Source organism: Wolbachia endosymbiont (group B) of Limnophora tigrina (assembly GCF_964263235.1).
Classification (GTDB): domain Bacteria; phylum Pseudomonadota; class Alphaproteobacteria; order Rickettsiales; family Anaplasmataceae; genus Wolbachia.
Window position 1 is genome coordinate 518,009 of record NZ_OZ181655.1, and the last position, 57,671, is coordinate 575,679.

General features: G+C 35.3%; 49 protein-coding genes, 1 tRNA gene and 10 pseudogenes (1 of these 60 cut by a window edge). 37 read left to right on the forward strand and 23 right to left on the reverse strand.

Going from position 1 to position 57,671, the window contains the following annotated elements; all coding sequences use genetic code 11:
* A protein-coding gene (locus ACE38O_RS02600) for a nucleoside deaminase (RefSeq protein ID WP_374698991.1) crosses the window boundary here: on the forward strand, positions 1-320 show its 3' portion. It extends 91 nt beyond the left edge of the window; only the last 320 of its 411 coding nucleotides appear in the window; the start codon falls outside the window, past its left edge; the stop codon is at positions 318-320.
* Positions 321-426: 106 nt separating this feature from the next.
* Here ACE38O_RS02600 and ACE38O_RS02605 read toward each other — a convergent pair whose 3' ends face one another.
* Together ACE38O_RS02605 and ACE38O_RS02615 are read right to left on the reverse strand one after the other, a co-directional pair.
* On the reverse strand, positions 427-630 hold the full coding sequence (locus ACE38O_RS02605) for a hypothetical protein (protein WP_374699117.1): 204 nt from the start codon (positions 628-630) through the stop codon (positions 427-429).
* A 168-nt stretch (positions 631-798) separates the two neighbouring features.
* On the reverse strand, positions 799-2,004 hold the full coding sequence (locus ACE38O_RS02615) for an MFS transporter (RefSeq protein WP_374698992.1): 1,206 nt from the start codon (positions 2,002-2,004) through the stop codon (positions 799-801).
* 220 nt (positions 2,005-2,224) lie between these two features.
* Between ACE38O_RS02615 and ACE38O_RS02620 the strand changes: the two genes are divergently transcribed.
* A complete protein-coding gene (locus tag ACE38O_RS02620; protein ID WP_374698993.1) occupies positions 2,225-3,025 on the forward strand; it encodes a hypothetical protein in 801 nt (266 codons plus the stop codon).
* 186 nt (positions 3,026-3,211) lie between these two features.
* On the opposite strand, the gene ACE38O_RS02625 is transcribed toward ACE38O_RS02620, so the two are convergent.
* The gene (locus ACE38O_RS02625) at positions 3,212-4,714 is read right to left on the reverse strand and encodes a hypothetical protein (protein ID WP_374698994.1); all 1,503 of its coding nucleotides are present in this window, start codon (positions 4,712-4,714) and stop codon (positions 3,212-3,214) included.
* A 272-nt stretch (positions 4,715-4,986) separates the two neighbouring features.
* On the opposite strand from ACE38O_RS02625, the gene ACE38O_RS02630 reads away from it, so the two are divergent.
* Both ACE38O_RS02630 and ACE38O_RS02635 read left to right on the forward strand, forming a co-directional pair.
* On the forward strand, positions 4,987-7,620 hold the full coding sequence (locus ACE38O_RS02630; RefSeq protein ID WP_374698995.1) for a valine--tRNA ligase: 2,634 nt from the start codon (positions 4,987-4,989) through the stop codon (positions 7,618-7,620).
* A 59-nt stretch (positions 7,621-7,679) separates the two neighbouring features.
* Positions 7,680-9,302 carry a hypothetical protein gene (locus ACE38O_RS02635; protein ID WP_374699066.1) on the forward strand — a complete coding sequence of 541 codons (1,623 nt, stop codon included), beginning with the start codon at positions 7,680-7,682 and terminating at the stop codon, positions 9,300-9,302.
* A 208-nt stretch (positions 9,303-9,510) separates the two neighbouring features.
* Here the strand turns inward: ACE38O_RS02635 and ACE38O_RS02640 are convergent.
* Positions 9,511-10,599: pseudogene (locus ACE38O_RS02640) on the reverse strand (IS481 family transposase).
* 164 nt (positions 10,600-10,763) lie between these two features.
* On the opposite strand from ACE38O_RS02640, the gene ACE38O_RS02645 reads away from it, so the two are divergent.
* The 5 genes from ACE38O_RS02645 to rmuC all read left to right on the forward strand — a co-directional run bounded on the left by ACE38O_RS02645 (position 10,764) and on the right by rmuC (position 16,575).
* A complete protein-coding gene (locus tag ACE38O_RS02645) occupies positions 10,764-12,059 on the forward strand; it encodes a hypothetical protein (RefSeq protein WP_374698996.1) in 1,296 nt (431 codons plus the stop codon).
* 20 nt (positions 12,060-12,079) lie between these two features.
* Positions 12,080-12,751 carry an orotidine-5'-phosphate decarboxylase gene (gene pyrF, locus ACE38O_RS02650; protein WP_374698997.1) on the forward strand — a complete coding sequence of 224 codons (672 nt, stop codon included), beginning with the start codon at positions 12,080-12,082 and terminating at the stop codon, positions 12,749-12,751.
* A gap of 472 nt (positions 12,752-13,223) precedes the next feature.
* Positions 13,224-14,423: a phage major capsid protein gene (locus ACE38O_RS02655; RefSeq protein WP_374698998.1), complete on the forward strand. Its 1,200-nt coding sequence runs from the start codon at positions 13,224-13,226 to the stop codon at positions 14,421-14,423.
* 259 nt (positions 14,424-14,682) lie between these two features.
* Positions 14,683-15,138 carry a hypothetical protein gene (locus ACE38O_RS02660; RefSeq protein ID WP_374698999.1) on the forward strand — a complete coding sequence of 152 codons (456 nt, stop codon included), beginning with the start codon at positions 14,683-14,685 and terminating at the stop codon, positions 15,136-15,138.
* A gap of 105 nt (positions 15,139-15,243) precedes the next feature.
* On the forward strand, positions 15,244-16,575 hold the full coding sequence (gene rmuC, locus ACE38O_RS02665; protein WP_374699000.1) for a DNA recombination protein RmuC: 1,332 nt from the start codon (positions 15,244-15,246) through the stop codon (positions 16,573-16,575).
* A gap of 85 nt (positions 16,576-16,660) precedes the next feature.
* Here rmuC and ACE38O_RS02670 read toward each other — a convergent pair.
* Positions 16,661-17,749: pseudogene (locus tag ACE38O_RS02670) on the reverse strand (IS481 family transposase).
* A 122-nt stretch (positions 17,750-17,871) separates the two neighbouring features.
* Between ACE38O_RS02670 and ACE38O_RS02675 the strand changes: the two are divergent.
* Positions 17,872-18,858 carry an MFS transporter gene (locus tag ACE38O_RS02675; protein ID WP_374699067.1) on the forward strand — a complete coding sequence of 329 codons (987 nt, stop codon included), beginning with the start codon at positions 17,872-17,874 and terminating at the stop codon, positions 18,856-18,858.
* A gap of 28 nt (positions 18,859-18,886) precedes the next feature.
* Here the strand turns inward: ACE38O_RS02675 and prfA are convergent, their stop codons facing one another.
* Positions 18,887-19,966 (reverse strand): peptide chain release factor 1, encoded by a 1,080-nt coding sequence (prfA, locus tag ACE38O_RS02680; RefSeq protein WP_374699001.1) that lies wholly within the window; start codon positions 19,964-19,966, stop codon positions 18,887-18,889.
* A 106-nt stretch (positions 19,967-20,072) separates the two neighbouring features.
* Between prfA and yihA the strand changes: the two genes are divergently transcribed.
* From yihA to ACE38O_RS02720, 8 genes and pseudogenes are all read left to right on the forward strand, one after another.
* On the forward strand, positions 20,073-20,666 hold the full coding sequence (yihA, locus tag ACE38O_RS02685) for a ribosome biogenesis GTP-binding protein YihA/YsxC (protein ID WP_374699002.1): 594 nt from the start codon (positions 20,073-20,075) through the stop codon (positions 20,664-20,666).
* A 4-nt stretch (positions 20,667-20,670) separates the two neighbouring features.
* Entirely contained in the window at positions 20,671-21,582 is a 912-nt protein-coding gene (gene argB / locus ACE38O_RS02690) for an acetylglutamate kinase (RefSeq protein WP_374699068.1), read from the forward strand.
* Positions 21,583-22,094: 512 nt separating this feature from the next.
* Positions 22,095-22,220, forward strand: a complete 126-nt coding sequence (locus ACE38O_RS02695) for a hypothetical protein (protein ID WP_374698425.1) — start codon at positions 22,095-22,097, stop codon at positions 22,218-22,220.
* A gap of 315 nt (positions 22,221-22,535) precedes the next feature.
* Entirely contained in the window at positions 22,536-24,251 is a 1,716-nt protein-coding gene (locus ACE38O_RS02700) for an ABC transporter ATP-binding protein (protein WP_374699003.1), read from the forward strand.
* Positions 24,252-24,668: 417 nt separating this feature from the next.
* A pseudogene (locus ACE38O_RS02705) lies at positions 24,669-25,757 on the forward strand (IS481 family transposase).
* Between the two features lie 3 nt (positions 25,758-25,760).
* On the forward strand, positions 25,761-27,071 hold the full coding sequence (locus ACE38O_RS02710) for an ankyrin repeat domain-containing protein (RefSeq protein WP_374699004.1): 1,311 nt from the start codon (positions 25,761-25,763) through the stop codon (positions 27,069-27,071).
* 133 nt (positions 27,072-27,204) lie between these two features.
* The gene (locus tag ACE38O_RS02715; RefSeq protein ID WP_374699069.1) at positions 27,205-28,359 is read left to right on the forward strand and encodes a multidrug effflux MFS transporter; all 1,155 of its coding nucleotides are present in this window, start codon (positions 27,205-27,207) and stop codon (positions 28,357-28,359) included.
* A 78-nt stretch (positions 28,360-28,437) separates the two neighbouring features.
* On the forward strand, positions 28,438-28,731 hold the full coding sequence (locus ACE38O_RS02720) for a hypothetical protein (RefSeq protein WP_374699005.1): 294 nt from the start codon (positions 28,438-28,440) through the stop codon (positions 28,729-28,731).
* Positions 28,732-28,741: 10 nt separating this feature from the next.
* Here ACE38O_RS02720 and ACE38O_RS02725 read toward each other — a convergent pair.
* Positions 28,742-29,830, reverse strand: a pseudogene (locus ACE38O_RS02725) (IS481 family transposase).
* A 110-nt stretch (positions 29,831-29,940) separates the two neighbouring features.
* On the opposite strand from ACE38O_RS02725, the gene ACE38O_RS02730 reads away from it, so the two are divergent.
* Positions 29,941-30,156, forward strand: coding sequence for a hypothetical protein (locus tag ACE38O_RS02730; protein WP_374699006.1), 216 nt, complete (start codon positions 29,941-29,943; stop codon positions 30,154-30,156).
* A 436-nt stretch (positions 30,157-30,592) separates the two neighbouring features.
* Here ACE38O_RS02730 and tkt read toward each other — a convergent pair whose 3' ends face one another.
* A complete protein-coding gene (gene tkt / locus ACE38O_RS02735; protein WP_374699007.1) occupies positions 30,593-32,572 on the reverse strand; it encodes a transketolase in 1,980 nt (659 codons plus the stop codon).
* Between the two features lie 105 nt (positions 32,573-32,677).
* On the opposite strand from tkt, the gene rpsD reads away from it, so the two are divergent.
* The 9 genes from rpsD to ACE38O_RS02780 all read left to right on the forward strand — a co-directional run bounded on the left by rpsD (position 32,678) and on the right by ACE38O_RS02780 (position 37,816).
* Positions 32,678-33,292 (forward strand): 30S ribosomal protein S4, encoded by a 615-nt coding sequence (gene rpsD, locus ACE38O_RS02740; RefSeq protein WP_096616967.1) that lies wholly within the window; start codon positions 32,678-32,680, stop codon positions 33,290-33,292.
* A gap of 11 nt (positions 33,293-33,303) precedes the next feature.
* Positions 33,304-33,390 (forward strand) — tRNA-Leu (locus ACE38O_RS02745).
* A gap of 30 nt (positions 33,391-33,420) precedes the next feature.
* The gene (gene iscX, locus ACE38O_RS02750) at positions 33,421-33,636 is read left to right on the forward strand and encodes a Fe-S cluster assembly protein IscX (protein WP_374699008.1); all 216 of its coding nucleotides are present in this window, start codon (positions 33,421-33,423) and stop codon (positions 33,634-33,636) included.
* 431 nt (positions 33,637-34,067) lie between these two features.
* Positions 34,068-34,379, forward strand: a complete 312-nt coding sequence (locus tag ACE38O_RS02755) for a hypothetical protein (RefSeq protein ID WP_374699009.1) — start codon at positions 34,068-34,070, stop codon at positions 34,377-34,379.
* Between the two features lie 7 nt (positions 34,380-34,386).
* On the forward strand, positions 34,387-34,728 hold the full coding sequence (locus ACE38O_RS02760; protein WP_064125521.1) for a DUF721 domain-containing protein: 342 nt from the start codon (positions 34,387-34,389) through the stop codon (positions 34,726-34,728).
* Between the two features lie 37 nt (positions 34,729-34,765).
* Positions 34,766-35,080, forward strand: a complete 315-nt coding sequence (gene rpmB, locus ACE38O_RS02765) for a 50S ribosomal protein L28 (protein WP_006279619.1) — start codon at positions 34,766-34,768, stop codon at positions 35,078-35,080.
* A complete protein-coding gene (lipA, locus tag ACE38O_RS02770; protein WP_374699010.1) occupies positions 35,073-35,936 on the forward strand; it encodes a lipoyl synthase in 864 nt (287 codons plus the stop codon). Before rpmB ends, lipA begins: the two co-directional genes overlap by 8 nt.
* Before the next feature lie 60 nt (positions 35,937-35,996).
* Positions 35,997-36,713 carry a bifunctional demethylmenaquinone methyltransferase/2-methoxy-6-polyprenyl-1,4-benzoquinol methylase UbiE gene (gene ubiE, locus ACE38O_RS02775; RefSeq protein ID WP_374699011.1) on the forward strand — a complete coding sequence of 239 codons (717 nt, stop codon included), beginning with the start codon at positions 35,997-35,999 and terminating at the stop codon, positions 36,711-36,713.
* On the forward strand, positions 36,710-37,816 hold the full coding sequence (locus ACE38O_RS02780) for an FtsW/RodA/SpoVE family cell cycle protein (protein WP_374699012.1): 1,107 nt from the start codon (positions 36,710-36,712) through the stop codon (positions 37,814-37,816). The genes ubiE and ACE38O_RS02780 overlap by 4 nt, the downstream gene beginning before the upstream one ends.
* A 194-nt stretch (positions 37,817-38,010) precedes the next feature.
* Here the strand turns inward: ACE38O_RS02780 and ACE38O_RS02785 are convergent, their stop codons facing one another.
* Entirely contained in the window at positions 38,011-38,622 is a 612-nt protein-coding gene (locus tag ACE38O_RS02785; RefSeq protein ID WP_374699013.1) for an Rpn family recombination-promoting nuclease/putative transposase, read from the reverse strand.
* Positions 38,623-38,677: 55 nt separating this feature from the next.
* Here ACE38O_RS02785 and ACE38O_RS02790 point away from each other — a divergent pair.
* Both ACE38O_RS02790 and ACE38O_RS02795 read left to right on the forward strand, forming a co-directional pair.
* Positions 38,678-39,172 (forward strand): annotated as a pseudogene (locus ACE38O_RS02790) (integrase core domain-containing protein); the annotation flags it as partial.
* A gap of 177 nt (positions 39,173-39,349) precedes the next feature.
* A pseudogene (locus ACE38O_RS02795) lies at positions 39,350-39,544 on the forward strand (PD-(D/E)XK nuclease family transposase); the annotation flags it as partial.
* On the opposite strand, the pseudogene ACE38O_RS02800 reads toward ACE38O_RS02795, so the two are convergent.
* The 5 genes and pseudogenes from ACE38O_RS02800 to ACE38O_RS02820 all read right to left on the reverse strand — a co-directional run.
* Positions 39,544-40,131, reverse strand: a pseudogene (locus ACE38O_RS02800) (helix-turn-helix domain-containing protein); the annotation flags it as partial. The pseudogenes ACE38O_RS02795 and ACE38O_RS02800 overlap by 1 nt on opposite strands.
* Positions 40,132-40,196: 65 nt before the next feature.
* Positions 40,197-40,601, reverse strand: a complete 405-nt coding sequence (locus ACE38O_RS02805; RefSeq protein ID WP_374699070.1) for an ankyrin repeat domain-containing protein — start codon at positions 40,599-40,601, stop codon at positions 40,197-40,199.
* A complete protein-coding gene (locus ACE38O_RS02810; RefSeq protein WP_374699014.1) occupies positions 40,598-40,768 on the reverse strand; it encodes a hypothetical protein in 171 nt (56 codons plus the stop codon). The genes ACE38O_RS02805 and ACE38O_RS02810 overlap by 4 nt, the downstream gene beginning before the upstream one ends.
* Positions 40,769-40,823: 55 nt before the next feature.
* Positions 40,824-42,530 carry an arginine--tRNA ligase gene (gene argS / locus ACE38O_RS02815; protein WP_374699015.1) on the reverse strand — a complete coding sequence of 569 codons (1,707 nt, stop codon included), beginning with the start codon at positions 42,528-42,530 and terminating at the stop codon, positions 40,824-40,826.
* A 238-nt stretch (positions 42,531-42,768) separates the two neighbouring features.
* Positions 42,769-43,530, reverse strand: a pseudogene (locus tag ACE38O_RS02820) (integrase core domain-containing protein); the annotation flags it as partial.
* A 110-nt stretch (positions 43,531-43,640) separates the two neighbouring features.
* Here ACE38O_RS02820 and ACE38O_RS02825 point away from each other — a divergent pair.
* Positions 43,641-44,729 (forward strand): annotated as a pseudogene (locus ACE38O_RS02825) (IS481 family transposase).
* A 68-nt stretch (positions 44,730-44,797) separates the two neighbouring features.
* On the opposite strand, the gene ACE38O_RS02830 reads toward ACE38O_RS02825, so the two are convergent.
* The 4 genes from ACE38O_RS02830 to gap all read right to left on the reverse strand — a co-directional run bounded on the left by ACE38O_RS02830 (position 44,798) and on the right by gap (position 48,624).
* Complete coding sequence (locus ACE38O_RS02830; protein ID WP_374699016.1) at positions 44,798-45,553, reverse strand: hypothetical protein; 756 nt, start codon at positions 45,551-45,553, stop codon at positions 44,798-44,800.
* A 497-nt stretch (positions 45,554-46,050) separates the two neighbouring features.
* Positions 46,051-46,737, reverse strand: coding sequence for an ankyrin repeat domain-containing protein (locus ACE38O_RS02835; protein ID WP_374699017.1), 687 nt, complete (start codon positions 46,735-46,737; stop codon positions 46,051-46,053).
* Between the two features lie 142 nt (positions 46,738-46,879).
* On the reverse strand, positions 46,880-47,641 hold the full coding sequence (gene tatC, locus ACE38O_RS02840; protein WP_374699018.1) for a twin-arginine translocase subunit TatC: 762 nt from the start codon (positions 47,639-47,641) through the stop codon (positions 46,880-46,882).
* Positions 47,638-48,624, reverse strand: a complete 987-nt coding sequence (gene gap, locus ACE38O_RS02845) for a type I glyceraldehyde-3-phosphate dehydrogenase (protein WP_374699019.1) — start codon at positions 48,622-48,624, stop codon at positions 47,638-47,640. Before gap ends, tatC begins: the two co-directional genes overlap by 4 nt.
* A 379-nt stretch (positions 48,625-49,003) precedes the next feature.
* On the opposite strand from gap, the gene ACE38O_RS02850 reads away from it, so the two are divergent.
* Both ACE38O_RS02850 and ACE38O_RS02855 read left to right on the forward strand, forming a co-directional pair.
* A complete protein-coding gene (locus ACE38O_RS02850; RefSeq protein WP_374699020.1) occupies positions 49,004-49,327 on the forward strand; it encodes a hypothetical protein in 324 nt (107 codons plus the stop codon).
* On the forward strand, positions 49,311-49,544 hold the full coding sequence (locus ACE38O_RS02855) for a hypothetical protein (protein ID WP_374699021.1): 234 nt from the start codon (positions 49,311-49,313) through the stop codon (positions 49,542-49,544). The genes ACE38O_RS02850 and ACE38O_RS02855 overlap by 17 nt, the downstream gene beginning before the upstream one ends.
* 250 nt (positions 49,545-49,794) lie before the next feature.
* Here the strand turns inward: ACE38O_RS02855 and ACE38O_RS02860 are convergent, their stop codons facing one another.
* Positions 49,795-52,104 carry a phage tail tape measure protein gene (locus ACE38O_RS02860; protein ID WP_374699022.1) on the reverse strand — a complete coding sequence of 770 codons (2,310 nt, stop codon included), beginning with the start codon at positions 52,102-52,104 and terminating at the stop codon, positions 49,795-49,797.
* A gap of 115 nt (positions 52,105-52,219) precedes the next feature.
* A complete protein-coding gene (locus ACE38O_RS02865) occupies positions 52,220-52,474 on the reverse strand; it encodes a phage tail assembly protein (RefSeq protein ID WP_374699023.1) in 255 nt (84 codons plus the stop codon).
* Between the two features lie 204 nt (positions 52,475-52,678).
* Between ACE38O_RS02865 and ACE38O_RS02870 the strand changes: the two are divergent.
* Positions 52,679-53,767: pseudogene (locus ACE38O_RS02870) on the forward strand (IS481 family transposase).
* A 10-nt stretch (positions 53,768-53,777) separates the two neighbouring features.
* Here the strand turns inward: ACE38O_RS02870 and ACE38O_RS02875 are convergent.
* A complete protein-coding gene (locus ACE38O_RS02875; RefSeq protein ID WP_374699024.1) occupies positions 53,778-54,044 on the reverse strand; it encodes a hypothetical protein in 267 nt (88 codons plus the stop codon).
* A gap of 97 nt (positions 54,045-54,141) precedes the next feature.
* Complete coding sequence (gene ccmC, locus ACE38O_RS02880; protein ID WP_374699025.1) at positions 54,142-54,852, reverse strand: heme ABC transporter permease CcmC; 711 nt, start codon at positions 54,850-54,852, stop codon at positions 54,142-54,144.
* 150 nt (positions 54,853-55,002) lie between these two features.
* Here ccmC and ACE38O_RS02885 point away from each other — a divergent pair, with 150 nt between their 5' ends.
* From ACE38O_RS02885 to ACE38O_RS02895, 3 genes are all read left to right on the forward strand, one after another.
* Positions 55,003-55,821: a pyruvate, water dikinase regulatory protein gene (locus tag ACE38O_RS02885; RefSeq protein WP_374699026.1), complete on the forward strand. Its 819-nt coding sequence runs from the start codon at positions 55,003-55,005 to the stop codon at positions 55,819-55,821.
* Positions 55,822-55,890: 69 nt separating this feature from the next.
* Positions 55,891-56,019, forward strand: coding sequence for a type B 50S ribosomal protein L36 (ykgO, locus tag ACE38O_RS02890; RefSeq protein WP_006279631.1), 129 nt, complete (start codon positions 55,891-55,893; stop codon positions 56,017-56,019).
* Between the two features lie 46 nt (positions 56,020-56,065).
* Positions 56,066-56,383 carry an FtsB family cell division protein gene (locus tag ACE38O_RS02895; RefSeq protein ID WP_341821413.1) on the forward strand — a complete coding sequence of 106 codons (318 nt, stop codon included), beginning with the start codon at positions 56,066-56,068 and terminating at the stop codon, positions 56,381-56,383.
* A 295-nt stretch (positions 56,384-56,678) separates the two neighbouring features.
* Here ACE38O_RS02895 and ACE38O_RS02900 read toward each other — a convergent pair whose 3' ends face one another.
* Positions 56,679-57,608 carry an AEC family transporter gene (locus ACE38O_RS02900; RefSeq protein WP_374699027.1) on the reverse strand — a complete coding sequence of 310 codons (930 nt, stop codon included), beginning with the start codon at positions 57,606-57,608 and terminating at the stop codon, positions 56,679-56,681.
* Between the last annotated feature and the right edge of the window lie 63 nt (positions 57,609-57,671).

Sequence of the window (57,671 nt, forward strand, 5' to 3'; positions counted from 1 at the left end):
CTTCTGCACACAATATATCCAATGATCCAACTGCACATGCAGAGATGTTAGCGATCAGACAAGCATTTTCAACTTCCACGCTTTGTGATGCTGATATGTACGTAACATTAGAACCATGTCCGATGTGTGCTCAAGCTATTTCCTTTGCCAGGATTAAACGATTGTACTTTGGGGCTTATAATCCAAAAGGTGGAGGAATTGAAAATGGTGCTAAGATATTTCAATTTTGCAGTCATATACCCGAAGTTTATGGTGGAATATTAGAAACAGAATGCTCTTTTTTGTTAAAGGATTTTTTTGAGAAACTAAGGAACATTTGATAAATCGTCATGCTACTTGTTTTCCGATACAAAATCGTCATCCCGCTACGTGTTAGCGGGATCTATGCTAGGAGATACCGTGACGGTATGGCGGTTAAGTAATTCGTCATTCCAGCGCGTAACGCACAACTATACAAACATTGTCCACCAGCAGGGTGTCATCCGAGTAGCTGACACTGCCCTCCTTTGTCATCCCAGTGCCCAGACACTGGGATCCAGAAGACTTAATTTTAACCAAGTGGCTGCATAATAAAGGCTGGATTCCAGTGTCAAGCACTGGAATGACATTACAGGGACACTGGGATGACATCATCCTTTTCTCTGGATTCCAGACTGGAATGACAGCAGTCCTACGTCATACCGTCACGGTATCTCTAGATCCCGCTAACAAGCAGCGGGATGACGGTTGTCAGGGTGTCAGCTACTTAGATGAAACCCTTTCCCGGTGGAGATCACTATCAAATCACATAGGAGAAAACTAAGACCAATCAAATTTCTTATCTTGCGGTTTTATTTGCAATATTGCTACCACACTGACCAACAAGCAGAAGACTATATAAAGCCCAGCAGCAAGGTTTGTTTGAGGAAATGTTACAGTCAACCAAATACAAACCATAGGAGTAAATCCTCCATGTAACGCATAAGAGATATTGCGTGATAAGCTCACACCACTAAATCTAACATTGGTAGGAAAGAGTTCAGATGCAACTATTCCTATGGGAACTATACCTCTTTCTATTATAGAAAGAGCCATTACACTAAGCATAATTATAAGGTAATTTTTGTAGTAATATGCAATAGATAACGCAGGACAACATAGTGCCATTGTAATTGCTATAAATAAGATTGCAGTGCGCTCTTTTCCAACTTTATCAGCCAACATTCCAAACGCTATTGAAGATATCGGCATTAATATACTGGTTATAATCAATACAATTTCGTTGATATATGTTGTTACATAAACATCCACTGATGCTATTTCCTTTGCGAGTGTTCGAAGAAATATGGTAAATCCGACAGCAACATTAACAGGTACAGATATTAAAATAGCAAGTATAAGAGCTCTCTTGTGGCGCTTTATAAGCTCTATTATTGGCAAATCAGGTAAATTTCTTTGTTTTCGATTTTTTTCATATGCTGGAGTTTCTCCCAATGTGTATATGCTATACGCGCTAATTAATCCTAAAATAGCTGAGAAAATAAATGGCAATCTCCAACCCCAGATACAAAAATCAGTAGTTTTTTTGCAGATAATTACTATCACCGCAGAAAGCAAGACACCAATGGAACGACCAAAGCCCATTATTCCAAAATACATCCCTAAGTTTTCTTTCCTACTGGATAAATGCTCTATAAGATAAACAGAACTTCCTTGTTCACCACCAAGTGCAATCCCTTGTATAACATGGATTGAAAGAAGTAACACAGTAGAAATTATACCTACTTGATTGTGACTTGGAATAAATGCAATGAGACTTGATGGTATCGATATTAGCAAGATAGTAATTATTAATGCTATCCTTCTTCCATACCTGTCACCAATGTGACCAAATATGAATGCACCAAGTGGCCTTACAATTGCGCCTAGCCCTACAATTCCAAATAATTGCAGTATGTTACTGTAGACATCTTTTGCAAAACAAAACTCTCTGCTGATTATGTTAACCAAGTCAGTGAAGAGCATATAATCATACCATATTGCGATTCTGCAGAGTATGGTTGATATCAACACCCTTGTTTGCACTAAATTCAATTCGTAAATGTTTGCTTATTATATTCTGGCTGCTTTTTGGGATTTTACAACCTAAACATATATAGCTAAACTGATTTAGATTTACCGACAATTTGAAAAACCGTCATTCCGCTACTAGTTAGCGGAATCTATACCGCGAATGGATTGCGGTATGACGTGGGGAAACCTTTCTTGGGTTAGCTATAGAGTTGACTTTTTTATTATGGTGTGTGATAATTGCAGTGTTATTAAGTTTAGTGGTAAGGTTATAATGGATATAGCTTATTTAGCAGCACTTATATCAGCAGCTATAATAAAAATAGTAATAGCAATACTCTGTGCTATAATATTTATAGGTATTCTCTTTATGTTATTTAAAGGAATTAAAGAACTCTTAGATTCAAAAGGACTTCTATCCATCTTGAAAACAGTAGGTGTAATTTCTATAATACTATCAATTATATCTCTCCCACTTATTATATTAAGCCTTACTACTCCGTCACCTCTGATAGTAGGTATAGTAGGTGGTATTGTTGGCTCTATTTCCATAATACCATTGATAGCAGCTTACATTTTTCTTTCAATAGCATGGAAAACATTAACTCAACAGCCTGAAGACTATCAGCTCTTGTTCTTCATTCCTTTACTGTTTATTGGAAACATCGTAGCTGGAGCTTGTATTGCTGCAAGTGGTGTTTTTCCAATATGTAAAGTAGATTCCTTAACATCTTTATCAGCAGCACTAGAGTCCTTATCCATGGTAGGAATACACGCACTAGCGCTTACGATCGTAACTGCAATTGGAGTAGCTATTGTAATCGAGCTCGCTAAGCAAGCTAAGGAGTACATATCAGGTAAAATAATGCAAGCAGAAAAAGAACCTGTGACTGATACACATGAAGAACCAGGCTCTAAAATGGAAGAAGCAGAAGAAGAAAAAGCTGTTCGAGATGAGTGGGAAGTACCATCCTAGTGTCCGCTACTCAAATGACATAGTGAGGCGTCATCCCGCGCAGAATAATTAACCGTCATACCGCTGCGGCGCTAACAAGTAGCGGTATGACGATTGTCAGGGTGTCATCCTAGTAGTGTGACACTGGTTCCTTTATGAAGGTGTCATCCCAGTGCCTTTGTTACTTCTCTTTGTTACTTCTCTTTGTTACTTGTTTTTCCCATTCTCATTTACTTCTTGTGCTTTCGCTCCATCTACTTGAGTACTAGGTAATGCTGCATATGTAATACCACCAGCTACGAGTGCAGATGCTACTGCTATACCAATCATTACTAACATATCTAATCTCACTGTACGTTCAAGTGCAGTAAATGCTATCAGTCCAGCAGCCAGACCCATACCAACGGTAGCGGTGTACCGTGCTCCATTGCCTTGTTTTGGTTGCTCAGTTGTTTTGTTTTGAGCTCCCTGACTTGCAGCTTCTAATTCTTTATTTTTCTCCTCTAATTGCTGAACTTTATCCTTTTGAGCTTGTAAGTCTTTCTTTAGGCCTTCAACTTCAGCATTTGGTTGGTTTATTTTAGCTTTTAAACTTTTTATCTCATTCTCTTTAGCTTTTAATTCTTCATCAGCTGTGTTCAATTTAGTTTGTAATTCTTGCTGCTTCTCCTCAGCTTCTTTCTTTGCAGTTTCTAGTGCTTTATTTTTATTCTCCTCAGCTGCTTTTAATTGAGTTTCTAATTCTTTTGTTTTAGTTTCCAATGCCTCCTCAGCTTTATTCTTTTCAGCTTCTAATGTTTTTATTTGCTTCTCTTTAGCTTCTAATTCTACCTTTAAGTCCGCAACTTCCTTACTGAACTTACTTGCATTTATTATACTGTTCTTTAACTCTTCCTTAATCGACTCCACAATTTCATCTACATTTTTACTTTGATCAGTCCCTATTATAGATTCTATTTTGATTTGTAACCCTTCATGCAATTTCCCCTTATCTTCATCTTTCATTTCTGATAAATTACTGCCTATTATATCTTCTATTGTGCTCTTTAATTTTCCATCATATAAGCCCTTAACTTTGTCTTTTAAATCTTGATCTGTGGATCCAATTAGACCTTTTATTTCTCCGTTTAACTCTTCAGTAAATAAACCATCAATTGCTTCGCTAACTTTCTTCTGTTCATCTTTTAAATCTTCTAGTTGCTTTTGTAAGACTGTTTTTTCCGTGTTATCTGCGTCCAATTTAGTTTGTAATTCTTGCTGTTTCTCCTCAGCTTCTTTTTTTGCATCTTCTAATTCTTCATTTTTCCCCTTTAACTGCTCTTCTGCAGCTTCCAATTCTGTTGTTTTAACATTTAACAATTGTACTCTGGGATGGCAAGATAAGGCTTTTACCATAATCTCCTTTTTCCCATCGTTAAGGCCTAACAGATTTTTCATTTCTTCTAGGCGACTAGAATATTTGCCACCCTTTTTCCGAACGAATTTTACATTCATGATTGTATTATCTCCTAGTTCTTCTCGAGGATAAGAAACAGTAATATATAGTTGTTGATCATTTAGCGTACAGCCCACATAAAAGTTGTCATAAATTATAGCACCTCTCTTACCTACGTTTTTATACTTTTTAAATTCTTCATAATCATCTTTTTTTATAACAAGCACTATTTTATCACCGATAACCTTTATTGTACCATTAATCTCTGTAAGCATATTAAACCTCAACATATATAATTAACATTACATAGTACCTTTAGAACCTAAGTTCAAGTGATACTTTTACCATAACATAGAAATTTATGTTCGTAAACAAAAAATTTTGGCGTAAAGTTGCCGTATTTGCTTAATTGTGCTATAGCTAAAGTAATTTAGGTTTACCGACAATCGTCATCCCGCTGCTTGTTAGCGGGATCTATGCTAAGAGATACCGCGAATGAATCGCGGTATGACGTTGCTAGCTCGAAGTTTAAAATTGAGAAATATTTATGTTAAAAGAAAAATACGGCTTTAAAGAAATTGAAGACAAATGCAACATATTATGGGAAGGCAGTAAAGTTTACAGGTGGAATGGTGAAAAGGATAACACTTTCACTATAGACACACCTCCACCGACAATATCGGGAAAACTCCATATCGGCCATATATTTAGCTATTGCCACACAGACTTTATTGCAAGGTTTCAGCGCATGCTGGGGAAAGATGTGTTTTATCCAATTGGGTTTGATGATAACGGTCTTCCTACCGAAAGATTGGTTGAACAAACCTATAAAACCCGTGCAAAAGAAGTTGGCAGAGAAAAATTTATAGAGATGTGCCATGAGGTTATTGAAAAGTCAAAGCAAGAATTTAAGGAACTATTTAAATCGGTCGGCATTAGTTATGACTGGAGTTTGGAATATCACACGATCAGCAAGGAAACTGTGACACTTTCTCAAATGTCGTTTATCGATCTATATAATAAAGGGTATGCATATAGAAAAATGCAACCTATTCTTTGGGATCCAGTTGATAAAACCGCAATTGCGCAAGCAGAAATAGAAGATAAAGTTTTTGAGTCATCCTTAAACACGATAGTTTTCTCTACTCAAGAAAATGAGCAGATTCATATTGCAACCACGCGACCTGAGTTACTTCCCGCATGTGTTGCAGTTTTTTGCCATCCAGAGGATGCACGCTACACTCACCTGATCGGAAAAACAGCCATAGTGCCAATAACAAAGGAAAAAGTTCCAATAATAGCTGATGATAAGGTAAAAATAGATAAGGGCACTGGGCTTGTTATGTGTTGTACATTCGGTGATGAGCTCGACATATATTGGCAGCAAAAGCATAATCTGCCGATGAAAATTATCATCGATCAGGATGGGAGGATGAACCTGCATCCACCACATGGTCAGAAGGAAAGAGCATGGATCCCAGTGTCTGGGCACTGGGATGACACCATAGGTGGCACTGGAATCCAGGAAATAGAAGAATGGATCCCAGTGTCAGCTACTCGGATGACAGGAGAAAGGGCTACTCAGATGACAAAAGAAGACGTCATTCCACCACACCCCGGCGTCATTCCAGCGCGTGACGCTGGAATCTACAATGAAATCAATGGATTGAAAGTGACAGCAGCAAGAAAGAGGATGATCGAAATCCTAACTGAAAAAGGGCTTTTAATAGAAAGCACTAGCATTTCTCACTCTGTCAAATGCGCAGAAAGGTCTGGTGCACCACTTGAGATATTACCTACTTATCAATGGTTTATCAAGACCTTAGAGCAAAAAGCTCAAGTATTAGATAAAGTAAAAGAATGCAATTGGCATCCAAGCAATATGCGTAAACGCATGGAAGTGTGGATAGAAGGGCTAAATTGGGACTGGTGCATCTCAAGACAGCGCTATTTTGGTGTGCCATTTCCAACGTGGTATTCCAAACGTAAGGGAGAAGAAGGTAAAATTATTCTAGCTGAGATAAAGGACCTACCTATAGATCCACTCAAAGATTTGCCAAAAGGGTATAGCAAAGAAGAGGTTATCCCAGATCAAGATGTAATGGATACCTGGGCCACAAGTTCAATTACTCCTCAACTAAGTGCACTGGCAGTAAACAGTGAGTTTAGCTTACCAAATCATCGCTATAATACAATATTTCCTGCAGATCTGCGCAGCCAGAGCCATGAGATAATAAGAACTTGGGCTTTTTATACTATTTTAAAGGCACATTATCATGCAAATTCTTTACCTTGGAAAAACATTATGATCAGCGGTTGGTGTTTAGCCGATGATAGGAAAAAGATGAGTAAATCAAAAGGTAACATCATCACTCCTCATGTAATACTTGAAACTTATGGAGCTGATGTAGTACGCTATTGGGCAGCGAACTCAAGGCTTGGAGTTGATACAGTCTACTCTGAAAATATATTTAAAATTGGCAAGCGCCTAGTTACAAAACTTTGGAACGCTAGCAAGTTTGTTTCCATGTTCATGGAAAAGCATCAGGTAATGAGCATAAATTCTGCTCACGAGACAATAGATAAGTGGATATTGTCTAAGTTATACAAAGTTATAGAAAGAGCAACGAATAACCTATTACAGTTTGAATACTGCGAAGCTTTGGGCGTAATAGAGGAATTTTTTTGGAAGGATTTTTGTGATAATTACTTGGAACTAGCAAAAAAGCGCGCATATGGAGATAAAGTAGACAGCGAAGCAAACTTGAGTGCTAAACAGGGTTTAACATATGTACTAAATATTATTTTGCGGTTATTTGCACCCTTTTTGCCTTACATTACGGAAGAGATATACCACCTGTTATATAGTTATAATTCTGTACACAATCAAAGTAATTGGCCGAGCAAAGAAGAACTTATCCACGATAAATATTCAGAGGAAATGGGAGACAATTGCGTGCAGATATTAAACATTATCAGAAAGATAAAGGCAGATAATAATGTATCAGTTAAGCATTTGATAAAGAAATTAGTGATAAAAGCAGATCTACGAGAGGATAAGTTGAATCAATCCGCACAGGATGATTTGCAGGCAGTGTGCAATGCGGAAACGATAGAGTGGATGCAGTCTGAGCTTGAAACTGAAGACGGGAAATACATAGTGAATATAGACTTATACTGATTTTTATAGCTTTACTTTCTTTGATATCCATGCTATTATAATCATTATTAGTTGTGAGGATGAGGGATTTGTATAGTAAAATCAATGCACCATATCTTATAGCTGGTGCTTTTGCTACTTTGGTATTGCTTGCATCTGGGACACTTGCTGTTGCTCCTTATGTTGCATTCTTATCTCCAATTGCAGCCTTTAATGTAGCTCTTCCTGTTGCCTTGAGTTTATCTATACTATCTATTTTGATACTCGCGCTTTCATGCAAGATGATTAGTAATAATAAGAAAATAGAGGTTGAGAGAAATAAGTTTGCTCAAAAAAAGCAGGAGCTAGCTAATGTAAAACAACAATTAAAGAGTAAGGTACAAGAATTAGAAAATAAAATAGCCCTAGGAGAAGAAGCTAGAGAAGCTGCAAATAAACAAGAGGAGCAATTAAATGAATTAACTCAAGAAAAGCAAAGTTTAGAAAGCGAAATTGAAGGGTTAAATAAGGAAATAGATCAGTTAAAGAAACAGCTAACTGATGCACACCAAGAATTAAATCTAGCAGAGCAAGAGTTAACTAACATAAAACAACAATTAGATGATGCTATAAAAGAGTTAAATAATAAAGATAATCAAATCCGAGAATTAGAGGGTAAGGTAAGAGAGTTGAACAATAGGATGACTGTAGTTGTAGACGCTACATCTAAGCACACGGAGAAATTAAACAATCAACTAAATAGATTAACTCGAGAAAAGCAGGGTTTAGACGAGAGATTAAAAGAATTAAATAAGAAAGTAAGTCAGTTAGAATGTGAAAAGAACAATTCTCTTCATTACACTGAAGAGTTATGTGATGAAAATACAAAATTGAATGAAAGAGTGGATTCTTTAATGGAGGAATTGTTTCAATGCAAATCAGAAAGTGAAGAGAATAAGTTACGCTTAAAATCAGAATATGAAGATGAGTTACGCTTAAGATCGGAATATAAAGATAAATTAAACTCGGAATTAGAATGTAAAAGTAGGGAAGCTTCTTCTCTGAAGACTCAATTAGCTATGTTAAGAGGAAAGGTAAAGAAATTAGAAGAAGAAGGAGAGTCAAAAAATTGCACAAGTAGTTTTGTTAGGGATGAAAGTATTTTAGCTGAAAAAAGGAATTTAGCTAAAAAATTAAATCAAGAAAAAGATAAAAATAAAGAGTTAGAAAGTGTATTAAATGACCTAAATATAAACTACGATAACCAAAGAGATAAAAATTTTGTTTTATTAAAAGAGAACGAAGAACTGAAAGAGGAATTATCATCTTCAAAAGCAGACAAGGAAGAACTTGTTAATGAATCAATAAGAGCTAAGAATGATCACAAGGAAGATGTAAATAAATTTGAAGCAAAAAAGAGAGAATATGTAACGAAAGTAGTATTTACTGTACTCAGTATAGTGAAAGAAAGAGTAGAGGAAGGATTTTTTAATTCAGCAGAACAACAATACATGCAAGATACAGACCGTATACAAGAAGGAGTTGATGAATTTATGCAACCTATATATGGAAAGTTAAATATAGATAATCAACAAAAATTCAACTATTGTCCTACAATGTTGGAACAGTTACAAGATCTTCTAACTGCTCCTTGCACTCAGCTAGCAGATCTTGGATATACCAGTCGATACTCTACCCCGACCAATAGCTACCGCACATTTTGAGTGCAGTTGTACACTGGATACATAAAACCTTAGCCATTTTTAGCTAGCAAACTGAAGATGGGAAGTTTGTTGTAGGTGCAGCACTATCACAGATAAGAGAATTTTAATAAATATATACAAGACTGCTGAAGTTTTGTTCATGAGGGGAGGGGAGTAATGAGCAGTTTGTTTAACTGTAAAAGACAAGATTTAATCTGACAGACAAGAATTAACTGACAGAAGAATTGAGGTAGTCAAAACTAATATCAGGCTCTTGTTTAATGCTACTAATGTTTTTCTGAAAAGCAATATATTTACTATCAAAAAACGTTTGCATAGGTGTTTTGCCATAGCAATACTTACCCGAGTGAGGCCTTGTCTCATTATAAGAACGCAACCAATAATCAACATCAATCTGTAGATCTTCCAAAGAATTGTAGATTTTCTTTCTAAAGATAATATTGTAACACTCATCTTGCATGGTTCTATGAAATCTTTCACATATGCCATTGGTTTGTGGAGAGTTGGCTTTGGTTCTAGAATGATCGATATTTTCGATTCCCAAATATAACTGATAAGCGTGATTTTCTGGCTTGCCACAATACTCTGTACCCCTATCAGTTAGAATGCGTAATAATGGAATTTTCTGCTCATCAAAAAATGGAATAACTCTATCGTTGAGGAGGTCTGCAGCTGTAATAGCTGTTCTGTCCGTGTAAAGTTTAACCATTGCAACTCTCGAATAAGTATCAACAAAAGTCTGCTGATAAATTAGCCCTATACCTTTGATATTGCCCACATAATAGGTATCTTGAGAACCCAAATAACCTGGATGTTGTGTCTCAATTTCACCATGAGCTTCCCTTTGTTCTTTAACTTTTTCTAAAGCTGTAAGTTGTTCTTCAGTTAAAATGATTCCTTCTTAAGCTACTTTTGTCTCTAGCGCTTTAAGTCTCTTTTTGAGAGTTTCAAGGTCATTTCTTAGCCATACAGACCTTACTCCTCCCTGAGAAATTATTATACCTCTTTTTCTCAGTTCATTTGCAGCTCTTTCTTGCCCATATGCTGGAAATTCTGTTGCTATACCAATCACTGTTCTTTCTATATCGTCGGAAACTCTGTTCGCTAATAGCGGTTTTTTCTTACTTATTTCATGTAATGCTTCCTCTCCTCCATTTTCATATAACTCCTTAAACCGATAAAATGTATCTCTTGAGTATCCCATCACTTTGCATGCTTGAGATACATTTCCTAGTTGTTTTGCTAGCTCTAATAACCCTAGCTTTGGTTTTAGTATTTTTGTTTGTATTGTACTCATTTCTAACACTCCTTTCTTTTATTATTTTATAACTTACTTATTTTAAGTGTCAGATCAAGTCCTATTTAATACAGTTTAACAAAGCTAACACATTTTATTTTGTAGCTAGTTCCTTAGCTACTCTTACGTTACTTACATCTTTAGCGCTTATTGTAACTTCTAATGTGCCTCTTCCTCTAATTCTTGCTTTAGCTACATTATCTGTTTTGGTGCTTGCACTTTCGTATAAAATAATTAGTAATAATAAGAAACTGGAAGTTGAGAGAAATAAATTCGCTCAGAAAGAGCAAGAGTTAGAAAATAAAATAACTCTAGGAAAGGAAGCTGAAGAAGCTGCAAACAAAGAAGTGGAAAAATTAAAGAATCAATCACGTGAATTAACTCGAGAAAAGCAAAATTTAGACAAGAGAGCAAAAAAATTGGATCAGAAAGTAAATGAGTCAGAAGTTGAGAGAGAATCTCTTCTTGAAGAAAAAGAATCTTTAGAGCAAAAATTAGAAGCTAAAATAAACCTTGTATTTGAAATAACAGGCAAATTAGAAAAAATAATGAAGGAAAAAGATGAGCTTGGTGAGCAAGAAGAAGAATTACTTTGTAAAATCTCGCGTTTATGTGAACAGTTACAAGAAAAAGAAAATGATATAGCTAAAAAAGAAGAACGTATAACGGAATTGAAAAGGAAAGTAGACAATAATAAATATGAAGAATTACAAAACAAAGAAGTTCATAAAGAAATAGAAAAATTATCTAAAGAAAAAGAGGAATTATGTAAGGAAATAGAAAAATTATGTAAAGAAAAACATATATTATATAATAAAAAAGAAGAATTGTATAAAAAACAAGAAGAACTTTATGTAGAATTAGATAAGTTACAATGTAGATTTAAAGAAATTAATCAGAAAAATAAAAACTTATCTCAAGAATTAAAAGAGAAATCTGAAGAGTTACGTGATGCAAATGATTGCATTAATAGTCAATGTTGTGAGTTAGACGGAATAGGAAAAGATTATGACAATAAGGTAAAGGAGTTACAAGATTCACTTTTAGAGCAAGACAGTCAAATAGAGCAACTTGAAGAAGATTTGAAGAAAGTAGCGAGTCTTATACAACGAGTGATACAACATATAACATGCGAGGTAGAAGAATCAATAAAAAGAAGTAGAGATGATAATATAGAAACAGTATTAAAAAAAGTGTCTGATGAGGTTCAAGTAACAAAATCTTTGTTAAAAGAATTAAAAGAAACAGCTGTACAACATTTGCAAGAACTTGTGAAAGATTCTAAATGTGAATCACCATCAGAGGAAGCGTTTGATTTTTTACTGGAGGATCTTGGATATGTTAGTCGCCCATCCACCCCGGCCAAACCGCCAGATTTACTGTGGACAGAACGTTGTAAACGCAGTCAATTTCGGAATGTAGAACTTGAAAATACAACAATTAGTCTTATTATAAAATAAATCATGCAAGGAGGTATATAATGAACCCAATAATATGCGCACTGGATACACAAGACTTAAATGAGGCTATTTCTCTAGCTAATACTCTGCGTGGTAAAGTTGGCATGGTAAAGCTGGGATTAGAATTTTTTGCTGCTCATGGTCTCTCTGGAGTGCAAGAAGTTGCAAAATGCAATGTACCAATTTTTTTAGATCTGAAATTGCATGACATTCCAAACACTGTAGCTAAAACAGTTGAAGTAATAAAAGTTCTGAGCATTGAAATGTTAACTCTGCACATTAGCGGTGGAACAAAAATGCTTGAAGAAGCGCTAAGTGTGGTGCAAGGCACAAAAATAAAGCTGATTGGAGTAACAATGCTAACTAGTATGAGCAGTGAGGATTTAGACGAGCTTGGAGTAGCAAGAGAGGTAAAATCACAGGTAATTTTGCTTGCAAAGCTTGCAAAAAAGATTGGACTCCATGGAATAGTCTGTTCTGCATTGGAAGCTCAAGAAGTGCGCCGAGAATGCGGTGAAGACTTGAAAATTATTACTCCAGGAATTCGTATAGATCCAGGTCATGACGACCAAAAAAGAACAGCAACACCAAGAGAAGCAATAAATTTAGGAGCTGATTATATCGTCATTGGCAGACCCATTACAAAAACTGCAAGTAGTGCAGAATTAATATTGAAATCCCTTACTAATTGAAGCAGATAAAAAAAAGTGCTTGACACAAAAAAACGAACGTTATATAGTGTTATTATCTTTTATTTTACCTCGCTTAATTTAATTACTGAATTAAGCTTACAGTACTAAGCGTGGTACAAAGTGCCACGCTATTTTCCGGTTTACATTTTCAACAGATAAAAAATGATGCCATTTCAGTGTCAAGTACATAACTGTACGAACATTGTAGTTTTGGAGCAATTCCCACCAGTGGGCAGTGCCCAGACACTGGGATCCAGCTTCTATGCAACTTAATTAAAAACGTTTGTTTTAGTGTAAGACAACCACCTTAGCTTATCAGCTCAGTTATAAGCAAAATTCCTAGATTCCAGCGTCACGCGCTGGAATGACACCCTACTGGTAGAGGTTGCTCTCAAATTGCAATACTGTGGGAAACATCTATGGATGCCATTCCTATTACCTTATTTTCATTTCATTTTCAAAGGAGGCTATTATGTCACTTACCGATATCGCTTACCGTATTAATGAACTCGCTTCATCATGGGAACAATTTAAATTAATAAATGATCGCAAATTAAAAGAAATTGAGAGCAAAGGGCGTGCTGATTCTGCAACGATTGAGCAGCTATGCAAGGTAAATAATGCCATTGATAGTTGCAAAGAGCGTTTAGACTTGATTGAAACTGCAGCTCAACGTCCAGAAGTAAATACAGATTTTAGCACAAGTGATAAATATTTTTCTAATTATATCCGCAAGGGAATGGAAAGCGGTTTATCACACAAAACCCTCAGTGGAGATGATAATGATATCGGAGGGTATCTAGTTACTCCGCATATTGTAAAACGCATAAACAAGCGCGTAACTGATTCGTCCCCAATGCGACAAATATGCTCCAGTCAAAGAATCTCTACTGAAACATTGGATTACATTATAGAAGATTTTGATCGTGCCGGTGCAGGTTGGAGCAGTGAAACAGTAGATGATGAGGACGGTGGCAATAAATCTAAGTATGATTTTGCAAAAGATACGGACACGCCTAAAATCCAAAAGATTTCTATCACGACTTACGAGTTATATGCTCAACCACAGATATCACAAAAGTTACTCGATGATGCGTTTGTCGATGTTGAGAGTTGGCTGGTAGAAAAGATTGCCGAGACTTTTAGTAAGGAAGAAAGCGAAGCCTTCATTAAGGGTGAGGGTACTTTTCAACCCAAAGGAATTTTAACTTATGAAAATGGAAACAGTTATAATAAAATAGAGCAAGTTAAAACTGAAAAATTAGATAGTGATTCAATAATGATGTTGTATTACTCTCTGGACGAATATTATTCCAAAAATGCGTCATTTTTGATGAACAGGAGTACGTTGAAGAACATTAGGCTGCTAAAATCTCAAGAGGGCCAATATCTCTGGCAACCAAGTTTGTCGCTTGAAGCTCCAGATACCTTAATGGGAATACCAGTATATCAATCTGCCGATATGCCACCGGTGCCAAACAATCAGCTACCGGTAATTGCGATGGCAGATTTCAAACAAGCTTATAAGATTGTAGATAACAGAGGAATGAGAATATTACGAGACCCTTATACGAATAAACCTTATGTGAGGTTTTTTGTCACTAAGCGTGTCGGCGGAGAGGTTGTAAACACCAGTGCTATTAAATTGTTGAAAGTTGCGAGCAAGTACTAAAAACTTCCACAGTATCATCTTTAGAGCTGACCAAAGCAACACGTCATACCGCGATTCATTCGTGGTATCTCGGCATAGATTCCGCTAACTAGTAGCGGAATGACGGTTTTTCAAATTGTCGGTAAATCTAAGTCAGTTTAACTATAGAACCATTTTACTTCTTTTTGATACATTTCCTCTTTAAAGTAAAAAATAGTTGACATATTATGTCATTTATGAAATAATTAAGTTAATTTATTATTAATTTAAGGAGTAAAATATGTGGAAAAACATAAAAAAGTTTTTTAAGTGGATTGCTGATCACACAGGAATTTCATGGATTGCAAGAAAAATTTCATCAGGTTGGAACAGCATTAAAAGCTGTTGGTCTGGTAATAAGGCAAATCAAGCAGGTGAGACTAGTCAACCGAGAAGTCAAGTACCAAGTGAACCTCAAGTTAATGGTACTGCTATTAATGATATTGTTATTCCAGAGGGAGCAAAGTTAGTGTTTTCTCCAGAGATATCTGATTTTTTGTTAAGAGAAAGACTAGAAATGGCAAAGCAACTTATAAAAATGGGAGCAAACTCACCTGCTGCTTTAGAAGAGCAAGCTGATAGAGAAGAGGAGTTTTTTGATGCAGAAGATGATGCAGTTACACAACCAAGCTCAACTACTACTAATTTAGAAGCAGAACAACACACTGTTGGTGATGATCTATCAGTTAATGCATAATCATTGTAGAAACCCCTCAAAAGGAGCACCTCTTTAGGTGCTCTTTTTTTCTTTCTTATACACACAAAAATCATATAGAATTGTAAACGCAGTTTTTTTATTCTGATGCTTTTCAATTCTATAGCTCTGGTTGTCTCTCTATTACTATTTTTCTACATTATCGTAAAAAAACTGAGCGAAAAGAAAGCAAACCTTGAGGGTAATTTATGTAAATTAGAGCAAGAACTTCAAGAGACAAAACAAAGTTTGCTTACGAAGAATGAAGAAATAGTTGATTTAAGGGTCAAAAGAGCAGAACTTGAAGTAACTCTGCAAAAAGAACGTGAGGAAAAGAAAAAGGAAATAGAATTACTAACAAAAGCAGAGGAGAGATTAACAAACACTTTTAAAGCGCTCTCTCTTGATGCTTTGCAGACAAATAACAATAATTTTCTGAACTTAGCGAAGGAAGTAATCGATAGTAAATTAAAAGAAACGGAAAGCGATTTTAAAAAAAGACAAGCAACGATTAACGAAGTTGTAACTCCGATAAAAGAAAAATTAGAAAAATTCGATAACGAAATACGTGAGCTAGAAAAGGAGAGGGTAGGGGCCTATGAAGGTTTAAAGGAGCAAATTGGAGCGCTGATGAACCAAACTTCTAGTCTTGCTAATGCCTTGAGAAAGCCCCACATCAGAGGAAAGTGGGGTGAAATGCAACTCAAAAGAGTGGTAGAAATAGCAGGAATGATTGAATATTGCGATTTTTTTACTCAGCCGTCAGTGGTTGATAAAAACGAGGATAATTTATTGCGTCCTGATTTAATAATCAAAATGCCATCTGGAAAGCAAATAATAATAGATGCTAAAGTGCCACTTGATTCTTACATGGATGCTATATCACAAAATGATTTGCAAATACAAAAGGAGAAATTAAAGAATCATTCTCTGGCAATAAAAAAACACATAAATGACTTGGGTAAAAAAGAGTATTGGAATCAATTTGAAAATACGCCAGAACTTGTGGTGCTTTTCTTAACAGGGGAGGGGGTTTTTAGCGCAGCACTGGAATATGAGCCTGCTTTGATAGAGATTGGAGTGGAAAAAAAAGTGATCATTGCAACACCGATCACTTTAATTGCGCTACTGAGAGCAATAGCGTATGGATGGAAGCAAGAAATGATAGCTGAAAATGCAAAGAAAATCAGTGAACTAGGTCATATTTTATATGAGCGCATTTGCACAATGGGCGAAAACTTTGATAATTTGCGCAGGAGCTTAAAAAGCGTTGTCGATCATTATAATAAAACTGCTGGTTCTCTTGAAGCAAGGGTGTTTCCTGCTGCTCGAGAATTCAATAAGCTTGGTATACATGCAAAAAATAAAAGTTTAAGTACTACAAAGGAATTAGAGTCCTTACCGCGCAGTTTACATACTGGGGAATTGAAAGTAGATTAGACTTCTATTGCACTAGCAAACAAAGAAAGTATTGTTTGTGGCGGAAAATTATGTAAAAGACAAGATTTAATGTGACAGACAAGAATTAACTGACAGAAGAATTGAGGTAGTCAAAACTAATATCAGGCTCTTGTTTAATGCTACTAATGTTTTTCTGAAAAGCAATATATTTACTATCAAAAAACGTTTGCATAGGTGTTTTGCCATAGCAATACTTACCCGAGTGAGGCCTTGTCTCATTATAAGAACGCAACCAATAATCAACATCGATCTGTAGATCTTCCAAAGAATTGTAGATTTTCTTTCTAAAGATAATATTGTAACACTCATCTTGCATGGTTCTATGAAATCTTTCACATATGCCATTGGTTTGTGGAGAGTTGGCTTTGGTTCTAGAATGATCGATATTTTCGATTCCCAAATATAACTGATAAGCGTGATTTTCTGGCTTGCCACAATACTCTGTACCCCTATCAGTTAGAATGCGTAATAATGGAATTTTCTGCTCATCAAAAAATGGAATAACTCTATCGTTGAGGAGGTCTGCAGCTGTAATAGCTGTTCTGTCCGTGTAAAGTTTAACCATTGCAACTCTCGAATAAGTATCAACAAAAGTCTGCTGATAAATTAGCCCTATACCTTTGATATTGCCCACATAATAGGTATCTTGAGAACCCAAATAACCTGGATGTTGTGTCTCAATTTCACCATGAGCTTCCCTTTGTTCTTTAACTTTTTCTAAAGCTGTAAGTTGTTCTTCAGTTAAAATGATTCCTTCTTAAGCTACTTTTGTCTCTAGCGCTTTAAGTCTCTTTTTGAGAGTTTCAAGGTCATTTCTTAGCCATACAGACCTTACTCCTCCCTGAGAAATTATTATACCTCTTTTTCTCAGTTCATTTGCAGCTCTTTCTTGCCCATATGCTGGAAATTCTGTTGCTATACCAATCACTGCTCTTTCTATATCGTCGGAAACTCTGTTCGCTAATAGCGGTTTTTTCTTACTTATTTCATGTAATGCTTCCTCTCCTCCATTTTCATATAACTCCTTAAACCGATAAAATGTATCTCTTGAGTATCCCATCACTTTGCATGCTTGAGATACATTTCCTAGTTGTTTTGCTAGCTCTAATAACCCTAGCTTTGGTTTTAGTATTTTTGTTTGTATTGTACTCATTTCTAACACTCCTTTCTTTTATTATTTTATAACTTACTTATTTTAAGTGTCAGATCAAGTCCTATTTAATACAGCCTTATAATTTCCTAGGCTTTTGCATAGGAGGGTTGTTTTTTGGCCCATTGTCTGAATGCTATGGCAGAAGAAGGATTATGATCATAGGTAACACTTTGTTATTAATCGGCGCTGTTGGTTGTGTTTTTGCACCGTCGATTTTTTGGCTTTTAATCTCTCGCTTTGTTCAGGGCATTGGTGTTAGCACGTCTGTAGTTGTATTTGCAATCGTTGCAGACAGCTATAAAGGTAACGAAACAGTGAAATTTATTGGAATCATGAATTCTGTTCTTACAGTTGTCATGGCAATTGCGTCAGTGTTAGGCAGTTTCATCAATGAAATTGTAGGATGGCGTGGCAATTATGCAAGTGTTGCGGTAATTTGTTTGATCTCTTGGGTTTTGCTGCTTTTTCTGTTACCAGAAACAAAAAAGGACCGCGATATTTTTAGTTTAAAAAAAATGACGAAAGATTACAGAAAACTACTATCTAGTCCGAGGTTTGTTACGTTGTCTTTAATGTCAAGCCTCTTTTCTGCCGCTTATATGTCATTCATCACTTGTGGACCTTTTCTGTATATGAAGACTTTTGGTTTATCTAGCACTATTTATGCACTACATCAAGGTGCAATAGTTGGGTGCTTCTCACTCATCAGTCTATTTGCTGGCAAAATCTTGCAGAAGCTTGGAGCGATATGGTGTGTAATTTCTGGTACAGGCGTGACTGCTATTGGATCTCTGTTGCTTGTAATATTCAGTGTAATTATGCCCCACTCTTACTACTTGGTAACACTATCTATGATTATTTTTTCTATCGGTTGTGCAATGTGCCAGCCAGTGATTTTTAATGCATCAATAAATGTTTTCCCTGAAATTAAAGGCACAGCTTCTTCTGCATTCTCGTTCATTAGAGCTTTTATCATGGCTATTTTTATCGGCTTAACAAGCTACGTTTACAATGGTCAAGCAATTAGTGTAGCTGTTCTTGTTCTATCCGCGATAGTACTAAAACTTGTTTTTACTGCCTGTTTATTGTTTTTAAAAGATCCGGTATAATTAATGATCTTTTTACAGATGTGAGCGATTAACTTTCCCCGGCCAATCTTTCTGCTTCATTACGTGAAATTAATGCCTCAATAAATTCATCTAGTTCACCTTCTTTTATAATCTGCTCTAGCCGATGTGAAGTTAGATTAATTCTGTGGTCTGTTATTCTTGATTGTGGAAAGTTATATGTCCTTATACGCTCGGAGCGATCTCCAGAGCCAATTTGACTTTTCCTCATTGTTGACCTTTCCATTTCTTTTTTTTGCCTTTCAATTTCGTATAGCCTTGCTCTCAAGACTTTAAGTGCTTTAGCTTTATTTTTGTGCTGCGATTTTTCGTCTTGCTGTATCACAACTATTCCTGTTGGCAAGTGGGTGACCCTTACTGCACTATCGGTTGTATTCACCGACTGCCCACCTGGACCACTTGATCTATAAACATCTATTCGTAAATCTTTTTCTTCTATTTTAAAGTCAACCTCTTCTACTTCAGGTAATATCGCAACAGTAGCGGCAGAGGTATGTAACCTTCCTGAGGATTCAGTTTCTGGCACTCTCTGTACTCTGTGTGCTCCTGATTCAAATTTCAACCTTGCAAAAACTTCTGTTCCATTAATGAGTGCAGAAGCTTCCTTATAGCCACCTATACCTGTATTAGAAATGCTTATTGGCTCGAACTTCCAATTTCTTCTTTCTGCATATTTTTGATACATACGAAATAACATTGCTGCAAATAATGCTGCTTCTTCTCCTCCTGTACCTGCTCTGATTTCCAATATTGCATTTCTTGAGTCATCTTCATCTTTAGGCAATAATGCTAACTTTAGTTTTGCTTTTACTTTTGGTAATAATACCTTGTGCTTTTCGAAAAATTCTTCTTTTGCTAACTCTTTTATATCACCTTCGCTGTTTTCATCTTTCATTATTTCCTCTAAGTCTGAAATTTCCTCTTTCAGCGTGTTATATTCATCAATTATCTTGATTATTGGCCTGAACTCAGAGTATTCCTTTGAAAGGTTAATGAATTCTTTTTGACTTAAATTGGTAGGATTTTCCAAATTCCTCTCTATATCATTAAATTTTTTCTTTAAGTCTTGTAAATTATTCTCCATATTCATATAGCACAGATCTAGCTAAGTAATATATACTGAAATAAAAAACTTCTTATATCAAGCAATAACACTATAATATACCTCTACCTTGGATATTTCTACTTAGAATATAATGACAAGACAAATAACAGCAAGCTGCAATTTCATATTTGGGGCTTCAGACAAAAAATCATTACCAGATGAGTCGGCTCCAGAGATTGCATTTGCTGGTAGATCAAATGTAGGAAAATCCAGTCTGATCAACTTACTGATAAACAGCAAAAAAGCTGCTAGAGTTTCCTCTAAACCTGGATGCACTAGACAAATAAATTTTTATTCTATGTACAATGATAAGTTCAGACTTGTTGACCTACCAGGGTATGGTTATTCTCATGCAGGTAAGGAGGAAATTATACAATATTTAAACTTAATTGAGTATTATCTAATTCAAAGAAAAAATCTAAGAAGAGTGTTTGTGTTGATAGATAGCAAGGTAGGATTAAAAGAAATAGACAAAGACTTCATTTATTGGTTAATATATAATAATATTAACTTTAACGTTGTGCTAACAAAAATAGATAAAGTGAGTCAAAAAAGCCTAGATGCCATTCTAGAAGATACTCAAAAATGGATTAATAATGAGAATGTGTCAATTCATCAAATAAGCATCCGTGTTAAGCATAAAATAATCAAGGTAAGAGATGAGTTTTTCAAGTTTACAAGATAAAGGAATGAAGAGCAGTGAATTTTTAAGGGATGAGGTATTATTTAAACAAAAAGCAGAAATATTAATTGAAGTGTTATCTAATATACCTAGCTTTGTGGGCGAAACTTTTGTTATCAAATGTGGCGGCATAACGATCTCAGATGAAATACTATTTAATACTTTTGTGCATAATGTTGTCTTATTGAAACAGCTTGGTATAAATCCGGTGATAGTTCATGACGGAGAATATGAAATTAACTCGGTGTTAAAAATGCTGGGTATGGACAGTAAGTTTGTGAATGGTATCAGACTTACAGACAAAGACACTATGAAAATCATTGAAATGGCGCTATGTGGTTCAATTAATAAAAAAATTGTTCAGCATATAAATTCTGCTGGTGGTTCAGCTATTGGATTATGTGGAAAAGACGGCAACTTAATAAAAGCTGAAAAGATAAGCACTACGCTTAAGGAAGACAGATCAAATAACATCGAAAAAATACTAGACATGGGATTCATCGGTAGGCCCACTGAAATCAATCCTGATATATTATTTTTTATTGAAGAATCAGATTTTATACCAGTTATTGCACCAATTGGTCATGGAAAAAATGGGGAAACATATCATATTGATGCTGATAGTGCTGCAAGCGCAATTGCAATTGCAGTTTCTGCATCTAAAATGATAACCTTTAGCGATACAGGTGAAGAAATAGATAAAATTGGTGGCAGGAAGATATCTGTTAAAAATTTAAATGCATCGATTGATTGTGGCAAAATTCAAGGAGAAAAATTTATTGGAAGGCTTATGGCATATACTAAAATGGTAGAGGAATGTGCTGGAGTTGTTCACATAGTTGATGGTAGAATACCTAACATTATGCTTGATTTATTTACTGAGAATAATTCAAGCATATCAATTGTGAGTGATTTATAACTAGACAACTACACGAATAGACTTCTTGCATAACCATATGACGAACTTTTCTTGGGAATAGAAACGAAAAAACTTCCTTGACAAACTCCGCCAGCCCCCTTATCATGAAACTGAAGGTATTCAGTTATCTTCATCTATGCAGATTAAACAGCAAGAAAACAACGTAGTTGGCGTCTTATTTTTAATTTTTTGCACTATGTGCACCTTATGTCTTCACAACATTTCTGGGTTTTTACCTATATAAGCTGAAACGCGCTTATAAGTCGTTTAAGACAGTATAGTACGCCAATTTGCAGGATTAGAGAGTGAACACTAATTACCACGGGGTTTCTTTTGCCTTTTTTTCTGCCTAGTAAATTTCTTAAACATTTTAGCTAAGGTTAGTTGCACTTAAAAGCAGCTAAATTGCAGTGTTTAAGACTTAAAAAACGCCAAATACTGAAAATAGACAATGACCAGGGCTTCTTTTGCCTTTTTTTTCGTTTGGTAAATTTCTTAATATTTATAGCAACATGAACAAACATTTGAGAGTAACTTCCGCTAGTAGGGTGTCATCCCAGTGCGTGACACTGGGATCTAGCCTTTATTATTTGGTTGAAATTAAGTCTTCTGGATCCCAGTGTCACGCACTGGGATGACAGGAGAAGGAGGCTACTTGCATGACATCATTCTTTTTCCTGGATCCAAGTAGTCTGGGCACTGGGATGACAAAGAAATAGGCACTGGGATGACGAGAAAGGAGTACTGGGATGACACCTACGCACGCTCACTTTGTCATTCCAGCGTGTGACCAGAAAAAACATAGACCCCAAGTGTCAGCTACTTGAACAACATCACTTTGCTTAAAAATTGCAACGTTTGTACACGGTATGACGTTAGCTATTGTGCTACACCTTTCCCCTTTCCCCTGAAACTAAAATCTATATACTTAACTTTAGAAACTTCAAAATACGATGCGATCTAATATTAGAGAGTTATTTTGCTATATAAAGCCTAATCTATTTTATTTCATCATAGCTTTTATTGCAGTTTTATTTTCAGCCTTAACGATCCTCCTCTTTGGCAGAGGCTTAAGCAATATAATTGATTCTGGCACAGAGCACGATTTTACTACCAAACTATTAGTTGCAATACTTATAGTTTTAGCCATTTCTCTCACTGCATTTACTCGGTTATATTTCATTGGCATTGGCAGCGAGAAAGTTATCGCAAGAATCAGATATGACTTATATAGCAGTATCACTGACTTGCAACCAAGTTTCTTTGAGAACACAGGCGTACAAGATGTTATCTCAGCACTCATTACTGATACCTCTGCGCTGCAATCAATAATAAATAGCAGCCTACTCACCATATTGCGAAATTTTGTAATATTAATTGGCAGTGTTGCCATGTTATTATATACAAATATACAACTAACTGCGTATGCAGCTGCAATAATACCTATACTACTCATTATCATGACCTCACTTGGAAAAAAAGTGCGCAATTATGCACGCTTTGCTCAAGATAAATTAAGTGAGCTTGCATCACTTAGTGAGGAAAATTTTCGGTCTATCGTAACCATCAAATCGTTTGTACTCGAAGAAAACGAAAAAATCCGTTTTAAGGAACATTTAAACTCAGTATCAAAATCATACGTAAAATTAGTACTCCTGCGTGCTATTTTAGTAACTCTAGTTATCACGTGTGTGATAGGTTCACTAGTTGTTTTGCTCTTCTTCGGTATTAAAGAAGTCTTAAGCAATAATATAACTATTGGAGAACTCTCCTCATTTGTGTTTTATTCAGCGCTTGCGGCAGGAGCTATAAATAATTTGAGCGATAATATCAGTGATTTACAACGAGGTCTTGGAATAGTAGAGCGTTTATTTGAATTTAAAAATATAAAAAGCTCTATAGCAGATGCCAATGATCCTATAAAAATTTGTAGTGTTCAAAAAGGAATTTCGTTTAATGGCGTGACATTTTTTTATGAATCTCAGTCTGATAAGCCAGCGTTAAATAACGTATCATTTTCTATAGAGGCAGGTCAAGCAGTGTCAATTGTTGGACCATCTGGCAGTGGTAAAAGCACCATTTTAAAACTTCTGCTCCGTTTTCATGATCCAAGCAGAGGCAGCATTACTATCGATGGGCACAATATTAAGTCAATTGCGTTAAATGACCTCAGATCGTTGTTTGGCTTAGTGCCACAAGATAACATAATATTCTCTTGCTCAATAATGGAAAATATACTATATGGTAAACCAGATGCTGAATATGAAGAGGTGAAGCAAGCAGCTATCAGCGCTTATGCGATGGAATTTATTTATAAGCTGCCTGATAAATTTGATACATTTGTAGGAAAAAGAGGATTAAAACTTTCTGAAGGGCAAAAACAACGTATTATAATAGCAAGAGCCATACTCAAAAACCCTCAGGTCTTAATACTGGATGAAGCAACTTCTGCCCTTGATTATAAAAGTGAGAACTTCGTGCAAAAAGCATTGAGCAAGTTAATGCAAAACAGAACAACGATCGTAATTACACACAGACTATCAACCGCGCTCAAAACTGACAAGATTATAGTAATTAATCATGGAAAAGTAGAAGAAGTAGGAACTCATGACTCTCTAATGAGTAAAGACGGGCTATATGCAAAACTGGCGAAGATACAGTGGAATTGAAAGAAAATTTAAATCATACCGTTAGTTGGTATGCTAGATTTATAATTAAAGTTATTAAATTTTTAATCATTTTGATTTATAATAATCTCATAGTATTTTTTTAAGGATTATTATGTTTTCTCATTACAATAATTTACCAAAACTACCATGTACAGCTTCTAACTTGCCAGTACCAACTTTACCAGTGTGTACGCCTTATACGCCTGCACAGGGGCCTTATGCTATTAATCCATGTACAGCTTCTAACTTGCCAGTACCAACTTTACCAGTGTATACGCCTTATACGCCTGCACAGGGACCTTATGCTATTAATCCATGTCATAACTATTTTGATACGTATCATATGTATTAAATAGGACTTGATCTGACACTTAAAATAAGTAAGTTATAAAATAATAAAAGAAAGGAGTGTTAGAAATGAGTACAATACAAACAAAAATACTAAAACCAAAGCTAGGGTTATTAGAGCTAGCAAAACAACTAGGAAATGTATCTCAAGCATGCAAAGTGATGGGATACTCAAGAGATACATTTTATCGGTTTAAGGAGTTATATGAAAATGGAGGAGAGGAAGCATTACATGAAATAAGTAAGAAAAAACCGCTATTAGCGAACAGAGTTTCCGACGATATAGAAAGAGCAGTGATTGGTATAGCAACAGAATTTCCAGCATATGGGCAAGAAAGAGCTGCAAATGAACTGAGAAAAAGAGGTATAATAATTTCTCAGGGAGGAGTAAGGTCTGTATGGCTAAGAAATGACCTTGAAACTCTCAAAAAGAGACTTAAAGCGCTAGAGACAAAAGTAGCTTAAGAAGGAATCATTTTAACTGAAGAACAACTTACAGCTTTAGAAAAAGTTAAAGAACAAAGGGAAGCTCATGGTGAAATTGAGACACAACATCCAGGTTATTTGGGTTCTCAAGATACCTATTATGTGGGCAATATCAAAGGTATAGGGCTAATTTATCAGCAGACTTTTGTTGATACTTATTCGAGAGTTGCAATGGTTAAACTTTACACGGACAGAACAGCTATTACAGCTGCAGACCTCCTCAACGATAGAGTTATTCCATTTTTTGATGAGCAGAAAATTCCATTATTACGCATTCTAACTGATAGGGGTACAGAGTATTGTGGCAAGCCAGAAAATCACGCTTATCAGTTATATTTGGGAATCGAAAATATCGATCATTCTAGAACCAAAGCCAACTCTCCACAAACCAATGGCATATGTGAAAGATTTCATAGAACCATGCAAGATGAGTGTTACAATATTATCTTTAGAAAGAAAATCTACAATTCTTTGGAAGATCTACAGATTGATGTTGATTATTGGTTGCGTTCTTATAATGAGACAAGGCCTCACTCGGGTAAGTATTGCTATGGCAAAACACCTATGCAAACGTTTTTTGATAGTAAATATATTGCTTTTCAGAAAAACATTAGTAGCATTAAACAAGAGCCTGATATTAGTTTTGACTACCTCAATTCTTCTGTCAGTTAATTCTTGTCTGTCACATTAAATCTTGTCTTTTACAAAAGATGTAGCTATAAAGATGTAGCTATAACGATAGCAGATGAATTACAAGAATATAACACAAGAAGATCAAATGAAATCAATGAATGCCGTCAATCTATTTGCCACAAAATGCAGCTGCTGAATTACGATCACAATAGAGAGATACAGTCATTGAATAAAGATTATAACAGAAAGATAAATTTGCTAAAACACAAGTCCGATAATGAGTTATTACAGGAACTGTGTAATAATGTTAATAACGGTAAACTGGAATATAATACACCCGATTACGATTGGGAATATAGGCAATATAGTGATAGTCTAAAATATAATGAAGCAAAATTTGATATAGAATTCAAGAAATATGAGGATGAGCTCAAAAAATCAGAGCAGGAACGTCATAGTATAAAACACATGATGCATGAATATGATCAGTGGAAAAAATGCAGGTTCGATATAAATTATGTTTTTAAAGATAGCTCAAAAGAATTTACATTACTACATTTCGCTGCAAATTTTGGAGATATAAATGTTACAAAATTACTGTTAGAAGAAGGAGCAGATATTGATATAAAAGATCAAAATGAAAATACTCTCCTGCACTTAGCTGCTTCCAATGGTCATACAGACATAGTAAAACTTCTGATGGAAAAAGGATCAGACCTTAGTGTAGTAAATAAAGAAGGAAATACTTCCCTGCACTTAGCTGCTTCCAATGGTCATACAGACATAGTAAAACTTCTGATGGAAAAAGGATCAGATCTGAGTTCAATGAATAAGGATGGAGATACTCCTTTAAGTACTGCTTTCTATAACAATCACACAAAAATAGTTAAGTGCCTAATGGAAGAAGAGCCAAAAATGAAAGAAGTCGTAGAGCGTTTAGTGAGATGTGTAGTAGAAAGCAAGACGCACAAGTTACTAAAAGGTAGTACTTCCTTACACCTAGCTGCTATTTACGACTGTACAGAAATAGTAGAATCTTTACTGGAAAAAGGGAAAAATCCTTTATCGAAGGATATTGATGGTAAGACTCCAAGAGAGTTAGCTACAGACGAAAATTTGGTACAGATTTTTAGGGTTGCAGAAATAAAACAACAAGGATATGATGCGACCAAGTGGGGTATTGTTAGTGGTGGATCAACAGCAGCACTTGGTGCAACTGTAGCGGCAACGCTCTTTGCAACAGTATTTACAGTTGGATTTCTGCCTATAGTGGGAGCAGTTGCTGCAATTACAACATCTGCGTTAGCAATTGGTGGAGCGACATATATGGTTTTGAAGCCCAATACTGAATAAACTCCTTTTCTCGAATAGCTACTTTTAATTTCAGTAATATACTAATGAAAAAAATATATTATAATTAAATATATTTAGTCCAGTAAATCATTAAGTGAAAACAGCTCTTTCGCAAAATATCATCTCTCTTATTATGATATTGTCTGTAGCAATTGTCGATATGGCAACTGACCTATACTCAGTTGCACTACCAAGCATTGCCAATTATTTTAAAGTAGAAGGCAGTGTAGTGCAGCTTACAATTAGCTTGAATCTAGTTGGAGTTGCAGTATCTGGATTAATTTATGGTCCATTATCGGACCATTATGGTAGGCGTCCAATGATGCTGATTGGTATGACAATTTTTACTTTGGCAAGTGTCATGTGTTATATAGCCGACAGTATTATGCTCTTGATACTAATTCGCTTCATACAAGGAGCAGGGGCTGGTGTTGCAGGTGTTGTTGGGTATGCAGCAATAAGGGATATGTACTCGGGTAGTGAATACTCGAGAGTAATTTCAAAGTTAAATATGGTTGTGGCACTCTCACCTGGAATAGCTCCAGTGGTGGGCAGTTATATAATTTCACATGGTTATCATTGGAAATTTTTGTTTTTTATTATATCACTTGCAGCAATTGCTATGCTTATTCTTATTTACTTTAAGTTACAAGAAACACTCACTGTAAATAAAAATGAAACCAGTATAACTACTAATATCTTCAAGCAATATATATCAATATTTATAAATTATCGTTTCCTTGGGTTTTCAGCCATTCATGGATTAACTTTCATGTGGCTTTGGGCATATGTTGCTAACTACCCTTTCATATTTGAATCAATGGGCATTGAAGTACAGTATTTTGGCTACCTCATATCGATCATAGTCATATTTTACATAATTGGAACTTTAATTAATAGAAGGTATGTACCAAAAGTAGGGGTTAGCAAAATGCTAATAATAGGTTTGGTGTTACCGATAATATCCGATAGTTTATTGGTATATTTTTATTTCGCGGACAAGTTAAATATATTAATTCTTCAAGTTGCCTGGATTCCAGCCAATATCGGACTTGCATTAATAATAAGCAATAACGTAACTTCTGCTTTAGAAACAATCAAAGGTATAGGGCTTGGTAGTGCAGTCCTCTCATTCTGCAATATGATGTTTGGGGCTATCGGAATATATATAGTAGGAAAATTTTTTCGCTATGGTATTTTACCAAATTTACTATTAACAATAATATGCTCTACAATTGCGATTCTTATGTACAGCCTGCTCAAATATAATGAAAAACACGAAGAATAACCATTATCTGCGTAACCCAGAGCTCATGAATTATTAACGATTTTGCCGTGATAATGTAATTTTGCATGGAGGTGTGGGATGAGTAATATAAGTATTACAGAAGAAGGAAAACACTATGATGAAAATGAATATTTTTCTGGTAGCCAAATATTAAACCATGATTACCAAGATAATCTAGGTTCCATTTTTATAAACTCTCATTGCTCTCTAAATGGGGGTGAAAGAACGAATTTAGCTAACAATATTTATCAGGTTAGAAAAATCTTTTCAGAACACACTGATAATAACATCTCTAGTGTGTGGATCGGTGTTTTTGATATTGAAAAGCTTGATACTGACGAGTTCAAATGTAAAAGACAAGATTTAATGTGACAGACAAGAATTAACTGACAGAAGAATTGAGGTAGTCAAAACTAATATCAGGCTCTTGTTTAATGCTACTAATGTTTTTCTGAAAAGCAATATATTTACTATCAAAAAACGTTTGCATAGGTGTTTTGCCATAGCAATACTTACCCGAGTGAGGCCTTGTCTCATTATAAGAACGCAACCAATAATCAACATCAATCTGTAGATCTTCCAAAGAATTGTAGATTTTCTTTCTAAAGATAATATTGTAACACTCATCTTGCATGGTTCTATGAAATCTTTCACATATGCCATTGGTTTGTGGAGAGTTGGCTTTGGTTCTAGAATGATCGATATTTTCGATTCCCAAATATAACTGATAAGCGTGATTTTCTGGCTTGCCACAATACTCTGTACCCCTATCAGTTAGAATGCGTAATAATGGAATTTTCTGCTCATCAAAAAATGGAATAACTCTATCGTTGAGGAGGTCTGCAGCTGTAATAGCTGTTCTGTCCGTGTAAAGTTTAACCATTGCAACTCTCGAATAAGTATCAACAAAAGTCTGCTGATAAATTAGCCCTATACCTTTGATATTGCCCACATAATAGGTATCTTGAGAACCCAAATAACCTGGATGTTGTGTCTCAATTTCACCATGAGCTTCCCTTTGTTCTTTAACTTTTTCTAAAGCTGTAAGTTGTTCTTCAGTTAAAATGATTCCTTCTTAAGCTACTTTTGTCTCTAGCGCTTTAAGTCTCTTTTTGAGAGTTTCAAGGTCATTTCTTAGCCATACAGACCTTACTCCTCCCTGAGAAATTATTATACCTCTTTTTCTCAGTTCATTTGCAGCTCTTTCTTGCCCATATGCTGGAAATTCTGTTGCTATACCAATCACTGCTCTTTCTATATCGTCGGAAACTCTGTTCGCTAATAGCGGTTTTTTCTTACTTATTTCATGTAATGCTTCCTCTCCTCCATTTTCATATAACTCCTTAAACCGATAAAATGTATCTCTTGAGTATCCCATCACTTTGCATGCTTGAGATACATTTCCTAGTTGTTTTGCTAGCTCTAATAACCCTAGCTTTGGTTTTAGTATTTTTGTTTGTATTGTACTCATTTCTAACACTCCTTTCTTTTATTATTTTATAACTTACTTATTTTAAGTGTCAGATCAAGTCCTATTTAATACAGCTAAAGGTTTACTAGATTCCAGCGTCACGCACTGGAATGACATCCTCTCTAAGTAGCCTCCTTTTCCTGTCATCCCAGTACCTCCTTCTGTCATCCCAGTGCCCTTATAATGTCATCCCAGTGCGTGACACTGGGATCTCATTTCACCTTATGAGGGTGTCATCCCAGTACTGGGATGACACCCTACTTAACCGTCATACCGCGGCGGTATCTCAGCCGCTAACAAGCAGCGGGATGACGGTTGTCGTTTAACTATAAATATTAAAAAACTTACCAAATGAAAAAAAAGGCAAAAGAAGCCCTGGTCATTGTCTATTTTCAGTATTGGCGTTTTTTAAGCCTTAAACGCTGCAATTTAGCTGCTTTTAAGTGCAACTAACCTTAGCTTGAATGTTTAAGAAATTTACTAAGCAGAAAAAAAGGCAAAGAAATCCCGTGGTAATTAGTGTTCACTCTCTAATCCTGCAAATTGGCGTTCTATACTGTCTTAAACGACTTATAAGCGCGTTTCAGCTTATATAGGTAAAAACCCAGAAATGTTGTGAAGACATAAGGTGCACATAGTGCAAAAAATTAAAAATAAGACGCCAACTACGTTGTTTTTTTGCTGTTTAATCTGCACAGATGAAGATAACTGAATACCTTCACTGTTATGATAAGGGGGCTGGCAAAATGTGTCAAGTAGTTTCTATTGAATATGTGCAGTGGAATGATAAAATTCACACACACATTTTACTACATGATCGACGTTGATATTAAAATGCTCATAAAGTGTTTTATAAGGTGCTGATTCTCCGAAGCTTTTCATGCCAATAAATATACCGTTTGAACCTATATATTTATGCCAACCCATTTCACTTCCGGCTTCAATTGCAACTTTAATGCTGTCATTATTTAATATTGTCGCTTTATATTCATCACTTTGCTCGTCAAAAAGCCTCCAGCATGGCATAGAAACAACCCTTGTACCTATGTCTTTTTCCTGCAATTTCTCCCTTGCTTCAACTGCAATTTCAACCTCGGACCCCGTAGCAAATATTGTCACTTTTAATTCTTTTGAACATTCACACAAAACATATGCACCAAACTTCGATAGATTAGCAGATTGATCGATGTCAAGTTTGCGCACATAATTAACATTCTGCCTTGAGAGTGCAAACAGTGCTGGGGATTCTTTTTTTTCGAGTGCAATGCTAACACACTCTAGAGTTTCAACTGCATCTGCTGGCCTAAAAACATATAGATTTGGTATAGCGCGCAAAGAAGCTAAATGCTCTATTGGTTGGTGAGTTGGACCATCTTCTCCCACTCCAATTGAGTCATGAGTCATGACATATATGACCTGCTGTTTCATCAAAGCTGAAAGGCGTATAGCAGGACGACAGTAGTCAGAAAATACCAAAAAAGTGCCACCATAAGGAAGAATCGCGCCGTGAAGAGCCATACCATTCATACAAGCTGCCATAGCGTGCTCTCTCACTCCATAGTGGACATAAGAACCACTATAATTATTACTATCTATTACCTGCATGTGCTTATATTTAGTGCAATTTGACCCAGTAAGATCAGCAGAACCGCCGATTAATCCCGGCATATGTTGTGTTAAAAGTTCCATTACCATGCCGAAAGAAGAACGTGTAGCTTCGTTTGGCATTAGCTCACATATTTGTTTCTTTAGACCACCCAAAACACTATCGATATTATCCGGCAAACGCTTACCGAGTCTTCTTTGCAATTCCTCATTTTCACTGGTCAAGCACTGGAATGACAATGAATTGTAATTTTGTTTTGCTCTCTCAACAGTTTTCTTCCAGGCGTTTTTCACATCTTCTGGTACATGAAATGGTTCATAATTCCAGTTTAATTTCTCTCTCATCTGTTTGATGTCTTCCTCCGAAAAAGCACCACTGTGAGCAGAGGATGTGCCAGCACGGCTTGAAAATTTTCCGATAATAGTTTTGCAGCAGATCATTGTAGGTTTATCAGATTTTTTTGCTTGCTCTATTGCAAGGGATATGGCATCAAAATCATGGCCATCAATTTTGTCAACATTCCATCCATACGCTAAGAAGCGTTTCTCTACATCATCAGAGCAGGAAAGGCAAGTAGCGCCATCTATAGAGATATCATTATCATCAAAAAGGGCTATTAATTTATTCAATTTAAGATGCCCAGCAAGTGATGCTGCTTCATGGCTTATTCCTTCCATAAGACAGCCATCCCCTAGCATTACGTAAGTGTAGTGATTGATTCTGAATTGCTTTTTAAGGATTGATTCAGCAAGTGCCATGCCAACAGCAGCGGCAAACCCCTGACCGAGCGGGCCTGTTGTTGCCTCTACCCCGGGAATCAAGCCAAACTCTGGATGACCTGGGGTCTTGGATCCCATTTGCCTGAAGTTTTTTAGCTCATCTATGCTAATATAACCTGTCAAATATAATATTGAGTATAGTAACATTGACCCATGACCGTTTGATAAAACAAAGCGATCTCTATTGAACCATTTAGAATCATCAGGATTATGATTCAGGTATTTAGCAAACAAAACAGTTGCAACATCTGCCATGCCAAGTGGCATACCTGGGTGTCCAGAGTTTGCTTTTTGTACTGCATCAATTGATAAAAAACGGATGGCGTTTGCCATAGATTCCAAAGATAGATGATTCATAGAAAAACTTAAAAATAAAGTATAAAAGATTATACCAGCAAAAACAAGTTGACACTGAGTGCTAAAATCCTTAATAATCTAAAGTTAAATCTTGAGAGTTTTTATATGACAACTGTTATCACTAGAAAGTATAGGATTAGCCGTAGACTTGGTGTAAATTTATGGGGTAGAGCTAAAGACCCAGTAAACAAAAGGAAATACCCTCCAGGTCAACATGGTATTCTTGGATTCAAGAAGTTATCCGACTTTGGTAAGCAGTTTGCTGCGCATAAGAAATTTAAGTTTTACTATGCGATTTCAAGTAAGCAGCTCAGACGTACATTTTTAGATGCTTATAACAGAAGGGGTTATACGGCTGATAATTTTATCGGTATTTTAGAATCAAGGCTCAGTTCTGTTTTATACCACTCTAGTCTTGTGCCAACAATTTATGCAGCGAAGCAGCTCATATCTCATAAGCACGTTACAGTTAATGATAAGGTGGTCAACATATCGAGTTATCGAGTGAAACCAGGTGATATAATAAAAATAAGAGAAAGGGCAGCAAAAATCCCTGTAGTAGTAGAAGCTGAACAAAAACAAGAGCGCAAGGCCCCGGATTATTTAGAGACAGATAGTAAAGAGCATTCAGTGAAGTATTTGAGGTCACCTCAATATTCTGAGGTTCCTTATTCAGCAGACATGGAAGTCAATTTAGTAGTAGAGTTTTACTCTAGATAGATAAAAAAAAAGCCCGTGTGGCGGAATCGGTAGACGCAGCGGACTTAAAATCCGTGGGTTTTGCGACCTTGGGAGTTCAAGTCTCCCCATGGGCACCAATTTAACTTAGCAGATAAATACAAAAAAGTATGAAATGGCTTGATATAGAAGATATTGTAGAAGCTCTAGAGGAAAAATTTCCAGATGAGAATATAATGAATATCAGATTCACTGAGCTTAAAAAAAAGGTTTTGAGTTTAGAGGAATTTGATGATGACGAAAAACGCTGTAACGAAAAAATACTCGAAGCTATTCAAGCAGCTTGGATTGAGGAAAGATCAGCAATCAACCATACACAAATATAGTTTCTATTGCAATTTGCATATTGATTATGCTATTTTTATCTGGCAAGTTAATAATAATTTAACCAATTATAATTAAAAACAACTAGAAGGTTAATTAAAACAAAAATTTTTGAATGGAACGACTTACTTAACAAGTGCTACGTTGAAATAAGCTTTGCATAAAAAATACTGCTTTTACGGTATGAGGCTAGAGGGTAGAGTTGTCGTTAAAGCAGCTACAATCCCAGTTGTAACACTGGGATTGACAAACAATTGTACTCTATGTCAAAGTTATAGAATGATAAAAATTGATTTTTGAGGTTATTGTGTTTAGATTATATCAATATTGCATACATTCTAGATTACTAAATATTTGTTTAATGTTGTCTATAACTGTGTTACTAACCGGTTGCTTTGCAACAATGTTTTCCGGTTCTACACAAGCAATTCAAATGAAAGTAGTAGATGATAATGGTGACTTGATAGAAAAAGTTAGATGCATCGTACATGACCCATCTGGAATGAGCCATTCTATCACATCTAATCCTGGGGTAGTGGTTATTCAGCGAGGTTCGGGATCATTGTTTGTTGACTGTAAAAAAGCAGGTTATAAACAATTAAATGTGATGGTAGGTGAAAGTTTTAATAAGGTTGTTTTATTAAACCTACTGTGGTTGCCTGGTTTTGTTATTGACACAGTTACTGGAGCTTATAAACAATATCCATCACACTATGTTGTAACCATGGAAGAGTCTGGTTCATAGCAGAAAAATGCTTAAACACAGCGGGCCAAAGAAGTTAAAATCTATAATTGAAAATTACGCATTAAAATGCATGAAAAATAAGATTAGCAAAAATGAAATACGTCTGATTTTAAACTGGCGAAATATAGTAGGGAAAGAAATAGCAGAGTGTACAAAACCGAAAAAGATCTCATATGCACAGAATATAAATTCGGGTGTATTGCATCTAGTAGTAACAAATGGCAGTAAAGCATTAGAAATTCAGCATATGATTTCTCTTATAATAGAAAAAATTACGATATTTTTTGGCTACAAAGCAGTATATGGTATAAAAATTAAGCAAGAGAGTATTGACTATTTGACTATATAAGGTAATCTAAGTACATAGAATAATTTGGTATATTGAAGTGAGTAGAGTTTGTGAATTAACAAATAGAAAAAAATCTTTTGGTAATAAGGTATCACATTCGAATCGTAAAACAAAGCGTACCTTTCTTTTAAATTTACATAAGGTTACGTTGACAAGTGATATATTGAATAAAAAGTTTAGATTTCGTGTAGCAACAAGAACTTTGAGAACTATAGATTACAAAGGTGATTTAGATGCTTTTTTGCTTAACACAAGAACGATTAAACTAAGTGAGAAAGCGCAGAAGATAAAAAGAAGGTTGAAAAAAGTTTTAGTAAAGCAAGAGGTAGAGTTAGCCGTTTCAGATGCATAGTAAGCCTCCATGGCTCAGAGCAAAAGCTCCAACTGGTAAAGTATTCAATGAAACCTTAAACACCGTTAAACTGCATAACTTACATACGGTATGTGAAGAAGCTGCATGTCCAAATATTGGTGAATGTTGGAATAAACGTCATGCTACTGTGATGATTCTTGGTTCTGTTTGTACTCGTGCTTGTGCATTTTGCAACGTTGCAACTGGCATTCCTGATAAACTAGACCCTCATGAGCCAGAAAATTTAGCAAAAGCGACAAAAAAGTTAAACTTAAAACATGTTGTCATTACTTCTGTTGATCGTGATGATTTACCAGATGGTGGCGCAAATCAGTTTATACAGTGCATAGAAGAAATTAGAAAGATAACTTCAGAAACAACAATAGAGATTTTAACTCCTGATTTTTTAAATAAGAAAGGAGCATTTGAAGCAATTGCTGTTGCATCACCTGATGTCTATAACCACAATATTGAAACAGTGCCGAGATTGTATGCAAAAATAAGACCACGAGCTCGCTATTTTCATTCACTATATTTGTTGAAGATGGTAAAGCAGATTAATCCTAAAGTTTTCACAAAGTCAGGGCTTATGGTTGGTCTTGGAGAAACAAAAGAGGAAATACTTCAGGTTATGGACGATTTGCGCAGTGCTGAGGTTGATTTTATTACAATTGGTCAATATCTACAACCAACTCCAAAACATGCAAAACTTGATAGGTATGTTACCCCAGAGGAATTTGAGCATTATAAATACGTTGCTTACTCCAAAGGTTTCTTAGTGGTTGCATCAAGCCCACTAACTCGGTCATCATACCACGCTGAAGAAGATTTCAATAGGCTCAAGGCCTGTCGTTGACATTTGTGTTAATTCAAATTAATTTTTACTAATTATAAAGGAGTTGAGCGACTTTACGTAATGTCTACTATAAAAATCGAGAAGAAATCACAATTAGTTAAAGAGGTATTCGATTCCGTGGCAAGTCGCTACGACACCATGAATGATATAATGAGCCTCGGAATGCACAGATTATGGAAAGATAAGATGGTAAATAGTGTGCATTTTACAAAAAACTCTAAGATTTTAGATGTTGCTGGAGGAACTGGAGATATAGCAATAAGAATAGTAAGAAAAGAGCCAAGTGCTAAGGTTACAGTATGTGACATAAATCAAAATATGCTAAGCAGAGGACGTGATAAAGCTATAAATTCAAACCAAATTAATTTTGATTGGGTATGTGCGAATGCAGAAAGTTTACCATTTGAAGACTCTGAATTTGATTATTGCACAATAGCTTTTGGCATTCGAAACGTTTCTGACCGCAAGAAGGCTTTAAGTGAGGCGCACAGGGTATTAAAACCACATGGGAAATTTATCTGCTTAGAATTTGCCCCTATGCACTATCAAAATGAGATGTTTACCAAACTTTATGACTTATATTCATTTAAAGTAATTCCTAAAATTGGCAGCATAGTTGCTAAAGACAGGAGTTCTTATGAATATTTAGTGAAGAGCATTAGAGAGTTTCCAACTAAGGCTGATTTTAAAATGGAAATTGAAGAGGTAGGCTTTAAGAATGTTGAGTTTCATAATATGAGCTATGGAATAGTGGCATTACACATTGGAACAAAATGAATATTAAATTCTGGTATAGAACGCTGGATTATTATCTCATCCTTCCAGTGTTTTTTTTGCTCACTATAAGCTTCATTCTTGTTTATTCAGCAAGCCCTGTAATTGCGCAGCGTCTTTCTTTACCACAAGATTATTTTATACGGCGCCATACAATTTATATAGTCCTGTCACTAATTACCCTGGTGACATTTTCTTTTCTCAACACAAGAACTATACTTAACCTCTCATTCGCAGGTTTCATTTTATTTACTATTCTAGTGGCAGTCGTGATAATACTTGGTATAGAGGTAAAAGGTGCGAAACGATGGTTACATATTGTCAAAATTTCAGTTCAACCATCTGAGTTCGTAAGGCCATTTTTTTCTGTTGTTATAGCTAGTATCTTAGCCAGCGGAATGAAGTTTAAAATGCACATATCAATCATAATATTTCTGTTAGTTTTTGTGTTGTTACTTTTGCAACCTGATTTCAGTATGTCCATGCTTTTAACATATTCTTTTATTGGTCAAATGTTTATTGCATGTATACCACTTTTATACTTTCTATGCATAATAGGAATGGCCACAACTGGAACTACAATAGCTTACTTATGCCTCCCACATATAAAGCAAAGGATTTACAATTTTGTCTTTTTTACGCAGCGCGATAACTTTCAAGTCACAAAATCATTAGAAGCATTCAAAAGAGGTCAATTAACTGGAGTTGGACCTGGTGAAGGTAGCGTAAAAACCTCTCTTCCTGATTGTCATACAGATTTTGTGTTTTCTGTTTTAGCAGAAGAATTTGGTTTGATTACGTGCTTAGCCACATTGATGTTATTTGGCATCATTTCTGCCCGCTTGCTTTACGTTGCATATAGGGAAAATGAATTATTCAATCTATTGGTGATTCTCGGTATCTCAATTCAATTCATCACACAATTCATAATAAACACAGGGGTAACATTGAGTGTTTTTCCCACCACCGGCATAACCCTGCCACTACTTAGCTATGGTGGTTCTTCTCTTTTATCTTCGAGCATCGCACTTGGCATAATGCTGTCTTTCAGTAGAAATCAAGCTATCGCATTAAAGTTTCGTGAGCGTGTTATGCTTGTGGACTAGTGGTCACCCGCTCACAACTATTATTGGTATCCCTCCAAAATGGGTATCTGTTCAGATGAGTGGCAAGAGATATTATGAAATCTGAAAGAGTTATGTGGAAATTTTTCAGAAAATATTCCACTGACATGCTGAACAACAAATACATCACTATGTCGTTTATCGCAAAAACTTATATTTTTCGTAACCATTCACACTTAATTCTGCAATTCTTTCATGGAAAGACCAGTAGTTTGAGCTATGATATCAATAGAAACCCCTGCTTTAAGTAGATTTTTTGCAACTTCAATTTCCCTTTCTTTTCTACCTTCCTCTTTAGCAAGATCAAGTCTGTATTCAAGAATGGCTTCTTCTTTGCGCAGATCCATTATTCTTTCTTCATAAGCTACTAGATCTTTTTCATTCCAGTGAAACTTATCTAATTCATCATATGCTAGCTTTATTATTGGTGATTTTTCTGCAATTTTTCTGAGATCTTCGTCCGTTGTTTCATCTGCATATTTGAAAAAAAATAGCCAACGGTCTACTACACTTTCTAGTTGTTCTTCTCTACTCTTAGGAAATTTTGGCAGCTCTATGAAGATAAATTGAAAATCTTTTAAGTCATGCTCATTGGTTTTCTCATCTCTTATGGTATGGCTAGATATATAGTCAAGCTTATCAGAAAATAAGGTGCAATTTGAAATCGCGATAAAGAAAATCTTCTTTAAATCAACGTATTTACCAGATTTATCAGCTTGTCTTGAGTAAGCCTTAGCAGCATAAAGTTGTGCACGTTTTTCAAAGCCTTTATCACGAGTGAGCTGCATCTCAATTATATACCTGTTCCCACTAGAATCCCTGCAAAGAACATCAACAATGGTTAAACTTTACACGGACAGAACAGCTATTACAGCTGCAGACCTCCTCAACGATAGAGTTATTCCATTTTTTGATGAGCAGAAAATTCCATTATTACGCATTCTAACTGATAGGGGTACAGAGTATTGTGGCAAGCCAGAAAATCACGCTTATCAGTTATATTTGGGAATCGAAAATATCGATCATTCTAGAACCAAAGCCAACTCTCCACAAACCAATGGCATATGTGAAAGATTTCATAGAACCATGCAAGATGAGTGTTACAATATTATCTTTAGAAAGAAAATCTACAATTCTTTGGAAGATCTACAGATTGATGTTGATTATTGGTTGCGTTCTTATAATGAGACAAGGCCTCACTCGGGTAAGTATTGCTATGGCAAAACACCTATGCAAACGTTTTTTGATAGTAAATATATTGCTTTTCAGAAAAACATTAGTAGCATTAAACAAGAGCCTGATATTAGTTTTGACTACCTCAATTCTTCTGTCAGTTAATTCTTGTCTGTCACATTAAATCTTGTCTTTTACACGGCTACTTGGATGACAGCTAGCCTGACAACCGTCATCCCGCTACGTGTTAGCGGCCGCGGCGGTATAGCTATACTTAAAAATATGGTTGAATAGTTGTTAATAATAGTGTATAATTATTAATCTTTTCTCAGTATTTTTACTATGGCTCTTTCTAAATTTCTCGATCCAAAGTTAGATTTAACATTTAAGAAAATCTTTGGCACTGAAAAAAATAAGAATATTCTTATCCACTTTTTGAACGATATTTTAGGATGTACTGAAGTCAATACTATACAAGAAGTAGAATTCTTAAGCACCATTATGGACCCTGAAATTGCTTCTGATAAACAAAGCATTGCAACTCTCGAATAAGTATCAACAAAAGTCTGCTGATAAATTAGCCCTATACCTTTGATATTGCCCACATAATAGGTATCTTGAGAACCCAAATAACCTGGATGTTGTGTCTCAATTTCACCATGAGCTTCCCTTTGTTCTTTAACTTTTTCTAAAGCTGTAAGTTGTTCTTCAGTTAAAATGATTCCTTCTTAAGCTACTTTTGTCTCTAGCGCTTTAAGTCTCTTTTTGAGAGTTTCAAGGTCATTTCTTAGCCATACAGACCTTACTCCTCCCTGAGAAATTATTATACCTCTTTTTCTCAGTTCATTTGCAGCTCTTTCTTGCCCATATGCTGGAAATTCTGTTGCTATACCAATCACTGCTCTTTCTATATCGTCGGAAACTCTGTTCGCTAATAGCGGTTTTTTCTTACTTATTTCATGTAATGCTTCCTCTCCTCCATTTTCATATAACTCCTTAAACCGATAAAATGTATCTCTTGAGTATCCCATCACTTTGCATGCTTGAGATACATTTCCTAGTTGTTTTGCTAGCTCTAATAACCCTAGCTTTGGTTTTAGTATTTTTGTTTGTATTGTACTCATTTCTAACACTCCTTTCTTTTATTATTTTATAACTTACTTATTTTAAGTGTCAGATCAAGTCCTATTTAATACAGATCATTTCTAGTAGCCCAACGTAAAGGAGTCGATCCATCTTGATCTTTTGCATTAACATTTGCCTCTTTTTCTATTAGAGCACTTACTATTTCTTTACAACCTTTTTCAGCAGCCCAATGCAAAGGAGTTTTTTTATTTTTATCTACTGCATCGACTTCTGCATTGCTTTGTAATAGAACTTTAACTATCTCTGTATGACCATTTCTAGCAGCCAAATGTAAAGGAGTGTATCCATCTATATCTTTTGCATCAACCTTTGCTCTTTTTGCTATTAGAACTTTTACTGTATCTATATGACCATTTCTAGCAGCATTAAGTAGAGGAGTACTTTTTAAATAACCACTTTCTGCATTAACATCTGCTTCTCTATCTATTAGAGCATTTACTATCTCTATATAACCTTTGTCAGCAGCATCATGTAGGGGAGTATGTTTTCATATTCACCTTTACCTTCTGCCTTTAATTTCCCTTTTATTTTTTCAACTACATTATCTTTATTTAAATCCTTGTCGTCATTAACGGCATTTAATATTTTTTTCCACTCTTCATGTTTAATTGCCATAGCTCTACCTACAAATTTAATAATATTTTAATTATCACATATTATGGCAAAAAAGTCAACTCATTTCTTCCAAAGGCTCTATATTGAAGATAGAAAGTCCAGAAGCGATGAGGTGCGCTAAGGCTTGTACAAGGAACATTCTTGCAGCGGTGAGGTTTAAGTTGTCTTCCAGTATGAACCGCATGTTTAAATCACTCTTGCCATACCCCCATAAAACGTGAAACGCTTCTGCAACTTCAAGTAAGTAGAAAGTAATTCTGTGTGGCTCATAAAGCCTTGCTGCAGTTTCTACTACATCTGGCCACTTTGCTAAGGTTTTTATGAGGAAGACCTCCCCATCGGTCTTTAAAAGTGAAGGGTCTGCTGTTGGGAGCTCTTTTGGAGCATTACGCATTAATGAGTGAGCACGAGCATGCGCATATTGCACGTAAAAAATAGGGTTGTCTTTTGACTGTTCTTTAACTTTAGCAAAATCAAAGTCCAAGACCATATCATTCTTGCGTGTTAACATTATAAAACGAGTTATGTCCTTGCCAACTTCTTTCACTACATCTCTTGCTGTAAGGAAGTTTCCTGATCTTTTGGACATTTTAACAGGTTTACCATTCTCGAAAAAATTCACAATATTATGCAGTTTTACCTCTATTTTTGCTTGATTATTACTCAGCGCAGAGACGACTGCTTTGAGCCTTTTGATATAACCACTATGATCACTACCGACTGCTACTATCATATTATTAAAACCACGTGATATCTTATCAAAATGATAAGCGATATCTGAGGCAAAATAAGTCCAACTGCCGTCCTCTTTCTTCAATGCGCGGTCAACGTCATCACCAAATTTTGTAGAGTGAAATAACATCTCTTTTCTGGGAGTCCAATTTTCACTTTCTTTGCCTTTTGGTTTCTCCAGGTACCCTTCATACACCAAACCCTTGTCAGACAATATCTTTATACTCTCTTCAATTTTGCCACTTTTTTGTAGCTCATACTCTGAAGTAAAAACATCATGACTTACCCCAAGTAAGTTCATGTCTTCCTTTATGAGTTCTAAGATAGAACTTAAAGTATATTCCCTAATCACCTGATTATCTTGCTTTTCTAGAAGCTCCTTGCCATATTTTTTGGCCAGCCCATTCCCTATCGGTTTTAAATATCCACCTGGGTATAAACCTTTTTCGATGCTGATTTTTTCTCCCAGAGCTTCCTTATACCGCAAATATACTGACTTTATTAGTGTATCTATCTGCGCTCCAGCATCATTAATATAGTATTCCTTAGTAACTTTATAACCAACTTTTTTCAATAAATTTGCCAGAACGTCACCAAATACTGCCCCTCTTGCATGACCAATATGCAGTGGACCAGTTGGATTTGCAGATACAAACTCAACATTGATGGCCTGATTGTTCCCTATATCTAGGGTGCCAAACTCTGTTTTCAGCTCATTTATTTGTTTTAAAATTCCATGCCATACTTCTATTTTTAAGTGCATGTTGATGAAACCAGGGCCTGCTATTTCCACTTTTGCAACTTCATCAAAAGGTTTAAATTCTCTTGCTAACATCCCTGCAATCTCGACTGAATTCTTCTTTTCATGCTTTGCAAGCACCATAGCAACATTTGTATAGATATCACCATGTGCTCTATTGCTTGGAGGCTCTACAATAAAATTTGCCGCACTTGTATTTATGACACCCCTTTGCTTCAACTCATTTAATTTGCTGGAAATTAGAGAGGAAACCTGTTTGAAAATGTTCATCAACTAGAAAAACTATGAAAACCTAGAGCAGTATAGCGAATAAGTGGGGCTAGTTGAAGGTTTATCTTATGATTTTCTCTACTCTTTGTTTGGTGTAAGGCGACCTTTTTGGATCAAAGGATCCAGAAAAATTATAGTTTATATTAAGTCGTTGCCGTAATTATAGTGAGGGAAAGCCATACTTTCGCTGTCACTAAAATAATTTGTAAAAGACAAGATTTAATGTGACAGACAAGAATTAACTGACAGAAGAATTGAGGTAGTCAAAACTAATATCAGGCTCTTGTTTAATGCTACTAATGTTTTTCTGAAAAGCAATATATTTACTATCAAAAAACGTTTGCATAGGTGTTTTGCCATAGCAATACTTACCCGAGTGAGGCCTTGTCTCATTATAAGAACGCAACCAATAATCAACATCAATCTGTAGATCTTCCAAAGAATTGTAGATTTTCTTTCTAAAGATAATATTGTAACACTCATCTTGCATGGTTCTATGAAATCTTTCACATATGCCATTGGTTTGTGGAGAGTTGGCTTTGGTTCTAGAATGATCGATATTTTCGATTCCCAAATATAACTGATAAGCGTGATTTTCTGGCTTGCCACAATACTCTGTACCCCTATCAGTTAGAATGCGTAATAATGGAATTTTCTGCTCATCAAAAAATGGAATAACTCTATCGTTGAGGAGGTCTGCAGCTGTAATAGCTGTTCTGTCCGTGTAAAGTTTAACCATTGCAACTCTCGAATAAGTATCAACAAAAGTCTGCTGATAAATTAGCCCTATACCTTTGATATTGCCCACATAATAGGTATCTTGAGAACCCAAATAACCTGGATGTTGTGTCTCAATTTCACCATGAGCTTCCCTTTGTTCTTTAACTTTTTCTAAAGCTGTAAGTTGTTCTTCAGTTAAAATGATTCCTTCTTAAGCTACTTTTGTCTCTAGCGCTTTAAGTCTCTTTTTGAGAGTTTCAAGGTCATTTCTTAGCTGTATTAAATAGGACTTGATCTGACACTTAAAATAAGTAAGTTGTATTAAATAGGACTTGATCTGACACTTAAAATAAGTAAGTTATAAAATAATAAAAGAAAGGAGTGTTAGAAATGAGTACAATACAAACAAAAATACTAAAACCAAAGCTAGGGTTATTAGAGCTAGCAAAACAACTAGGAAATGTATCTCAAGCATGCAAAGTGATGGGATACTCAAGAGATACATTTTATCGGTTTAAGGAGTTATATGAAAATGGAGGAGAGGAAGCATTACATGAAATAAGTAAGAAAAAACCGCTATTAGCGAACAGAGTTTCCGACGATATAGAAAGAGCAGTGATTGGTATAGCAACAGAATTTCCAGCATATGGGCAAGAAAGAGCTGCAAATGAACTGAGAAAAAGAGGTATAATAATTTCTCAGGGAGGAGTAAGGTCTGTATGGCTAAGAAATGACCTTGAAACTCTCAAAAAGAGACTTAAAGCGCTAGAGACAAAAGTAGCTTAAGAAGGAATCATTTTAACTGAAGAACAACTTACAGCTTTAGAAAAAGTTAAAGAACAAAGGGAAGCTCATGGTGAAATTGAGACACAACATCCAGGTTATTTGGGTTCTCAAGATACCTATTATGTGGGCAATATCAAAGGTATAGGGCTAATTTATCAGCAGACTTTTGTTGATACTTATTCGAGAGTTGCAATGGTTAAACTTTACACGGACAGAACAGCTATTACAGCTGCAGACCTCCTCAACGATAGAGTTATTCCATTTTTTGATGAGCAGAAAATTCCATTATTACGCATTCTAACTGATAGGGGTACAGAGTATTGTGGCAAGCCAGAAAATCACGCTTATCAGTTATATTTGGGAATCGAAAATATCGATCATTCTAGAACCAAAGCCAACTCTCCACAAACCAATGGCATATGTGAAAGATTTCATAGAACCATGCAAGATGAGTGTTACAATATTATCTTTAGAAAGAAAATCTACAATTCTTTGGAAGATCTACAGATTGATGTTGATTATTGGTTGCGTTCTTATAATGAGACAAGGCCTCACTCGGGTAAGTATTGCTATGGCAAAACACCTATGCAAACGTTTTTTGATAGTAAATATATTGCTTTTCAGAAAAACATTAGTAGCATTAAACAAGAGCCTGATATTAGTTTTGACTACCTCAATTCTTCTGTCAGTTAATTCTTGTCTGTCACATTAAATCTTGTCTTTTACATATAAAGTGTACCTTTATATTTAAATTGAAACATCTATCCACGGTCTTCATATTCATCTACACCCATCTGCTTGCAAATAGCTTTATAATTTTTTTCCTCCACTTCTCGTCCAATAACATTCGCTATGAGTTCAGTATCTAGAAAATCCAAAGTTTTGACTGTTGCCGATGGTGAAAAACGCAATTGAAATATGTGGCCTAGCTCATGACCTAGAACAAAATCCATGGCACTTTGCTTATATGTCAGAACCTTCTGATAATCTGTTACTCCTCGTATAGTATATCCTAGACCACCATCTTCATCTATGCCGAGAAGATCATTATACTTTGTATAATCGCTTCTATTATTAAAAATGTGAACCGTTATATTGTAACTTGCATTACTATTTTTCAAGCAAAACTTTTCTTTAAATGCTTCATAGGCAGTTTTAATGTCTGTTTCTATTTGGTTTTGTTCCTGCTCAGATAAGTTGTCGTATTTTATAGTACAATTTATATACCCGTATTTAACGGTAAAGCTGTTAGACAAAACATCATGTATATTTGTGGAAAAATAATTGAACTGCTTTGACTCAGCTTCCTTATACAATTGATGCCCATATTTATCACTAGAATACTTTGGCAGTATGGGTACTTCAGCAATCAGTTTTTCGTTATTATCGGAAAAAACAAATTTGCCATTAATCGTGTCAACCTTTGTTATAGATTGCCCGCAAGTACCATCGTTTGCACAATCGTGATGATTTGGGTCAGTCTTCTTATGAAACCATGCGTTGGTGTATTTTTCCATTTTGATACCTCACTACCAAACCTTACTATATTATTATCTTGGTAAAAATCATAATAATTCGTTAACTTGTATTTTAAATCTGTATATCAAGTGTACTTTTCTCATAAAGCGCCAATTGTGAAGCTAATGAATTTTATTTGTTTAAAATTTTGCTGAAATAGCTCTTTTTATACTATGTTTTATATAGCTAAACTGACTTACGACAATTTGAAAAACCGTCGTTCCGCTACTAGTTAGCGGAATCTATACCGCGAATGAATCGCGGTATGACGATTCGTGGCGGTACAACGGTTCGCGGCGGGATGACGTAGGAAAACCTTTCTTGGGTTAGCTATAGTTTGCTATATTATGTGATTTTATTTTTAGCGTTGCTTCTTATATTATGTGATTTTATTTTCCATAATGTATATTATGTAATTTTCAATGCTAATAAAACTATTTCCCAACCTTTCACAATGCCGTGAATAACCCAAATATATGGCCTTGACCGTAATGCTTTATACTGTCTGAGCAGCACTCGCTACTTTGTTTGAGTCTGGTTCATCTAGTTTATTACTAGGTTTTAATACTGCATATGTAATACCACCAGCAACAAGTCCAACTGCCAGCGCAGCAGCTACAGCTATGCCAACTATAGCTAATACTGATAATTGAACACTGGCAACACCACATCCAACACCGATTGCTAATCCAGCTATAACACCAAAAGCAATACCAGTTTTTATTGCTTTAGTGGCTATTTGGTTGTTTTCTTCATCTTTTATTACATTTTCATCCTTAGCTAAGTCTCTTGAAGTTTTGTTGCGAAAACCCTTTATATCAGGATCAGCGCCTGCTTTTAATAGAGCTTCCTTTACCTTTGTTCTGCCAGGTGTATTAACATGATGTAAAGGAGTTCTTCCATATCCATCTTGCACATTAACATTAGCCCCTTTGTCTAATAGAGCTTGTACTACCTTTTCGTCACTACACTGGACTGCTATGTGCAACAATGTTAATTCATTTGTGTTATACCGATCTAACAGGTCGAAGCCAAACTGGTGATTTATGTCAAATTCTTTCTCCTTCCACTTTTGATATGTAACTTCATCTTTTTCTTGTAACCACTTTTTCAGTTGTTCAAGTAAATCACTCCCATCTGAGTGATTTAACACATATCCAAAATCTACTATTTTTAAGATCATAACTACCTCGCAGATATTTATTTTAATTATTACATGTCTCAGCAAAGAAGTCAAGAAACGAACAAGATACTACGAGTCACAAACACTCAAACAAGAAAAAGGTGCTCGTGCTCGAAAAAGAACGTTACAAATACATATTTATTCAAACCTTTGTCTTCTTTTTTTCAATATACCTACATATCAAAATGGACAATTCATATAGAATCAGCATTGGTATTGCAAGCCCTACTTGGCTTAATACATCAGGTGGAGTTAAGATTGCAGCGATAATAAAAATTACCACTATCGCGATTCTGCGTTTATTTGACAAACTTTGTGTAGTGAGTAACCCTACTCTCACCATCAATGTGAGTATAACTGGAATTTGAAATGCGGCACCAAATGCAAACATAAATTGGAGAACGAGGTCTAAATATTCGCTAACTGATGGCATAAACTCTATCGGTATATCGAAGGATTTACCACTGTGTTCGAAGTTGATAAAAAACTTCCAGGCTAAAGGAAATATATAGTAATAGACTACAGTAGCTCCCGTTACAAATAAAACCGGTGTTGCAATTAAGTATGGCAACAACACTGCCCTTTCACTTTTATATAACCCAGGTGCTAAGAACATATAGAATTGCCATGCAAACACAGGAAAAGAGAGCAAAAGTGCACTTATCATTGCAACTCTAAGATACACAAAAAATGCCTCTGTTAAGTCTGTGTAAATTAAAGAAAAACCTTCGCTATCTTTTGTTGCTTCTATTAAAGGTGCAAGTAAAAAACGGTATATATTTTCCTTAAAGTAGTAACAAAAACCAAAAGCAACGCAAAAAAATAGAAAGCAAAAGATAACTCTTTTTCTGAGTTCCGCAAAGTGCTCACAAAATGAAGCATATTTGTTTGGGTTTCCATTCATACTTTACTATGGCTCAATAACGCTATGTCTAACATTCTCAGCGAAAAAGCCCACTCATTGTCATACCACGCTGCAACTCTACAGATGTCGCCTGTAACATATGTACCAGTTGAATCCACAATTGCGCTATAAGGGTTATGCACAAAGTCTATTGAAACTAAAGGTTCCGTGCATACAGAAAGCACATTGCTTGCTGCATCCTTAAACATTTCATTTATTTCTTTAACGGTCGCTTTCTTATCAGTCGTAAATTTAAAATCAACCATAGAAACATTGCTAACTGGAACTCTGACGGCAGTGCCATCTAGCTTTCCCTTTAATTCAGGAATTATAGAACCAATTGTTTTTGCTGCCCCGGTTGTAGTTGGCACCATAGATAATCCGCAAGCTCTTGCTCTACGCAAATCTTTATGATTACCATCAAGAACATTTTGATCATTCGTATAGGCGTGTATAGTAGTCATAAAGCCACTTTTTATACCTAGATTAGAGTGTAGGACTTTCACAATCGGAGCAAGGCAATTTGTAGTGCAAGAACCTGCTGATATTACTTTATGCTCTTTTTTGAGCATATCATTATTCACACCATAAACTATAGTTACATCAGCATCTGGAACTGGAGCAGAAACAATCACTTTCTCTGCATTGTGCCTTATTGCTTCTTTACGCTTGTTAAATGCACCAGTACATTCAAGTATTACATCAACATTCCAAGGAATACTTTCAGGGCTCCGCTTTCTATATAAAGAAAATTTTCTGCCATTTATAGATAGCCAATTTTGAGACTCATTAAAGTCAATATCACCACTGAATTTGCCATGAACAGAATCATATTTAATCAAGTGTGCATGCTGCTCAGCACTGAGCGATCCATTTACAGCCACGACTTCTATTTGTTTGCTATATTTTTCTATTTCGAAAATAGCACGCAATACGCCTCTGCCTATTCTACCCAGACCATTAATTCCTACACGAATCGTCATCTCTTCATTCAAAAAATTTAATTATAGAGGATATCACTTGATATTTCATTCTATTCTTTTGCTTTTCTATCGATATGAACATTATAGCAAGGAGACAGGGCTAAAAAATTGCTTTACAAACTCCGCCAGCCCCCTTATCATGATAACTATTACAATGATACAAAAAATAATACCATAGAATTCAATAGGATAATCCCTAGAAAGTTTCTAAGCCTAAAAAGAGGAAGAAAGAGAAATGCCGCTTGAATAGCCTAATGCAGAGGATGTTTTAGACAGCGACACACAGTTGATTGAAAAAAATACAAAATTTATGGAATAGACAACTGCGCTATTTTAACTACTACAACTTAATTAACAAATTTTAATACCAGGAGAAACTATGATAACACCAAAAAAAATAGGAAAAGCTATTGCTAAAAAATTCAAAAATTGGAGAGGCACCACTGCTCCAAAAGAAACTGCTATAAAAGAACCAAGCGCTTCCAGCAGTAAGGACTTTTTAAAAGAATCCGAAGAAAATATTCTTATCGTCGAAACGGCTACGGAACAGCAAACCCTTTACCCTGTCGTTACAACAGAAATCGCTATCAACACCACTACATCTGAATCATGTGACAATAGTAATATAACAACAATAGAAGATCAAAATACTCCTATAGCTGATAATGTTGAAGCCGTAGAAATTGTTGCCCAGGACCTTTAATGACCCTTCTCCTGTTGAACCATATGATGCTGCAGGCAAAGGAGAAAATCAGCCAACAAAGACAACGCATCAAAAACAAGCAATCCTGGCTGGTATTACTGGTATAGCATTGTTAATATGTAGTATTGAGTTTTATGCCTTGAAAATCCATGTCACAGTAGCAGCAGTAGTGGAAGTAATTGGATTAGCATGTATAGATATCAACTATGTTTTTTAAAAATTTTTTATTGTGCAATTTTGCAACTTCATATGGGCAATAAAAACCCGTTTGTCATAGAAATAGAATTTATATCAAACAGCTACTATTAAATTATTGAGATAAATAACCCCTTCTATATCTATATTTTCTGCCCCTTGACCAATATTCTGTAGCAATGGTTTGCCAATACATTCTACCACACTCCAACGCTTCTCCTTGCTGTACTTTAAACTCGTTGGGGAAATTTTATATGGACCAAGGGATAGCATCAGTAAATGGGATCTACCGTATCGAACATAACATCACGTGATTTTTCTCTTATTCTTTTTATTACTGTATCAGCAAGACTACGAACATCTTGGTTAGGTTCTGCTTTTATACTTATATTAAATGTGAAAGTTTGATTGAAAATTTTTGATTCTTTTTGTTTACACTTGCATTTTTCACAGTCTTTTAAAACTTTCTCTAAGTCATCTGCTACAGAACTTTTTTCCTCAACAACGCTACCAATTTTAGTATTTCCAATAATACTCTTTCCGCTTTCAGAAATTTCCTTATTACTTAATAAAGGGTTTTCGTTACTCAAAACATTACTTTCAGCAACTACCTTGCCAATTTTTGTTTCTAATGGTGTTTCAAATGCTTTTAGCGGACTATCATTAAACAATTTTCCTATACCAATCCAATTGAAAAATTCTCCTATAGGTTTTACAATTGATTTCCAGATGCTAGAAAAAAAGTCCTTTACCTTTTGCCAATTAGCGATTACAAGCGCTGCACCAACTGATAGTCCAGCAACAACAGCTCCTATAGGATTAGTTAGCGTTAAAGCCTTCAGTCCCATAATTACTGCTGGAATTAACCGTGCTGATAATGAAGTTAATACTGGCAAAAGTGTTCCATGCAAAATAGCCTTAAAAGTTAGTATTCCACCTCCAACTAATGCAAATGCATAACCAAAACCTACTACTGCAATCTTACCAATAATAAGAGCTGAAATTATACTCATTATTCCTGTAGTGATAACTGGAAACTTTTCTGCAAACCGAGCTATGGGGTTAGTTATCTCTCTTAAAAGACTACTTATCCACTTTAGAGGAGGTAGCATTACTGAGCCCAGGTTCATTCCTACTTCTGCTATTGCATTCCTCAGTAGTCGTAAATTATTTGCTGTAGTTGCTGCACGATTGTTAAACTCTTCTTGCATAGACTGTTTAAATTCTTCCTCATCAGCTAAATTATTTATGGCATCTTTATAATTCTTTAAGCTTCCAACTAGTAATGCAATATCATCTTGATATTCTTGACCAAACAGATCGAGAAGGATTTGCGAACGTTCCTGTTTATCTACCTTCTCCAGAGCTTCAAAAAAGTAAAGTAGTGCATCTTGGCCATTTCTGCTAACCCTTTGTGTCATCTCTTCTGCAGTTATTCCCATGTCTTCCAATGCTGCTTTAAACTTTTTCCCCTGTCCTTCAGCGGTCTGGAGTTTACTAAGTAGAGCATTTATTGCAGTAGCAGCTTTTGCCGGTTGTTTGCCTAAACTAATAAAGGCATTTACTAAACTACTTGTTTTTTTGATATCAAGGCCAAACTGTTTTGCAGTACCACCAACTATAGCAAGCGCTTGGACCATATCCTTTGCTTTAGCAGCACTATTATCTGAAAGGTGATTGATAATATTATCTACCCTTTCCATGCCTGCTACTTCAATTCCATAAACGTTGGCAAGTTTAGCTATGGAATCACCTGCTTCTTCTGCAGACATATCGAATGCTGTAGACATTTTAGCTACTGTTTCTGTGAATGAAAGCAGTTTCTCTTTTTTAATACCAAGTTGTCCACCACTTGCAGCTATTTGTGCTAACTCAGCAGCCGATAGTGGTATCGTACGGGATAATTCCTTTAATGTCTGACCAAATTCCATGGCTCCTTGGTTATGAGCTGCATCATCCTCAGCAAATCTCACTACTTTTTTAACATCAGCCATGGCAGATTCAAAGTCAATCGCAACTTTAATTGGAGCTGCAAGTGAAAGCCCTAGCCCTATAGTCTCCATTACTTGTGATTTATAATGTGCTTTTCTTGCTAAAGCATTTTGCTGTTTTTGTATTACAGATCCTAGTTTACTGTATTTCCCTTTTAGTGCTTCAATAGATGAACCAAGTTTAGTTTGATCTCTCACTAAGGATTTAATATCCTTTCCACTTTTCCTTACTTCTTCATTTAATGTGTGAAGTGCATCTCTCTTTTTAATATAAGCCTCTTTTGCCTTTGATGCCGATGCTTTCAATTTTTCAAATTCATTTTTCAGTGCTTTGCTTGGTTCTTTTTTTTCTTTCTTCTCTTTAGCAATTGCTGTAGCTGATTCTTTCGCTTTCTTCTCCGCTTCCTTCCAATTCTTCATGGCTTCAAGGGCATCATGATTTAATTGCTTAAATTTGGAGACTGATTTCATTGACGAATCAAGCTGCCTTATACTATCACCCAGCTTAGAAAGCTTAGCTGTACTACCTATCATTGCGCTATTAAAGCTACCATCCAATGCAGCACCTATCTTTATTGAAAGCATTGACATTTATTTATTACTCCTTCACTTACTTCTAACCATTTTAGAAATTCTTTTATACCCATATTAATAATCTGCTCAATTCCACTTCCTGTTATTGAACTAAGCTTTAAAACATTGAATCTTAAGTCCTCTGTTCTAAAGGCGACAAAAAATCTTTGAGTACCTTTTGTATTTTTACATAATCTTTGATAAGTAATTTCTCTATTGCCTCCCTTGGCATAGATGTCAGGTTAGCAGCTAAAGCTACTTCTTTTCTCGCTTCACCTTCTACACATTCAATAGCCAGCAGATCTCCCACTGTAGGCTCACGCATAGGTAATTCTGAAACAGAAATACCATCAACTGTTATTGGATTATCAAGTTTTACTGTTGTCATGTTTCTCCCTAAAAGTTAATTAAATAAAAGTCTTCGTGGCTTTTACATAACTAATTTTTTTATTATGATTATGGTGCTATAAATAGGATTAGCTTTGATAAGAATCTTTTCTGTGTTCTATGGAGGTAATATGTATTAAATAGGACTTGATCTGACACTTAAAATAAGTAAGTTATAAAATAATAAAAGAAAGGAGTGTTAGAAATGAGTACAATACAAACAAAAATACTAAAACCAAAGCTAGGGTTATTAGAGCTAGCAAAACAACTAGGAAATGTATCTCAAGCATGCAAAGTGATGGGATACTCAAGAGATACATTTTATCGGTTTAAGGAGTTATATGAAAATGGAGGAGAGGAAGCATTACATGAAATAAGTAAGAAAAAACCGCTATTAGCGAACAGAGTTTCCGACGATATAGAAAGAGCAGTGATTGGTATAGCAACAGAATTTCCAGCATATGGGCAAGAAAGAGCTGCAAATGAACTGAGAAAAAGAGGTATAATAATTTCTCAGGGAGGAGTAAGGTCTGTATGGCTAAGAAATGACCTTGAAACTCTCAAAAAGAGACTTAAAGCGCTAGAGACAAAAGTAGCTTAAGAAGGAATCATTTTAACTGAAGAACAACTTACAGCTTTAGAAAAAGTTAAAGAACAAAGGGAAGCTCATGGTGAAATTGAGACACAACATCCAGGTTATTTGGGTTCTCAAGATACCTATTATGTGGGCAATATCAAAGGTATAGGGCTAATTTATCAGCAGACTTTTGTTGATACTTATTCGAGAGTTGCAATGGTTAAACTTTACACGGACAGAACAGCTATTACAGCTGCAGACCTCCTCAACGATAGAGTTATTCCATTTTTTGATGAGCAGAAAATTCCATTATTACGCATTCTAACTGATAGGGGTACAGAGTATTGTGGCAAGCCAGAAAATCACGCTTATCAGTTATATTTGGGAATCGAAAATATCGATCATTCTAGAACCAAAGCCAACTCTCCACAAACCAATGGCATATGTGAAAGATTTCATAGAACCATGCAAGATGAGTGTTACAATATTATCTTTAGAAAGAAAATCTACAATTCTTTGGAAGATCTACAGATTGATGTTGATTATTGGTTGCGTTCTTATAATGAGACAAGGCCTCACTCGGGTAAGTATTGCTATGGCAAAACACCTATGCAAACGTTTTTTGATAGTAAATATATTGCTTTTCAGAAAAACATTAGTAGCATTAAACAAGAGCCTGATATTAGTTTTGACTACCTCAATTCTTCTGTCAGTTAATTCTTGTCTGTCACATTAAATCTTGTCTTTTACAAATTATCTGTGGAATCACATGAACATTTACTTTAAAGATACTGGTAGGCTCCTTGAATATTTTAGAGTTCATGGTTGCAACGGTTGCTATTTTACAATGCACCTCATCGTAAAAACTACGTGCCGTTGCATCATATGTTTCAAGAACGTTGGTAAAATGTTCAAGTTGATCTCGATTCAATACCTGATTTATTCTAGTTAATTGGTCATTGCTGCTTTTAAAATTAGTTAGATCACATAACATAGCACGTTCTTCAGTTTCAGCAGGCAAGTATTTAAAGTGACCAAAGATATTTTGCCTAATTTTCCTAGCATATTTACCTGTATACTTACAAAGCTACCTAATACCGCATACTGATTTCTCTCTTTATTTTGTACAAATTAATTAAGTGAAGTGAGTATAGTATCCATACTACTAAAAAAAATGTGGCACAAAACATAAACATTGCAACCAGTGGCAACAGCAAAGAACTTTCTATTGCTACTCCACCTTTTCTTAGAATACTTGCTGGCTGGTGGAGAGTAGACCATAAATTTACGGAAAATTTTACTATAGGAATATTTATAGCACTAAAAATGGCAAATACTGCTGCTGATTTTTCTGCCCTCGCTTCATTATCAAAAGCGCTCCACAATGAAAGGTAGCCAACATATAGGAAAAATAAAATTAGCATTGAAGTAAGCCTTGCATCCCATACCCACCAAGTGCCCCAGGTTCCTTTTCCCCAGATGCTACCTGTGATTAAGCATATTGCAGAAAAGACTGTCCCTGCAGGAGCAGCAGCATGTGCCAAGACACTAGCAATGCTATTGTTCCACACCAATGAAATGAAACTAAGTGATGCAATTAATCCATATATTCCAAGAGCAAGCCATGCAGAAGGCACATGAATGTACATAATTCGTACAATTTCTCCTTGTTTATAATCTTCTGGGGAGAAGAATAACGCTAAAAACATTCCAATTAAAAAACATGCGAAACAAATAATCCCAATCCAAGGTAGTGCTTTTTTAGAAAAAGAAGTGAAATTTGTAGGCTTTAATAAAAACATTCATTTTGAGAATAATTGTGTTAAGAATTTACCAATTAGTTTGAGTTTTATCAACAGGATAGTTTTTCTGCATTGACATAGATTAACAAATTAGCACAATTTTAGTAGCCGATTGCTTGCTATTATTTTTAGTATAACACTATATAAAACATGACCCTTAAAAAGCTTAATTTACACTTAGTATCAGATTCAAGTGGTGAAACTGTTATATCAGTTGCAAAATCAGCTCTGAAACACTTTCGTTCTGTAGAAACAATCGAATATGTTTGGTCTTTTGTGAAAGGAGAAGAGCAGGTTGACAAAATTTTGGAGGAAATTAATAAGAAAAGTGATGAGCATAACTTTGTTATATGCACTATTACTGATGATGAGCTAAGAAAATATCTAAAAGATAACTGTATAAAGTTGAAAATTCCCTATAGAGCAATATTATCACATATTATTAGAGAAATTTCGTCCTATCTTGAAATTGAAAAAGACGAAAAGCTTGACTTGCATACTGAGATAAATAACGAATATTTCCAGCGCATTGAGGCAATAAACTACACTATTAATCATGATGATGGACAAAGTATTCAAGATATTAATAAAGCAGATATAATTTTGGTTGGAGTTTCACGTACATCAAAATCTCCCACCAGTACGTATTTAGCTTATCGAGGCTATAAGGTTGCAAATATTCCTTTTGTTAGTGGAGTACCCTTTTATGTCGACTTGGCAAAATTAAAAAATAAACTAACGATAGGGGTAACAATAGACGTAAGTAGGCTAATAGAAATACGCAAAAATAGACTTACTTCAATTAACAACGAAGATAATAATATATATGCTAACCATGAGAAAGTAGAAAAGGAAATTAAAGAAGCAGAGGAACTATTTAAGCAGAATAACTGGCCAATTATTGATGTTACGCAAAAGTCAATCGAAGAAGTATCAGCAACAATTATACAGTATTTTAATAAAATGTGAAAAATTTATCAATTGACTAACTCTCTGTAAGTGATCATAATGTAAGGTAATTTAATTCTTACTATAGATATGAAAGTCAAAGGGTCGCTAAAATCTCATCGTAACAGAGATAAAAATTGTAAAGTTGTGAAAAGGGGTGGTAAGATTTACATTATAAATAAGGTAAAGCCAAGGTGTAAAGCGCGTCAAGGTTCTTAGCTTTTTGTTCACTTTTTCATGTTATGTATTTCTTGTATGTGAAAGTATGGTGCTTATATCTAAAAAGAAGCAAAAGTTACTGTGTTTAAGCGCAGCCTTATTCATTTCTTCTCTTACATTATATTTTAGCATTAGCACAATTACAGGTAAACGTGGCTTACTGACGTTAATCGACTTAAAAAAAGAGATTGAGTACAATAAGCTTTTGCTAAAGGATGTCTCTTCTGAAAAGGAAAAGTTGGACAATAAAGTATTTGGCTTATATGAAAAAAGCTTAGATTTAGATCTGCTTGATGAGCAAGCAAAAAATGCTTTAGGTTATGTGAACCCTAATGAACTTATGGTTGTTCTTGACGTGGAATAGCAGTAGACTTCTTGCGTTACCTCCTGTCATTCAAGCCCCTTTCTTGTCATCCCAGTGCCCCTATGGTGTCATTCCAGTGCTTGACACTGGAATGACACCATTATAGAGTGAACCAGTGTCAGCTACTTTCATGACACCATTCTTTTTTCTGGATTCTAGTGCCAGTTACTTTCATGACACCATCATAAAGTGAAACTAGATTCCAGCGTCACGCGCTGGAATGACAAAAAAGAGTAGGTTTTTTATGTGATTATGCAAGAAGCTAGTGTAAATTTAAGTTTTATCTACCGCTTGATCAAAAAAGAATAAGTTTAGTAAAAAATAATGATATTATTAGTGGAACATAAAATAGTCCCACTGCAGTACTAATTAGAAGCAACAGAGTAGCTTTATCTGGTTGATAATTCAAAATATTAGCAAGTATTATACTGGACCCAGAAACTGGAATAATAGCCAGCAACATCAGTGCTTTATATATACTCTCGTCGTATACACCTATAACATGTTTGTCTAGAAGGACAATTCCTAAAACAAACAGTGGCCAGAATACGTACTTTGCTGTAATAGTGATCAAAGCAAGCTTCCAATCTACTTTAAAGCTTGTAATATTTGCAATGCTCACTCCAAGTAGCATCATCCCTAATGTGACAAATGTACTTCTAATATTCATCATAACATCTGTTAAAAAAGTAGGTATTTGTATATCATATATACTTAAAAAGAAGCCCAGAACCATCGCATAAAGCGAAGGAAGTTTGAACAACTTTAATATGCATTCTTTTGCGGTATAAATACCATTTGCAGCTATGTAAAATCCTAAGCTATTTTCAAACAACGCCATTCCTATATAACAAACAACATATACAGATACTGAATCTTCATCAAACAAAGCCATGGCAATCGGCAGGCCAAAATAACCCATACTTGTGCTGCCCGAGCTAAACGCTAATATGTTTCTCGTGTTATCCTTAAATAAAAAAGAAGAAAGATAATACACTGATAAGGACATAGTGCTACCTATAAACCATATCAAAATCGGCAGAGAAATTACTTTTAAATTAACTTCTGTATGAGAGATTCCATATAAAATCACTATTGGATTAGCTATATAAAAGAGTATTTGAGATATAGTGTTTCTGTCAATTTTAAGACATTTTCCTGCTAAACAACCAATAAATATTGTAATATAAATAGGTAATACTTTTAGGAAAAGAGTAAGGAACATACTAGCCTATTGTGATACTTTTGACTGATAAAGTGATATTAGATCTTAAGGTATTATAAAAGT

Excerpts from the sequence above, each read along its gene's own strand:
- ACE38O_RS02605 (WP_374699117.1), bottom strand. The coding sequence starts at position 630 with ATGTCATCCCAGTGTCCCTGTAATGTCATTCCAGTGCTTGACACTGGA.
- ACE38O_RS02615 (WP_374698992.1), bottom strand. The coding sequence starts at position 2,004 with ATGCTCTTCACTGACTTGGTTAACATAATCAGCAGAGAGTTTTGTTTT.
- ACE38O_RS02620 (WP_374698993.1), top strand. The coding sequence starts at position 2,225 with ATGACGTGGGGAAACCTTTCTTGGGTTAGCTATAGAGTTGACTTTTTT.
- ACE38O_RS02625 (WP_374698994.1), bottom strand. The coding sequence starts at position 4,714 with ATGCTTACAGAGATTAATGGTACAATAAAGGTTATCGGTGATAAAATA.
- ACE38O_RS02630 (WP_374698995.1), top strand. The coding sequence starts at position 4,987 with ATGTTAAAAGAAAAATACGGCTTTAAAGAAATTGAAGACAAATGCAAC.
- ACE38O_RS02635 (WP_374699066.1), top strand. The coding sequence starts at position 7,680 with ATGAGGGATTTGTATAGTAAAATCAATGCACCATATCTTATAGCTGGT.
- pyrF (WP_374698997.1), top strand. The coding sequence starts at position 12,080 with ATGAACCCAATAATATGCGCACTGGATACACAAGACTTAAATGAGGCT.
- ACE38O_RS02655 (WP_374698998.1), top strand. The coding sequence starts at position 13,224 with ATGTCACTTACCGATATCGCTTACCGTATTAATGAACTCGCTTCATCA.
- ACE38O_RS02660 (WP_374698999.1), top strand. The coding sequence starts at position 14,683 with ATGTGGAAAAACATAAAAAAGTTTTTTAAGTGGATTGCTGATCACACA.
- rmuC (WP_374699000.1), top strand. The coding sequence starts at position 15,244 with ATGCTTTTCAATTCTATAGCTCTGGTTGTCTCTCTATTACTATTTTTC.
- prfA (WP_374699001.1), bottom strand. The coding sequence starts at position 19,966 with ATGAATATGGAGAATAATTTACAAGACTTAAAGAAAAAATTTAATGAT.
- yihA (WP_374699002.1), top strand. The coding sequence starts at position 20,073 with ATGACAAGACAAATAACAGCAAGCTGCAATTTCATATTTGGGGCTTCA.
- argB (WP_374699068.1), top strand. The coding sequence starts at position 20,671 with ATGAAGAGCAGTGAATTTTTAAGGGATGAGGTATTATTTAAACAAAAA.
- ACE38O_RS02695 (WP_374698425.1), top strand. The coding sequence starts at position 22,095 with ATGAACAAACATTTGAGAGTAACTTCCGCTAGTAGGGTGTCATCCCAG.
- ACE38O_RS02700 (WP_374699003.1), top strand. The coding sequence starts at position 22,536 with ATGCGATCTAATATTAGAGAGTTATTTTGCTATATAAAGCCTAATCTA.
- ACE38O_RS02715 (WP_374699069.1), top strand. The coding sequence starts at position 27,205 with ATGATATTGTCTGTAGCAATTGTCGATATGGCAACTGACCTATACTCA.
- ACE38O_RS02720 (WP_374699005.1), top strand. The coding sequence starts at position 28,438 with ATGAGTAATATAAGTATTACAGAAGAAGGAAAACACTATGATGAAAAT.
- ACE38O_RS02730 (WP_374699006.1), top strand. The coding sequence starts at position 29,941 with ATGACATCCTCTCTAAGTAGCCTCCTTTTCCTGTCATCCCAGTACCTC.
- tkt (WP_374699007.1), bottom strand. The coding sequence starts at position 32,572 with ATGAATCATCTATCTTTGGAATCTATGGCAAACGCCATCCGTTTTTTA.
- rpsD (WP_096616967.1), top strand. The coding sequence starts at position 32,678 with ATGACAACTGTTATCACTAGAAAGTATAGGATTAGCCGTAGACTTGGT.
- iscX (WP_374699008.1), top strand. The coding sequence starts at position 33,421 with ATGAAATGGCTTGATATAGAAGATATTGTAGAAGCTCTAGAGGAAAAA.
- ACE38O_RS02755 (WP_374699009.1), top strand. The coding sequence starts at position 34,068 with ATGAAAGTAGTAGATGATAATGGTGACTTGATAGAAAAAGTTAGATGC.
- ACE38O_RS02760 (WP_064125521.1), top strand. The coding sequence starts at position 34,387 with ATGCTTAAACACAGCGGGCCAAAGAAGTTAAAATCTATAATTGAAAAT.
- lipA (WP_374699010.1), top strand. The coding sequence starts at position 35,073 with ATGCATAGTAAGCCTCCATGGCTCAGAGCAAAAGCTCCAACTGGTAAA.
- ubiE (WP_374699011.1), top strand. The coding sequence starts at position 35,997 with ATGTCTACTATAAAAATCGAGAAGAAATCACAATTAGTTAAAGAGGTA.
- ACE38O_RS02780 (WP_374699012.1), top strand. The coding sequence starts at position 36,710 with ATGAATATTAAATTCTGGTATAGAACGCTGGATTATTATCTCATCCTT.
- ACE38O_RS02785 (WP_374699013.1), bottom strand. The coding sequence starts at position 38,622 with ATGCAGCTCACTCGTGATAAAGGCTTTGAAAAACGTGCACAACTTTAT.
- ACE38O_RS02810 (WP_374699014.1), bottom strand. The coding sequence starts at position 40,768 with ATGGCAATTAAACATGAAGAGTGGAAAAAAATATTAAATGCCGTTAAT.
- argS (WP_374699015.1), bottom strand. The coding sequence starts at position 42,530 with ATGAACATTTTCAAACAGGTTTCCTCTCTAATTTCCAGCAAATTAAAT.
- ACE38O_RS02830 (WP_374699016.1), bottom strand. The coding sequence starts at position 45,553 with ATGGAAAAATACACCAACGCATGGTTTCATAAGAAGACTGACCCAAAT.
- ACE38O_RS02835 (WP_374699017.1), bottom strand. The coding sequence starts at position 46,737 with ATGATCTTAAAAATAGTAGATTTTGGATATGTGTTAAATCACTCAGAT.
- tatC (WP_374699018.1), bottom strand. The coding sequence starts at position 47,641 with ATGAATGGAAACCCAAACAAATATGCTTCATTTTGTGAGCACTTTGCG.
- gap (WP_374699019.1), bottom strand. The coding sequence starts at position 48,624 with ATGACGATTCGTGTAGGAATTAATGGTCTGGGTAGAATAGGCAGAGGC.
- ACE38O_RS02850 (WP_374699020.1), top strand. The coding sequence starts at position 49,004 with ATGATAACACCAAAAAAAATAGGAAAAGCTATTGCTAAAAAATTCAAA.
- ACE38O_RS02860 (WP_374699022.1), bottom strand. The coding sequence starts at position 52,104 with ATGTCAATGCTTTCAATAAAGATAGGTGCTGCATTGGATGGTAGCTTT.
- ACE38O_RS02865 (WP_374699023.1), bottom strand. The coding sequence starts at position 52,474 with ATGACAACAGTAAAACTTGATAATCCAATAACAGTTGATGGTATTTCT.
- ACE38O_RS02875 (WP_374699024.1), bottom strand. The coding sequence starts at position 54,044 with ATGTTATGTGATCTAACTAATTTTAAAAGCAGCAATGACCAATTAACT.
- ccmC (WP_374699025.1), bottom strand. The coding sequence starts at position 54,852 with ATGTTTTTATTAAAGCCTACAAATTTCACTTCTTTTTCTAAAAAAGCA.
- ACE38O_RS02885 (WP_374699026.1), top strand. The coding sequence starts at position 55,003 with ATGACCCTTAAAAAGCTTAATTTACACTTAGTATCAGATTCAAGTGGT.
- ykgO (WP_006279631.1), top strand. The coding sequence starts at position 55,891 with ATGAAAGTCAAAGGGTCGCTAAAATCTCATCGTAACAGAGATAAAAAT.
- ACE38O_RS02895 (WP_341821413.1), top strand. The coding sequence starts at position 56,066 with ATGGTGCTTATATCTAAAAAGAAGCAAAAGTTACTGTGTTTAAGCGCA.
- ACE38O_RS02900 (WP_374699027.1), bottom strand. The coding sequence starts at position 57,608 with ATGTTCCTTACTCTTTTCCTAAAAGTATTACCTATTTATATTACAATA.